This window comes from Streptomyces sp. NPDC048659 (assembly GCF_040650575.1).
In the GTDB taxonomy this organism is placed as follows: Bacteria; Actinomycetota; Actinomycetes; order Streptomycetales; family Streptomycetaceae; genus Streptomyces.
The window spans coordinates 1-42,662 of sequence record NZ_JBEZHM010000062.1 but is presented as its reverse complement, the minus strand read 5'-3'; the positions used below and the strand labels follow the sequence as shown (position 1 = coordinate 42,662).

The 42,662-nt window shown below is 74.0% G+C and carries 38 protein-coding genes, 1 rRNA gene and 1 pseudogene; 33 read left to right on the top strand and 7 right to left on the bottom strand.

All coding sequences use genetic code 11. The annotated features are described in order from the left end of the window. The 3 genes from rrf to AB0C99_RS33110 all read left to right on the top strand — a co-directional run. A 5S ribosomal RNA gene (rrf, locus tag AB0C99_RS33120) occupies nucleotides 1–92 on the top strand; the annotation flags it as partial. 208 nt (nucleotides 93–300) lie between these two features. After that, nucleotides 301–1,557, top strand: coding sequence for a hypothetical protein (locus tag AB0C99_RS33115; RefSeq protein ID WP_362483152.1), 1,257 nt, complete (start codon nucleotides 301–303; stop codon nucleotides 1,555–1,557). Beyond that, nucleotides 1,497–2,303 carry a hypothetical protein gene (locus AB0C99_RS33110; protein ID WP_362483150.1) on the top strand — a complete coding sequence of 269 codons (807 nt, stop codon included), beginning with the start codon at nucleotides 1,497–1,499 and terminating at the stop codon, nucleotides 2,301–2,303. Before AB0C99_RS33115 ends, AB0C99_RS33110 begins: the two co-directional genes overlap by 61 nt. Before the next feature lie 52 nt (nucleotides 2,304–2,355). Here AB0C99_RS33110 and AB0C99_RS33105 read toward each other — a convergent pair whose 3' ends face one another. Then, a complete protein-coding gene (locus AB0C99_RS33105; RefSeq protein ID WP_362483138.1) occupies nucleotides 2,356–3,642 on the bottom strand; it encodes a DUF1015 domain-containing protein in 1,287 nt (428 codons plus the stop codon). An 85-nt stretch (nucleotides 3,643–3,727) separates the two neighbouring features. Here AB0C99_RS33105 and AB0C99_RS33100 point away from each other — a divergent pair, with 85 nt between their 5' ends. The 4 genes from AB0C99_RS33100 to AB0C99_RS33085 all read left to right on the top strand — a co-directional run bounded on the left by AB0C99_RS33100 (nucleotide 3,728) and on the right by AB0C99_RS33085 (nucleotide 8,006). Then, nucleotides 3,728–4,822 carry an HAD-IIA family hydrolase gene (locus AB0C99_RS33100; protein WP_362483136.1) on the top strand — a complete coding sequence of 365 codons (1,095 nt, stop codon included), beginning with the start codon at nucleotides 3,728–3,730 and terminating at the stop codon, nucleotides 4,820–4,822. A gap of 177 nt (nucleotides 4,823–4,999) precedes the next feature. Further along, entirely contained in the window at nucleotides 5,000–6,031 is a 1,032-nt protein-coding gene (locus AB0C99_RS33095) for an iron chelate uptake ABC transporter family permease subunit (RefSeq protein ID WP_362483148.1), read from the top strand. Then, complete coding sequence (locus tag AB0C99_RS33090; RefSeq protein ID WP_362483134.1) at nucleotides 6,028–7,062, top strand: iron chelate uptake ABC transporter family permease subunit; 1,035 nt, start codon at nucleotides 6,028–6,030, stop codon at nucleotides 7,060–7,062. The genes AB0C99_RS33095 and AB0C99_RS33090 overlap by 4 nt, the downstream gene beginning before the upstream one ends. Then, nucleotides 7,059–8,006, top strand: coding sequence for an ABC transporter ATP-binding protein (locus tag AB0C99_RS33085; RefSeq protein WP_362483132.1), 948 nt, complete (start codon nucleotides 7,059–7,061; stop codon nucleotides 8,004–8,006). Before AB0C99_RS33090 ends, AB0C99_RS33085 begins: the two co-directional genes overlap by 4 nt. On the opposite strand, the gene AB0C99_RS33080 is transcribed toward AB0C99_RS33085, so the two are convergent. Further along, on the bottom strand, nucleotides 7,995–8,342 hold the full coding sequence (locus tag AB0C99_RS33080; RefSeq protein WP_362483130.1) for an SCP2 sterol-binding domain-containing protein: 348 nt from the start codon (nucleotides 8,340–8,342) through the stop codon (nucleotides 7,995–7,997). The two genes, AB0C99_RS33085 and AB0C99_RS33080, sit on opposite strands and share 12 nt — an antisense overlap. Nucleotides 8,343–8,384: 42 nt before the next feature. Between AB0C99_RS33080 and AB0C99_RS33075 the strand changes: the two genes are divergently transcribed. The 6 genes from AB0C99_RS33075 to AB0C99_RS33050 all read left to right on the top strand — a co-directional run bounded on the left by AB0C99_RS33075 (nucleotide 8,385) and on the right by AB0C99_RS33050 (nucleotide 14,234). Further along, complete coding sequence (locus AB0C99_RS33075; protein WP_362483129.1) at nucleotides 8,385–8,660, top strand: hypothetical protein; 276 nt, start codon at nucleotides 8,385–8,387, stop codon at nucleotides 8,658–8,660. A 7-nt stretch (nucleotides 8,661–8,667) separates the two neighbouring features. Next, entirely contained in the window at nucleotides 8,668–9,483 is an 816-nt protein-coding gene (locus AB0C99_RS33070; RefSeq protein ID WP_362483127.1) for a TlyA family RNA methyltransferase, read from the top strand. After that, nucleotides 9,480–10,403, top strand: a complete 924-nt coding sequence (locus AB0C99_RS33065) for an NAD kinase (RefSeq protein WP_362483125.1) — start codon at nucleotides 9,480–9,482, stop codon at nucleotides 10,401–10,403. The genes AB0C99_RS33070 and AB0C99_RS33065 overlap by 4 nt, the downstream gene beginning before the upstream one ends. A gap of 150 nt (nucleotides 10,404–10,553) precedes the next feature. After that, entirely contained in the window at nucleotides 10,554–12,272 is a 1,719-nt protein-coding gene (gene recN, locus AB0C99_RS33060; protein ID WP_362483146.1) for a DNA repair protein RecN, read from the top strand. Beyond that, the gene (locus tag AB0C99_RS33055; RefSeq protein WP_362483124.1) at nucleotides 12,272–13,075 is read left to right on the top strand and encodes a hypothetical protein; all 804 of its coding nucleotides are present in this window, start codon (nucleotides 12,272–12,274) and stop codon (nucleotides 13,073–13,075) included. The genes recN and AB0C99_RS33055 overlap by 1 nt, the downstream gene beginning before the upstream one ends. Before the next feature lie 73 nt (nucleotides 13,076–13,148). Then, a complete protein-coding gene (locus AB0C99_RS33050; protein ID WP_362483122.1) occupies nucleotides 13,149–14,234 on the top strand; it encodes a glycosyltransferase family 4 protein in 1,086 nt (361 codons plus the stop codon). 91 nt (nucleotides 14,235–14,325) lie between these two features. Here AB0C99_RS33050 and AB0C99_RS33045 read toward each other — a convergent pair whose 3' ends face one another. After that, entirely contained in the window at nucleotides 14,326–15,948 is a 1,623-nt protein-coding gene (locus AB0C99_RS33045) for a PucR family transcriptional regulator (RefSeq protein ID WP_362483120.1), read from the bottom strand. A gap of 161 nt (nucleotides 15,949–16,109) precedes the next feature. On the opposite strand from AB0C99_RS33045, the gene AB0C99_RS33040 reads away from it, so the two are divergent. Then, nucleotides 16,110–17,627: an APC family permease gene (locus AB0C99_RS33040; protein ID WP_362483118.1), complete on the top strand. Its 1,518-nt coding sequence runs from the start codon at nucleotides 16,110–16,112 to the stop codon at nucleotides 17,625–17,627. A 34-nt stretch (nucleotides 17,628–17,661) separates the two neighbouring features. Next, entirely contained in the window at nucleotides 17,662–19,350 is a 1,689-nt protein-coding gene (locus AB0C99_RS33035; RefSeq protein ID WP_362483116.1) for an NAD(P)/FAD-dependent oxidoreductase, read from the top strand. 82 nt (nucleotides 19,351–19,432) lie between these two features. Here the strand turns inward: AB0C99_RS33035 and AB0C99_RS33030 are convergent, their stop codons facing one another. After that, a complete protein-coding gene (locus AB0C99_RS33030) occupies nucleotides 19,433–21,235 on the bottom strand; it encodes a glycoside hydrolase family 15 protein (protein ID WP_362483115.1) in 1,803 nt (600 codons plus the stop codon). A 522-nt stretch (nucleotides 21,236–21,757) separates the two neighbouring features. On the opposite strand from AB0C99_RS33030, the gene AB0C99_RS33025 reads away from it, so the two are divergent. From AB0C99_RS33025 to AB0C99_RS32970, 12 genes are all read left to right on the top strand, one after another. Beyond that, complete coding sequence (locus AB0C99_RS33025; RefSeq protein WP_362483145.1) at nucleotides 21,758–23,416, top strand: CTP synthase; 1,659 nt, start codon at nucleotides 21,758–21,760, stop codon at nucleotides 23,414–23,416. Between the two features lie 104 nt (nucleotides 23,417–23,520). Next, complete coding sequence (locus AB0C99_RS33020; protein ID WP_362483113.1) at nucleotides 23,521–24,147, top strand: NUDIX hydrolase; 627 nt, start codon at nucleotides 23,521–23,523, stop codon at nucleotides 24,145–24,147. A gap of 253 nt (nucleotides 24,148–24,400) precedes the next feature. Further along, nucleotides 24,401–26,536, top strand: a complete 2,136-nt coding sequence (locus AB0C99_RS33015; protein WP_362483111.1) for an AAA family ATPase — start codon at nucleotides 24,401–24,403, stop codon at nucleotides 26,534–26,536. A gap of 181 nt (nucleotides 26,537–26,717) precedes the next feature. Beyond that, on the top strand, nucleotides 26,718–27,833 hold the full coding sequence (ald, locus tag AB0C99_RS33010; protein WP_362483110.1) for an alanine dehydrogenase: 1,116 nt from the start codon (nucleotides 26,718–26,720) through the stop codon (nucleotides 27,831–27,833). A gap of 469 nt (nucleotides 27,834–28,302) precedes the next feature. Then, the gene (locus AB0C99_RS33005) at nucleotides 28,303–29,328 is read left to right on the top strand and encodes a ParA family protein (protein WP_046909525.1); all 1,026 of its coding nucleotides are present in this window, start codon (nucleotides 28,303–28,305) and stop codon (nucleotides 29,326–29,328) included. After that, nucleotides 29,325–29,819, top strand: coding sequence for a hypothetical protein (locus tag AB0C99_RS33000; protein WP_362483143.1), 495 nt, complete (start codon nucleotides 29,325–29,327; stop codon nucleotides 29,817–29,819). The genes AB0C99_RS33005 and AB0C99_RS33000 overlap by 4 nt, the downstream gene beginning before the upstream one ends. Before the next feature lie 45 nt (nucleotides 29,820–29,864). Continuing rightward, nucleotides 29,865–31,265 carry a ScpA family protein gene (locus tag AB0C99_RS32995; RefSeq protein ID WP_362483108.1) on the top strand — a complete coding sequence of 467 codons (1,401 nt, stop codon included), beginning with the start codon at nucleotides 29,865–29,867 and terminating at the stop codon, nucleotides 31,263–31,265. After that, nucleotides 31,262–31,864, top strand: coding sequence for an SMC-Scp complex subunit ScpB (gene scpB, locus AB0C99_RS32990; RefSeq protein WP_362483106.1), 603 nt, complete (start codon nucleotides 31,262–31,264; stop codon nucleotides 31,862–31,864). The genes AB0C99_RS32995 and scpB overlap by 4 nt, the downstream gene beginning before the upstream one ends. Further along, the gene (locus AB0C99_RS32985; protein ID WP_362483104.1) at nucleotides 31,864–33,087 is read left to right on the top strand and encodes a pseudouridine synthase; all 1,224 of its coding nucleotides are present in this window, start codon (nucleotides 31,864–31,866) and stop codon (nucleotides 33,085–33,087) included. The genes scpB and AB0C99_RS32985 overlap by 1 nt, the downstream gene beginning before the upstream one ends. Nucleotides 33,088–33,264: 177 nt before the next feature. Then, on the top strand, nucleotides 33,265–34,293 hold the full coding sequence (locus AB0C99_RS32980; RefSeq protein ID WP_362483103.1) for an AAA family ATPase: 1,029 nt from the start codon (nucleotides 33,265–33,267) through the stop codon (nucleotides 34,291–34,293). Next, nucleotides 34,290–35,030: an NUDIX domain-containing protein gene (locus AB0C99_RS32975; RefSeq protein WP_362483101.1), complete on the top strand. Its 741-nt coding sequence runs from the start codon at nucleotides 34,290–34,292 to the stop codon at nucleotides 35,028–35,030. The genes AB0C99_RS32980 and AB0C99_RS32975 overlap by 4 nt, the downstream gene beginning before the upstream one ends. Before the next feature lie 32 nt (nucleotides 35,031–35,062). After that, nucleotides 35,063–36,043, top strand: coding sequence for an ADP-ribosylglycohydrolase family protein (locus tag AB0C99_RS32970; RefSeq protein WP_362483141.1), 981 nt, complete (start codon nucleotides 35,063–35,065; stop codon nucleotides 36,041–36,043). 7 nt (nucleotides 36,044–36,050) lie between these two features. Here AB0C99_RS32970 and AB0C99_RS32965 read toward each other — a convergent pair whose 3' ends face one another. From AB0C99_RS32965 to AB0C99_RS32955, 3 genes are read right to left on the bottom strand one after another with little or no spacing between them, the layout of a single operon-like run. Further along, a complete protein-coding gene (locus tag AB0C99_RS32965; RefSeq protein WP_362483100.1) occupies nucleotides 36,051–36,758 on the bottom strand; it encodes a nucleotidyltransferase domain-containing protein in 708 nt (235 codons plus the stop codon). 10 nt (nucleotides 36,759–36,768) lie between these two features. Beyond that, nucleotides 36,769–37,197 (bottom strand): Rieske (2Fe-2S) protein, encoded by a 429-nt coding sequence (locus AB0C99_RS32960; RefSeq protein ID WP_362483099.1) that lies wholly within the window; start codon nucleotides 37,195–37,197, stop codon nucleotides 36,769–36,771. A 44-nt stretch (nucleotides 37,198–37,241) separates the two neighbouring features. Further along, nucleotides 37,242–37,577, bottom strand: coding sequence for a DUF952 domain-containing protein (locus tag AB0C99_RS32955; RefSeq protein ID WP_362483097.1), 336 nt, complete (start codon nucleotides 37,575–37,577; stop codon nucleotides 37,242–37,244). Between the two features lie 139 nt (nucleotides 37,578–37,716). Between AB0C99_RS32955 and AB0C99_RS32950 the strand changes: the two genes are divergently transcribed. From AB0C99_RS32950 to der, 6 genes and pseudogenes are all read left to right on the top strand, one after another. Continuing rightward, complete coding sequence (locus tag AB0C99_RS32950) at nucleotides 37,717–38,157, top strand: YidB family protein (protein ID WP_362483096.1); 441 nt, start codon at nucleotides 37,717–37,719, stop codon at nucleotides 38,155–38,157. A gap of 102 nt (nucleotides 38,158–38,259) precedes the next feature. After that, nucleotides 38,260–38,421: a hypothetical protein gene (locus tag AB0C99_RS32945; RefSeq protein ID WP_362483094.1), complete on the top strand. Its 162-nt coding sequence runs from the start codon at nucleotides 38,260–38,262 to the stop codon at nucleotides 38,419–38,421. Continuing rightward, nucleotides 38,418–39,506, top strand: a complete 1,089-nt coding sequence (locus tag AB0C99_RS32940; protein WP_362483092.1) for a prephenate dehydrogenase — start codon at nucleotides 38,418–38,420, stop codon at nucleotides 39,504–39,506. The genes AB0C99_RS32945 and AB0C99_RS32940 overlap by 4 nt, the downstream gene beginning before the upstream one ends. 136 nt (nucleotides 39,507–39,642) lie before the next feature. After that, entirely contained in the window at nucleotides 39,643–40,317 is a 675-nt protein-coding gene (gene cmk / locus AB0C99_RS32935; RefSeq protein WP_362483090.1) for a (d)CMP kinase, read from the top strand. Nucleotides 40,318–40,370: 53 nt separating this feature from the next. Continuing rightward, a complete protein-coding gene (locus AB0C99_RS32930; protein ID WP_362483139.1) occupies nucleotides 40,371–40,958 on the top strand; it encodes a lysophospholipid acyltransferase family protein in 588 nt (195 codons plus the stop codon). Nucleotides 40,959–41,028: 70 nt separating this feature from the next. Next, nucleotides 41,029–42,468, top strand: a pseudogene (gene der, locus AB0C99_RS32925) (ribosome biogenesis GTPase Der); the annotation flags it as partial. Nucleotides 42,469–42,662 lie beyond the last annotated feature (194 nt).

Here is a 42,662-nt window from a genome sequence, read left to right as displayed (position 1 = left end):
CGCCCGGTTACATTCCGAACCCGGAAGCTAAGCCTTTCAGCGCCGATGGTACTGCAGGGGGGACCCTGTGGGAGAGTAGGACGCCGCCGAACAATATTTCAGGACCCCTGGGTCCCAGCGTTCACGCTGGGACCCAGGGGTCCTTTTGTTTTTCCTTGAATTTTTCTGAAGTGCGCGTCGGGGTGCCGGCTGCGCGAGAATGACTGCAGTACCCGAAGACAGGAGTCACGTCGATGTCCACCAACTCTCCCGACGACCGTCCGGAGCGCCGCCGCGAGGGTGGCGACCGAGGCGGCTTCCGTGGGCCGCGTCGTGACGACAACCGTGGCGGCGGAGCCGGCGGCTACCGTGGCCGCGACGACCGTCCGTCCTTCCGCCGGGACGACCGTCGCGATGACCGTCGCGACGACAACCGTGGTGGCGGCGGTGGCGGTGGTTACCGTGGGCGTGACGAGCGGCCGTCCTCCTCGTACCAGCGGGATGACCGTCGTGACGACAACCGTGGCGGCGGTGGCGGTGGTTACCGTGGGCGCGACGAGCGGCCCTCCTTCCGTCGCGATGACAACCGTGGCGGCGGCAGCGGTGGCGGGTTCCGTCGCGATGACCGCCGGGACGACAACCGCGGCGGTGGCTTCCGCCGTGATGACAACCGTGGCGGCAGCGGCAGCGGCGGTGGCTTCCGGCGTGACGACAACCGCGGTGGCGGCAGCAGCGGCGGTGGCTTCCGGCGTGACGACAACCGTGGTGGTGGCAGCGGTGGCGGTGGCTACCGTGGCCGCGACGAGCGGCCCTCCTTCCGCCGCGACGACAACCGTGGCCCCGGCGGTGGCGGTGGTTACCGTGGGCGTGACGAGCGGCCTTCCTCCTCGTACCAGCGGGATGACCGCCGTGACGACCGGCGCGATGACCGCCGTGACGACAACCGTGGTGGCGGCGGTTTCCGTGGCCGTGACGAGCGGGCCCCCTTCCGTCGTGACGATCGGCGTGATGACAACCGTGGCGGCGGCGGCTTCCGTCGTGACGACAACCGTGGTGGTGCCGGTGGTGGCGGTGGTTACCGTGGGCGTGACGAGCGGCCTTCCTCCTCGTACCAGCGGGACGACCGCCGCGACGACAACCGCGGTGGCGGCTTCCGTCGCGACGACCGGCGTGACGACAACCGGGGCGGGTACCGCGGGCGGGACGAGCGGCCGTCCTCCTCGTACCAGCGGGACGACCGGCGTGACGACAACCGCGGTGGCGGCGGGTTCCGGCGTGATGAGCGGCCCTCCTTCCGGCGCGATGAGCGGCCGTCCTCGTACCAGCGTGACGACAACCGCGGTGGTGGCGGGTTCCGGCGGGACGACCGGCGGGACGACCGGCCCCGTGGGCCGCGTCGGGACGACGACCGGCGTGGTGGCGGCGGCTTCCGTGGCCGCGACGACCGCCGGGACGACCGTGGCGGCTACGGGCGCCGCGACGACCGGGACCGTCCGGACCGCGCGCCGATCAAGCGGCTGCCGATCCCGCCGGAGGTCACCGGTGACGAGATCGACCCGGATGTGCGCCAGGAGCTGATGAGCCTGCCCAAGGGGCTGGCCGAGGACGTGTCGCGCAACCTCGTCATGGTCGCCCAGCTGATCGACGAGGAGCCGGAGAAGGCGTACGAGTACTCGCGCGTCGCGCTGCGGCTCGCCTCCCGCGTCGCCGCCGTCCGCGAGGCCGCCGGCTTCGCCGCGTACGCCACGCAGAAGTACTCCGAGGCGCTGGCCGAGTTCCGCGCCGCGCGCCGGATGACCGGCAGCGTCGAGCTGTGGCCCGTCATGGCGGACTGCGAGCGCGGTCTGGGCCGTCCCGAGCGCGCGCTGGCCATGGCCGGCGAGCCCGAGGTGCAGAAGCTGGACAAGGCCGGGCAGGTCGAGATGCGGCTCGTGGCCGCCGGTGCCCGCCGGGACATGGGGCAGCTCGACGCCGCCATCGTGACCCTCCAGAGCCCCGAGCTCGCGTCCAGCGCCAACCACCCGTGGACCGCCCGCCTGCGGTACGCCTACGCGGACGCGCTGCTCGCCGCCGGGCGTGAGCGCGAGGCCCGTGAGTGGTTCGCCAAGGCGCTGGAGGCCGACAAGGACGGCTCCACCGACGCCTCCGACCGGCTCGCCGAGCTGGACGGGGTCGAGTTCGTCGACGCGTTCGACGACGAGGACGGGGACGAGGACGAGCTGGGGGACGAGGCCGGGGACGACCTCGACGACCAGCTCGGTGACGATGACGATGACGATGACGATGACGACGAGGACGAGGACGACCCACGTCGTGACGTCTGAGCGGTGACCGTGTGACGAAGGCCCACCCCGTGCGGGGTGGGCCTTCGTCATGTCAGTCGAGTGCCAGGCTGCGCAGGACCAGGCCCGTCGCCGGTTTGGGGCCGAACGACGTCGACTTGCGGGGCATCGTGACGCCCTGGCGGGCCAGGTCGCGGACGACCTCCTCCTTCACCGGGTGCATCAGGACCGCCGTACCGCCGCGGCGCTCCGCCTGGGCGACGGCCGCCTCCGTGTCGTGGATGTAGGCGATGTCCTCCGGGGCGTCCGGGATGTGCCAGACGTGCTCCAGGAGCGTGGCGTGCAGGACCGTCGCGTCCAGGGTGCGCCATGCCTCCGGGCGGTCCGCGCGGATCGTGGCGGCCAGCAGGGCGGGGTCCGGGCGGTCCACGAGGTGGAAGGCGCCGTCGCCGGCGAGGAGGAAGGCGTTGCCGTGGGCCGTGGCCGCCGCCAGGGCCTCCTGGGCGGCGGGCAGCGGCCCGTCGACGCGCGTCACACGGAACGAGTCGCCCAGGGCGGCGAGGGCGTCCGCGACCGGGAGGCGGTTCAGGAGGCGGTGGATCGCCCGGACCCGCAGCGGGTAGCGGGCCGTGTCGATGAGGAGGACCAGGCCGTAGTTCCACGGGCCGGGCACGGTGTGCTCCTCGCGCAGGCGCAGATACGTCGCCCAGCGGTGGTGGCCGTCGGCGATCAGGGCCTGGTGGCGGCCCAGCTCGGCGGCGACGGCGGCGAGGTCGGCCGGGTTGGTGACGGCCCAGAGGCGGTGGTGGAAGCCGTCCTCCGTGGTGGTGGAGAGCAGCGGATCGCGTTCCACGGTGCGGTCGATCACCGCGCCCGCGCCGTCGCCGTCGCCTCGGTAGGTCAGGAGCAGCGGCTCCAGGTTGGCGGCGGTGGTGCGCATGAGGGCGGCGCGGTCCTCGACCACGTGCGGCATGACGTCCTCGTGCGGAAGCACGATGCCCTCGCCGGGTGCCGACAGCTCCAGGGCGCCGATGAGGCCGCGCTGGAGGATGCCGTCGCCGCGCTGCTCGTACACGTACAGCGCCGGGTCGGGGTCCGGGGCGAGGATGCCGTCGGCGAGCCAGCGGTCCAGGGTGACGGCGGCCTTGCGGTGGCGGGTGCCGGCGGTGATGGCCTGCGGAAGGATGAGGCGCACGATGTTGTGCGGGTCGGCGGATTCCAGGTGGAGGAGCCCGTCGGGCCGTACGACGACGTCGTACGGGGGTGAGGTCACGGCTGCCAGGCTGCCGACCCGTTCGGGTACGTACCGGAGGCCCCGGAAGGGGGCCAGGCGCAGTCCTGGGGCGCGGACGTCATCGGCCGCGTGACCTGAAGTGTTCATCTCGTCATCGTAGGTGGCCGGTAGCGATGAGCGATGATCGGGGGAGCGGGGGAATTTTTCCGAAGGACGTGAGGAGCACGTGGTCATGACGGGAATCGGCCAGGGCCGGCAGGGCAGGAATCGGCCGGACGGGAGCGCGGTCGCGCTGAGCGAGGCGTACGACACGGCGCTGCTCGACCTGGACGGCGTCGTCTACGCGGGCGGGCTGGCGATCCCGTACGCCGTCGAGGCGCTCGGCACCGCCCGGGCGGGCGGGATGCACCTCGCGTACGTCACGAACAACGCGCTGCGGACGCCGGACGCGGTCGCGGCGCACCTCACCGAGCTCGGGATCCCGGCGGAGCCGGGTGACGTGATCACCTCGGCGCAGGCGGTGGCGCGGCTGATCGCGGACGAGCTGCCGCCCGGTTCGCGGGTGCTGCTGATCGGCGGCGAGGGCCTGCGGGTCGCGCTGCGCGAGCGGGGGCTGGTGCCGGTGGAGTCGGCGGACGACGACCCGGCGGCGGTGGTGCAGGGGTACGGCGGGCCGGAGCTGCCGTGGGGGCGGTTCGCGGAGGCCAGCTACGCCGTGGCGCGGGGGCTGCCCTGGTACGCCTCCAACACGGACCTGACGATTCCGGGTGCGCGGGGCATCGGGCCGGGGAACGGCGCGGCGGTGGAGGTCGTGCGGATCGCGACGGGGGCCGAGCCGAAGGTCGCGGGCAAGCCGCTGCCCCCGATGCACCGCGAGACGGTGCTGCGCACCGGGGCCCGGCGTCCGCTGGTGGTGGGGGACCGGATGGACACGGACATCGAGGGGGCGTTCAACGGGGGTGTGGACTCGCTGCTGGTGCTGACCGGTGTGACGGATGTGGCGGGGCTGCTGGCCGCGGTGCCGGAGCACCGGCCGACCTATGTCTCCGCCGACCTGCGCGGGCTGCTCGTGGCGCAGCCGGAGGTGGTGGCGACGGCGGGCGCCGAGGGGGCGTTCCGGTGCGGGGGCTGGACGGCCTCGGTGAGCGGCGGGGCGCTTGTGGTGGAGGCGGTCGGTGAGGCCGGTGAGATCGGCGAGGCGGCCGGAGGGGCGCTCGACCCGCTGGACGGTGTGCGGGCGCTGTGCGCGGTGGCCTGGACGGCCGCGGGTGCGGGTGCCTGTGGCCTCGACGCGGGGAAGGCGCTGGGGAGGCTGGGGCTGGCGTAGGCCCCGGCGGGTGCGCGGGTGCGCGGGTGCGGTGGCGGTGGTCTCGGTGCGGGGGCGCCGCCGGAGGGCCGGCCCCGGGCCCGTATCCCCGCTTCGGATCCTTCTGCGGTCAGGGGATCGATCACCGATAGGAGGGTAGGCTAACCTAACCTCGTGTTGGTCGAGAGTCCCTCCCGTATGAGCGCGGAGCCGGTCGGTGCTGTCCCGAAACCGTCGCGCCGCAACTCCCTGCGTGCCGCCGGTCTGGTGGCCGCCGTCGGAGTCCTGCTGCTGGTCTGTGTCCTGAGCATCATGATCGGCGCGAAGCCCGTGCCGCTCGCCGATGTGTGGCACGGGCTGTTCCAGAACAGCGGCATCCGCAACGACGTGGTCATCCACGACGTCCGCGTGCCCCGCACCCTGCTCGGGCTGCTCGTGGGCGTCGCCCTCGGGCTGTCCGGCGCCGTGATGCAGGGGCTCACCCGCAACCCGCTCGCCGAGCCCGGCCTGCTGGGCGTGAACGCGGGCGCCGCCGCCGCGGTCGTCTCCGCCATCGCGTTCCTCGGGGTCACCGACGCCGACGCGTACGTCTGGTTCGCCTTCATCGGCGCCGCCGTCGTCTCCGTCGTCGTCTACGTCCTCGGCGGCAGCCGCAGCGCCACCCCCGTGCGCCTCGCGCTCGCCGGGACCGCGGCCACGGCCGCCCTCTACGGATACGTCAACGCCGTCCAGCTGCTGGACTCCGCCGCCCTGGACCGGCTGCGGTTCTGGACGGTCGGCTCGCTGGCCTCCGCCACCATGGACACCGTCACGCAGGTGGCGCCGTTCATCCTGGTCGGCGCCGTGCTCGCGCTGCTCATCGCCCGGCCGCTGAACGCCATGGAGATGGGCGACGACACCGCCCGCGCGCTCGGCGCCCACCTCAACCGCACCCGGATCATCGCGATGCTCGCCGTCACGCTGATGTGCGGGGCGGCGACCGCCGCCTGCGGGCCGATCGTCTTCCTCGGCCTGATGGTCCCGTACATCGTGCGCTCGATCACCGGCCCGGACATGCGCTGGATCCTGCCGTACGCGGCCGTCCTGTCGCCCGTGCTGCTGCTCGCCTCCGACATCGTCGGCCGGGTCGTCGTGCGGCCCTCCGAGCTCCAGGTCGGCATCGTCACGGCGCTCATCGGCGGGCCCGTCTTCATCCGTCTCGTCCGCCGCAAGAGGATGGCCACGCTGTGAGCACCAAGACCCTGCGGACCGGCGGCGGCCTCTCCGTACGCTACGAGCCGCGCGCGCTCCTGTCCGTCCTCGGCCTGCTCGTCCTGTCCCTGGCCGCCGCCGTCGTGCTCATCGGCAGCGGCGACTTCCCCATCGCGCCCGGCGACGTGGTCGCCACCCTGCTCGGCAACGGCACGCCGGTGCAGGAGTTCGCCGTGATGGACCTGCGGCTGCCGCGGGTCCTGGTCGCCGTCTTCGTCGGCGCCGCGCTCGGCATCGGCGGCGCGGTCTTCCAGTCCGTCTCCCGCAACCCGCTCGGCAGCCCCGACGTCATCGGCTTCGGCCAGGGCGCCAGCGTCGGCGCGCTCACCGTCATGGTGCTCTTCCAGGGCAGCGCCGCCGCGGCGGCCGGCGGCGCGATCGTCGGCGGTCTCGTCACCGGCGTCGTGATCTACCTGCTGGCCTGGAAGCGCGGCGTCAACGGCTACCGGCTGGTCCTCATCGGCATCGGCGCCGCCGCCATGCTCACCGCCGTCATCCACTTCCTCATCACCAAGGCGCAGCTCGTCGACGCCACCCGGGCCGTCGTCTGGATGACCGGCTCGCTCGACGGCCGCGACTGGGCGCAGTTCTGGCCGCTGCTCGCCGTCAGCTGCGTGCTGCTGCCGGTCGTGCTCGGCCACGGGCGGGCGCTGCGGATGCTGGAGATGGGCGACGACGCCGCGTACGCCCTCGGAGTGAAGGTCGAGCGGACCCGGCTCGTGCTCATGGCCTCGGCCGTGCTGCTCGTCGCCGTCGCCACCGCCGCCGCCGGGCCGATCGTCTTCGTCTCGCTGAGCGCGCCCCAGCTGGCCCGCCGGCTGACCCGCTCGCCCGGCCCCAACCTCGCCGCTTCCGCGCTGATGGGCACCGCCCTGCTGCTCGTCGCCGACTGGGCCGCCACCCACGCCTTCGGCGAGCGGCAGCTCCCGGTCGGTGTCGTCACCGGCGTCCTCGGCGGCTGCTATCTGCTGTGGCTGCTCGTCAGCGAGCGGAAGGCGGGCCGGATATGACCATCCAGAACACCACCAGGAGCAAGGGTATGAACGGGCAGCAGCAGGCGCAGCGGCTCATGGCCGAGTCGGTCACGCTCGCCTACGACCAGCGGGTCATCGCCCGCGACCTCAGCGTCGCGATCCCCGACAACTCCTTCACCGTCATCGTCGGCCCCAACGCCTGCGGCAAGTCCACGCTGCTGCGCGCGCTGTCCCGGATGCTCAAGCCCAGCCAGGGCCGGGTGCTGCTCGACGGGCAGGCGATCCACTCGCTGCCCGCCAAGAAGGTCGCCAAGACCCTCGGCCTGCTCCCGCAGTCGTCCATCGCCCCCGACGGCATCACCGTCGCCGACCTCGTCGCCCGGGGCCGCTACCCCCACCAGGGGCTGCTGCGCCAGTGGTCGCCCGAGGACGAGCGGGTCGTGCAGGAGTCGATGGCCTCCACCGGGGTCGCCGAGCTCGCCGAGCGGTACGTGGACGAGCTGTCCGGCGGGCAGCGGCAGCGGGTCTGGATCGCCATGGCGCTCGCGCAGCAGACCCCGCTGCTGCTCCTCGACGAGCCGACGACCTTCCTCGACATCCAGCACCAGATCGACATCCTCGACCTGTGCGCCGAGCTGCACGAGAACCAGGGCCGCACCCTCGTCGCCGTGCTGCACGACCTCAACCACGCCGCCCGGTACGCCACCCACCTCATCGCCTGCCGGGACGGCGAGGTCGTCGCGGAGGGGCCGCCGTCCGAGGTCGTCACGGCCGAGCTGGTCGAGCGGGTCTTCGGGCTGCGCTGCCAGGTCATCGAGGACCCGGAGACGGGCACCCCGCTGGTCGTCCCGGCGGGACGCAAGGCGCGGGCCGGGCGCAGGCCCGGGACCCCCGTCGCCGCCGTGGGCGCGGATGCGGGTTCGGACGCGGGCGCGGCGGGTGTCGCGGCCGCGCTGCCGGAGCCCGCGCTACAGAAGTGACCGCAGTTTGAGGAGATCGCGGAAGCCCGCCTCCAGGCCGACCCGGCCGGAGGCCCACGCCTTCGCGAAGTTCAGCTCGCCGTCCACCATCGCCACCAGGTCGTCGCCGGTCATCCGGAGGCGGATCTGCGCCTTGTGGGGCGGCGGGCCGGAGACGGTGTCCTCGACCTCGATGCGGCCGTCCACCAGCCTGCCGGTGAAGGTCGTGTCCAGGTCGGTCAGGTGGCAGCTGAGGGTGCGGTCGAACGCGGCCGCGCCCCGCACCCCCTCGTCCGCCCGCGCGAGGTTGTCCGAAAGTCTGCTCAGTGCGCCGCGGCACTCCGTGATCGTCGCCATCGCCGACGACGGTACCCCAGCGCTTCGCGGTAGCGTCGGGGCATGAACGACGCGCAGCCGCACCCCGGGCCCGCCGAGCCCGCAGGCCCCGGGCCGGGCGACCCCTACGAGGCGGCCGGGCCCGCCCCGCTCGGTGTCGTACGGACCCCCACCGGGCGGCCCGCCGTCGACGCGCTCCTGGACCGGCTCGGCGACGCCGACCACCTCACGGCCGACGGACACCTCGACGTGTACGAGGATGTACACCGTGGGCTGCGCGCCGAGCTGAGCTCGCTCGACGAGCGTCCCGCCCCCCGTCCGTACGACAACAGGAGCTGAACCGAACGTGGCAGGACCGGTCCGCCGCCGTCTCGACGCCGAGCTGGTACGGCGCAAGCTGGCGCGCTCGCGCGAGCACGCCAGCCAGCTGATCACCGCGGGCCGGGTGACCGTCGGCAAGACCGTCGCCACCAAGCCCGCCACCCAGGTGGAGACCGCCGCGGCCATCGTCGTCGCCCAGGACGACGGCGACCCCGACTACGTCTCGCGCGGCGGGCACAAGCTGGCCGGCGCCTTCGCCGCCTTCGTGCCGCTGGGCCTGCGCGTCGAGGGCCGCCGGGCGCTCGACGCGGGCGCCTCCACGGGCGGCTTCACCGACGTGCTGCTGCGCGCGGGCGCCGCCCACGTCGTCGCCGTCGACGTCGGCTACGGGCAGCTCGCCTGGTCGCTGCAGAGCGACGAGCGGGTCATCGTCAAGGACCGCACCAACGTGCGCGAGCTGACCCTGGACGCGATCGACGGCATCCCCGTCGACCTCGTGGTCGGCGACCTGTCCTTCATCCCGCTCGGCCTGGTGCTGCCCGCCCTCGCCGCCTGCACCGCGCCCGACGCCGACCTCGTCCTCATGGTCAAGCCGCAGTTCGAGGTCGGCAAGGAGCGCCTGGGCACCGGCGGCGTCGTCCGCAGCGCCGAACTGCGCGCCGACGCGGTCAAGAACGTGGCCCGGCGGGCGGGCGAGCTCGGGCTCGGTGTCGTCGGCGTCACGGCGAGCCCGCTGCCCGGGCCCTCCGGAAACGTCGAGTACTTTCTGTGGCTGCGGGCCGGGGCGCCCGCCCTCGATCCGGCGGACGTCGACCGCGCCGTCGCGGAAGGACCTCGTTGAGCACTGGTTCCAGCACCTCGACCGACAGCACCCGAACCGTCTTCCTGCTCGCGCACACCGGCCGGCCGGCCGCCGTGCGCAGCGCCGAACTCGTCGTCCTCGGGCTGCTCCGCAGCGGCATCGGGGTCCGCGTCCTGGAGGCGGAGGCGGCCGACCTGCCGCTGCCGCCGTCCGTGGAGAAGGTCCCCGAAGCCTGCTCGGACGCGCTCGACGGCTGTGAACTGCTCATCGTCCTCGGCGGCGACGGCACCCTGCTGCGCGGCTCCGAGTTCTCCCGCGCCTCCGGGGTGCCGATGCTCGGCGTCAACCTCGGCCGGGTCGGCTTCCTCGCCGAGGCCGAGCGCGACGACCTGGACAAGGTCGTCGACCGGGTCGTCACCAGGGCGTACGAGGTCGAGGAGCGGATGACGCTCGACGTCACCGTCTACCAGAACGGCGACGTCCTGCACCGCGACTGGGCGCTCAACGAGGCGGCCGTCCAGAAGGTGTCGCCGGAGCGGATGCTGGAGGTCGTCCTCGCGATCGACGGGCGGCCGGTGACCGGCTTCGGCTGCGACGGGGTGATCTGCGCGACCCCGACCGGCTCGACGGCGTACGCCTTCTCGGCGGGCGGCCCGGTGATCTGGCCCGAGGTCGAGGCGCTGCTGATGGTGCCGATCGGGGCGCACGCCCTGTTCGCCAAGCCGCTGGTCACCACGCCCGACTCGGTGCTGGCCGTCGAGGTCGAGCCGCACACCCCGCACGGGGTGCTGTGGTGCGACGGGCGGCGCACGGTGGAGCTGCCCGCCGGCGCCCGGGTCGAGGTCCGGCGCGGGGCCGTCCCGGTCCGGCTCGCCCGGCTGCACCACGCCTCCTTCACGGACCGGCTGGTGGCGAAGTTCGCCCTGCCGGTGTCGGGCTGGCGCGGCGCGCCGCACTGAGCCGGGCGGGCCCGACCGGCCCGACAGGTCCGAAGGTCCACTCCGGTGGGTGACAGAAGGCCCCTGTGACCTGCGGCTTCGCCCTCGGTCGGCAGGGGCCGTCGCACAGCGGGGCTCCGACCTCGTAAGGTCTTCTCCGTGTTGGAGGAGATGCGGATACGGTCGCTCGGAGTCATCGACGACGCGGTGGTCGAGCTGTCGCCCGGGTTCACCGCGGTGACCGGCGAGACCGGCGCGGGCAAGACGATGGTCGTGACCAGCCTCGGGCTGCTGCTCGGCGGGCGCGCCGATCCGGCCCTGGTACGGATCGGGGCGGGCGCCGCCGTCGTGGAGGGCCGCATCGCGCTGCCCCCGGGCGCGCCGGTCGCCGCGCGCGCCGAGGAGGCGGGCGCCGAGCTCGACGAGGGCGCGCTGCTGGTCAGCCGTACCGTCTCGGCCGAGGGGCGCTCGCGGGCGCACCTGGGCGGGCGGTCGGTGCCGGTGGGGCTGCTCGCGGAGCTCGCGGACGAGCTGGTGGCCGTGCACGGCCAGACCGACCAGCAGGGGCTGCTGAAGCCGGCCCGGCAGCGCGGGGCGCTCGACCGGTACGCGGGGGACGCCGTCGCCGTCCCGCTGGGCGCGTACGGCGAGGCGTACCGGCGGCTGCGGGCCGTCACCGTGGAGCTGGAGGAGATCACCACCCGGGCCCGGGAGCGGGCGCAGGAGGCGGACCTGCTGCGGTTCGGGCTCGGCGAGATCGAGGCCGTGGCGCCGCTGCCGGGCGAGGACGTCGAGCTGGCCGCCGAGGCGGAGCGGCTCGGCCACGCCGAGTCGCTGGCCTCCGCCGCCGCCCTCGCGCACGCCGCGCTCGCGGGCCAGCCGGAGGACCCCGAGGCCGTGGACGCGACGACGCTCGTCGCGGGCGCGGGCCGGGCCCTGGAGGGCGTCCGGGCGCACGACCCGGTGCTCGCCGCGCTCGCCGACCGGATGGGCGAGATCTCCATCCTGCTGTCGGACGTGGCCGGGGAGCTCGCCGGGTACGCCGACGACCTGGACGCCGACCCGCTGCGGCTCGCCGCGGTCGAGGAGCGGCGGGCCCTGCTCACGCAGCTGACCCGGAAGTACGGGGCGGACATCGCCGCCGTGCTCGCCTGGGCCGAGGAGAGCGCCTCGCGGCTGACCGAGCTGGACGGGGACGACGACCGGATCGGCGAGCTGACCGGGGAGCGGGACCGGCTGCGCGACGAGCTGTCGCTGCTGGCGCGGCGGCTCACCGACGCCCGTACGGAGGCGGCGGCGCGCTTCGCCGCAGCCGTCACCGCCGAGCTCGCCTCGCTGGCCATGCCGCACGCGCGGGTGTCGTTCGCGATCGGGCAGACCGAGGACCCGGAGGGTGTCGAGGTCGGGGGCCGCCGGGTCGCCTACGGCCCGTCCGGCGCCGACGAGGTCGAGCTGCTGCTGGCCCCGCACCCCGGGGCCCCGCCGCGGCCGATCGCCAAGGGCGCGTCCGGCGGCGAGCTGTCCCGGGTGATGCTGGCGGTGGAGGTCGTCTTCGCGGGCACGGACCCGGTGCCCACCTATCTCTTCGACGAGGTCGACGCGGGGGTCGGCGGCAAGGCGGCGGTCGAGATCGGGCGCCGGCTCGCCAAGCTGGCGAAGACCGCGCAGGTCGTCGTCGTCACCCACCTGCCGCAGGTCGCGGCCTTCGCCGACCGGCAGCTCCTCGTGGAGAAGACCAACGACGGCTCCGTCACCCGCTCCGGCGTCACCGTCCTGGAGGGCGAGGACCGGGTCAGGGAGCTGTCCCGGATGCTGGCGGGCCAGGAGGACTCGGAGACCGCCCGCGCCCACGCCGAGGAGCTCCTCGCGACGGCACGGGCCGACGGCTGATGGGCCGGCTCGCGGGCTTCGCGACGGCCGCCGGGGTGAGCCGGGGCGCCTACGAGGCGCTGCGGCGCTCCGGCGGGGACCGGTGGGGGCGCGCCAACCACGCCGGGCGGAGCGTGCCGCTGTACGCGGGCCCGGCCGTGGCGCTGGGCGCCGCCGCGGGGGCCGTGGCGGCTGCCGGGGTCGGCGCCGCTGCCCGGGCTGGTGCCGTGACCGGGGCCCGGGACGGTGGCCGCGCGGGGCCGGTCGGGCTCGCGGTGCTCGTCGCCGGGGCGTGCGGGGCGTACGACGACGTGCGCGGCGACGGGCGGCGCGGCTTCCGGGCGCACCTCGCGGCGCTGCGGGCGGGCGAGGTGACCAGCGGGGCCGTGAAGCTGTTCGGGATCGGCGCCGCCTCCCTGGCGGCCGGGGCGCTGCTCAAGGAGCGGCCCCTGGACAAGGTCCTCGCCGCGACCGTCATCGCCGGGACCGCCCACCTGGTCAACCTGGCCGACGTCCGGCCGGGCCGGGCGGGGCTGCTCGTGCTCGGGCTGGGCGCGCCGGGGCTGCTGCGCGGGGCGGAGGCCGCGGCGCCGATGGGCGCGGTGGCCGCCGTGCTCGGCGACGACCTGGCCGAGGAGACCATGCTCGGCGACACCGGCGCGCACGCCCTGGGCGCCGCCGTCGGCGCGGCCATCGCCACCGGGAACGGCCGGTTCGGCCTGGCCGTCCACGCGGCGGGGCTGGTCGCGGCGGCGGTGTACGCGGAGGTCACCGGTTCGACAGTGACCTCGGGCATCACTCGTGTGGGTGATCCCCGCCGGTAAGTTGAGGCGCGCGACACGGTAACGACGCCACTTCGGTGCCGGAACGTGCGTACGGACTGGCATCCTTGGGCGCGTGACACAGCTCCGTACGGTCCAGGTGCTCGGCGGCGGCGGCGCGGGAAGCAGCGCGCACGTCAGATCACTGGCCTCGGGGCTCGTGGCGAGGGGCGTGCGGGTGACCGTGTGCGCCCCGCCCGAACTCGACCACAGCTACGACTTCGTGGGCGCCGGCGCGCACTTCGTGCCCACACCCCGGCACGGCGGCCCCACCACCGTCGCCGCGCTCCGCAACCTCTCCATCGGCGCGGACGTCGTCCACGCGCACGGTCTCGACGCCTCCGTGCGGGCCGCGCTCGCGCTGTCGGGCGGCGGGGGTACGCGGGCGCCGCTCGTGACCACCTGGCACACCCGGGGCCGGGCGGCGGGCGCCCGCGCGGGGCTCGTCCGGCTGCTGGAGCGCCGGACCGTGCGGGCCGCGGCCGTCGTCCTCGGCACCTCCTCGGAGCTGGTCGACCGGGCCCGCCGCAGCGGTGCCCGGGACGCCCGGCTCGCGCCCGTGACCGTACCCGCCTCGCGCGCGCCGGTCTGCCTGCACGACGGGAAGGCGCGGGCCGAACTCGGCGCCGTGGACCGGCCCTTGCTCATGGCGGTGGGCGCGCTGCGGCCCGGCCGGGGGTACGGGATGCTGCTCGACGCGGCGCGCGCCTGGCGGGACCTGGACCCGCAGCCGCTGCTGGTCATCGCGGGGGAGGGGCCCGAGCGGCCGGCGCTCCAGCGGCGGATCGAGAGCGAGCGGCTGGGGGTGCGGCTGATCGGGCGCCGGGAGGACGTGGCCGAGCTGCTGGCCGCGGCGGACGTGGCCGTGCTGCCGTCCCGGTGGGAGGCCCGCTCGCTGCTCGCCCAGGAGGCGCTGCGGCTGGGCGTGCCGCTGGTCGCGACGGCCGTCGGCGGGGTGCCGGAGCTCGTCGGGAACGCGGCCGAGCTCGTGCCGTACGGCGACGCGGAGGGGATGGCGGCGGTGGTGCGGGAGCTGCTGGACGACGCCGACCGGCGGCTGGACCTGGCGGCGGCGGGGCGGGTGCAGGCGCGGACCTGGCCCACGGAGGACGAGACGGTGGCGCACGTCCTGAGCGTCTACGACGAGCTGACGGGGCGGTAGGGGGTGGTGGCGGGGTGGTGGCGGGCGGATGCCGTCCCGCCTCAGCCCCAGCCCCGTCCCCGTCCCTGCCCCTGCCCCGCCCCCGCCTCCGTCACGTCGTATGGCGCCGCGCCCGCAGGGCCAGCGAGAGGGCCAGGACCGTCTGGGGGTCGTCCAGGTCGGTGCCCAGGAGCTCCGCGATGCGGGCCAGCCGGTTGTAGAGGGTCTGGCGGTTGAGGTGCAGCTCCCGGGCGGTCTCCGCCTTGCGGCCCGCGTGGGCCAGGTACGTCTCCAGGGTCGGCAGCAGCGGCGGGCGGGAGGTGCGGTCGTGGTCGCGGAGCGGGCCGATCGCCCGGTCCACGAACGCCGCCAGGTCCGGATGGTCCCGCAGCCGCCACAGCAGCAGGTCGGTGTCGAGGCGGCGGGCGTCGTACCAGGGCAGCTCGGACAGGCCCTGCGCGGCGGTCGCCGTCTCCGCCGCGTGCCGCAGCCCCGCCGAGGCCGCCGCCCAGCCGCCCGCGACGCCCACCACGACGACCGGCGGGTGGACACCGGCCCGCTCCAGCCCGGCCCGCTCCACACCCGCCCGCAGCGCCGCCGCGACCCGGTCGGCGACCGCGGTGCGCTCGGATTCGGAGCGCAGCCCGAGGAGGAGCGGGACGCGGCCCTCCACCGGGCGCACGCCCAGCAGGACGGGCACGCCGACCGAGGAGAGCTCCTCCAGGACGGCGCGGGCCAGCAGCGCCCAGTTGCCGGAGGCGGAGAGCTCGGAGGCCAGGCGCATGACGACGGGCAGCAGCGGGCCCTCGCCGGGCCGGAAGCCGAGGACGCGGGCCTGCGCGGGGGCGTCCTCCGCCGAGATGCGGCCCTCCGCGAGGTCGGTCAGGAAGTCGCCGCGGCCCCGCGCCGCCAGCTCCTCCTCCTGCCGGGCCTGCATCAGGACGACCGCGAGCAGCCCGGCGGCCCGCTCGGCGGCCATCCGGTGCACGGGGGAGAGCGCGGACGAGACGGCGAGCAGGACCAGCCGGGCCCGGACGCTGCCCGAGCCGGGGCCTCCGCCGGGCACGTCGACCAGGACCGAGCCGACCGGCGGCCCGGACTCCCGCGCCGCCCGCCCGCCGCGCAGCCCGTCCCAGACCTGGAGCGGGTCGGCCGGGCCGGACTCGGTGCCCGCCGCGTACAGGAGCTGGCCGTCGGCGGTCTCCAGGAAGACCGGGTTGAGGGAGAAGTCGGCGAGGATCCGCAGCACCTGGGGCACCCCGCCGCCGCCGAGCAGCGCCTCCGTGCACTGCCGGTGGACCTCCTCGGCCTGCCGCTGGAGCGCGTAGTGCCCGTTGACGATCTCGGTGTGGATCTCCTCCGTGACGGCGACGAAGGGGACCTCGCGGTGCAGTTGGACCAGGGGGAGGCCGGTGGCCCGGGCGGTCTCCACTATCGTCGCCGGGAGCCGCGCGAAGCGGGGGCCCAGCTCGACGACGAGCGCCGCGATGCCCCGCTCGGCGAGCCGCCGCACGAAGGCGCGCTGCTCGGCGGGGCGGGTGCCGAGCCCGAGGCCCGTGGTGAGCAGCAGTTCGCCGCCCTTGAGGAGCGAGGCGATGTTGGGCACCTCGCCGGCGTGCACCCAGCGCACGGTGCGGTGCAGCCGGTCGGCGCCCGCGACGACCTCCGGGAGCCCGCCGCGCAGCCCCGGAAGTTCGAGTGCCCGCTGCACGGTGATCCCGCCCTGATTGTCCATGGGGCGGGACGCTACCCGGGTCCGGGTTCCGGGGACATCACCGGGGTGTTACCGGACGGAACAGGTCGGCCGCCAGGGCGACAACTCGTCGTCCCGTGGCGGGAATTGTGCGACCGCATGTCGATTGTGGCCTACATCACTCCAGAGGATGCTCCTGCGCCATGGCAGAGAACCCCACCCCAGAGGTCCACCGGCTCAAGGCGAACTCGGTCGGCCTCGTCGGAGTCGTCTTCATGGCGGTCGCCACGGCGGCCCCCATCACGGCGATGACCGGCAACCTCCCCATCGCCGTCGGCTTCGGCAACGGCGTCGGCGCCCCCGCCGGCTATCTCTTCGCGACCGTCGTCCTGACCGTCTTCTCGGTCGGTTACGTGGCCATGGCGAAGCGGATCACCGCGGCGGGCGCCTTCTACGGCTACATCTCGCACGGCCTCGGCCGGATCGCGGGCATGGCCTCCGGCATGCTCGCCGTCCTCGCGTACATCGTCTTCGAGGCGTCGATCGTCGGCGTCTTCGCCTACTTCGCCAAGACGACCGTGGCCGACCAGCTCGGCGTCGACCTGCCGTGGGTCGGCTACGCGGCCGTGATGCTCGCGATCACCGCGGTCCTCTCGTACTTCGACATCAACCTCACCGCGAAGGCGCTGGGTGTGATGCTGATCGCCGAGATCGCGGTGCTGTTCGCGGTGGCCACGGCGGTGCTGATCGCGGGCGGCGGCCCCGACGGCATCCCGGTCGAGCCGATCAACCCGAAGAACGCCTTCACCGGCGCCTCCGCCGGGCTCGGCCTCTTCTTCGCCTTCTGGTCCTGGGTGGGCTTCGAGTCGACCGCGATGTACGGGGAGGAGTCCCGCGACCCCAAGCGGGTGATCCCCAAGGCGACCCTGATCTCCGTCGTGGGCGTCGGGCTCTTCTACATCTACGTCTCCTGGATGACAATCGCCGGCAACGGACTGACCGGCTCGGTGAAGCTGTCCGCCTCGGCCAGCCCGCTCGACCTGTTCTTCGCGCCCACCGAGTCCTTCATCGGCGCCTGGGCCGTCGACGCCTTCCAGTGGCTGCTGCTCACCGGCTCCTTCGCCTGCGGCATGGCCTTCCACCAGTGCGCCTCCCGCTACCTCTACGCGATCGGCCGCGAGGGCTTCCTGCACCCGGCGCTCGGCCGCACCCACGCGCGGCACGGCTCGCCGTACATCGCGTCCTTCACGCAGAGCGTCATCGCCGTGCTCCTCGTCGGCGCCTTCTGGGTCACCGGCCAGGACCCGTACGTCCACCTCTACACGCTGCTCGCGATCCTCGGCACGATGGCGATCCTCATCGTGCAGACCCTCTGCTCCTTCGCCGTCATCGGCTACTTCCGCAGGAACCACCCCGAGGACCGGCACTGGTTCAAGACCCTCGTCGCCCCGCTCCTCGGCGGCGTCGGCATGATCGCCGTCGTCGTCCTGCTGATCATGAACATGGAGACCGCGGCCGGGCTCGCCGCCGACTCCCTCTTCTTCAAGGCCATCCCCTGGATCGTCGGCCTCGTCTTCTTCGGCGGCCTCGGCCTCGGCTGGTACCTCAAGGCCCGGCGCCCCGAGCGCTACGAGATCATCGGCCGGATCGTCCTGGAGGACGCCGCCGAGCGCGCCGACGACCCCGCGGAGCCCGCCCCCGCCGCCGTACCGCAGAGCTGATCCCTCCTCCCCGACGATCACCCAGGAGCGCCCCATGGCACGCACCCGCCCGATGCACCTCCTGAAGAAGCTGGCCGCCGAGCACGCGGACGCCCGGCGCCTGCGCCTGCCCGTCGACGAGCTGCGCGGCCTGAGAGCGGAAGGACCCGGGCGGCGGACCCTGCTCGGATACGCGGCGGCGGCCGGCGTCGCCGTGTCCACCGCCACCGCCTCCTCCGCCTCCGCCGTCTCCTCCGCCTCCGCCGTCTCCGCCGGGACGGCCCTGCCCGGGGCGGCGGCCACCCCCGACCCGCCGGTCAAGGACGGCGCCGCCCGGGTGGCCGTCGTCGGCGCCGGCATCGCCGGGCTCACCGCCGCCCTCACCCTCCAGGACGCGGGCCTGGCGCCGGTGCTCTACGAGGCCGACCCCGACCGGGTCGGCGGCCGGATATGGACCCAGCGCGCGCACTGGGCCTACGGGCAGACCTCCGAGATCGGCGCCGAGCTCATCGACACCGGCCACAAGAAGATCCTGGAGCTGTGCCGCCGCTTCGGCCTCGCCACCGAGGACTTCCTGGGCGGCGGGCCCAACGGCGCCGAGGAGATCCTCTGGTTCGGCGGCGCCTACTACCCGCGCGACCAGGCCGACAGCGACTTCAACGGCGTCTACCAGGCGCTGCGCCGCGACCTGTCCGACGCGGGCGAGGTCACCTGGAACCGCACCACGCCCACCGGCACCGCCCTCGACGGGATGTCGCTGTACGAGTGGATCGAGCGCCGCGTCCCCGGCGGCCACGGCTCCCCGCTCGGCCGCTTCCTCGACGTCGCCTACAACGTCGAGTACGGGGCGGACACCACCGAACAGTCCGCGCTCGCCCTGGTCCTGCTGATGGGCTACCAGACCAATCCCGGCAACTTCAACGTCTGGGGCCTGTCCAACGAGCGCTACCACATCGTCGGCGGCAACGACCGGCTCCCGAACGCCGTCGCCGGGGCGCTGAACCCCGGCACCCTGCGCATGGGCTGGTCGCTGGAGGCCGTGCGCGCCAACACGGACGGCACCCAGACGCTCACCTTCACCGAGGCGGGCGCCACCCGGACCGTCACCGCCGACCACACGGTCCTGTGCGTGCCGCTGCCGATCCTCCAGCGGCTCGACCTCGGCCGGGCCGGTTTCGACCCGCTCATGACGAACCTCCTGCGGGACGCCCGGATGGGCTACTGCACCAAGCTCAACATGCAGTTCGCCACCCGCCCCTGGCGCGGCACCGGCCCCTGGCCCGGGGTCTCCGCGGGGGACTGCTTCACCGACTCCGAGGTCCAGCAGACCTGGGACACCACCAAGGTCCAGGGCGGCACCGGCGGCATCCTGCTCCAGTACGGCGGTGGCAGCCTGGCCCGGTCCCTCACCCCGGGCACCCCGTTCGCCACCGAGTCCGACCCGTACGTGCGCGGCCTGGTGACCCGCCACCTGACGGGCATCGACGCCTTCTTCCCGGACACCTCCCGGGCGTACACGGGCCGCGCGCAGCTCTCCGCCTGGCACCGGAACCCGTACGCGCTCGGCGCCTACTCGTACTGGCCGGTGGGGTACCTGCACCGGTACGCCGGCTACGAGGGCACCGCGCAGGGCCGGATCCACCTCGGCGGCGAGCACTGCTCGTACGACTTCCAGGGCTTCATGGAGGGCGGCGCGACCGAGGGCGAGCGGGCCGCGAAGGAGGTGATCGCCGCGCTGCGGTAGCGGCGGGAGGGCGGGAGCCCCCCTTTTCGTACGGGGGGACGGGACCTCCTCGTCGTAGGTCCCGTCCCCCCGTGGGCGCCCTTCAGCCCCCGTAGGCCCCGCTGGCGGTCAGCCGCAGCGCGGTGTCGATCAGCGGGACGTGGCTGAACGCCTGCGGGAAGTTGCCCACCTGGCGCTGGAGCCGGGGGTCCCACTCCTCGGCGAGCAGCCCGAGGTCGTTGCGGAGCGACAGCAGCCGCTCGAACAGCCTGCGGGCCTCGTCGACCCGGCCGATCATCGCCAGGTCGTCGGCGAGCCAGAACGAACAGGCGAGGAACGCGCCCTCGTCGCCCTCCAGGCCGTCCACCCCCGCCTCCTCGCCGGCGGTCGGGTAGCGCAGCACGAAGCCGTCCTCGGTGGACAGCTCCCGCTGGATCGCCTCGATCGTGCCGATCACCCGCTTGTCGTCCGGCGGCAGGAAGCCCATCTGCGGGATCAGCAGCAGCGAGGCGTCCAGCTCCTTGGAGCCGTAGGACTGGGTGAAGGTGTTGCGCTCCTTGTCGTAGCCCTTCTCGCAGACGTCCCGGTGGATATCGTCGCGCAGCTCGCGCCAGCGCTCCAGCGGGCCGTCCGCGTCACCGGACTCGATCAGCTTGATCGTGCGGTCCACCGCCACCCAGGCCATCACCTTGGAGTGCACGAAGTGCCGGCGCGGGCCGCGGACCTCCCAGATGCCCTCGTCGGGCTGGTCCCAGTGGGTCTCCAGGTAGTGGATCAGCTTGAGCTGGAGCAGCGAGGCGTAGTCGTTGCGGGACAGGCCGGTCATGTGCGCCAGGTGCAGCGCCTCGGTGACCTCGCCGTACACGTCGAGCTGGAGCTGGTTGGCGGCCCCGTTGCCGACCCGGACCGGGCCGGAGTTCTCGTAGCCCGGCAGCCAGTCCAGCTCCGCCTCGCCGAGCTCTCGCTCGCCCGCGATGCCGTACATGATCTGCAGGTTCTCGGGGTCGCCGGCGACGGCGCGCAGCAGCCAGTCCCGCCAGGCGCGGGCCTCCTCGCGGTAGCCGGTGCGCAGCATCGAGGAGAGGGTGATCGCCGCGTCCCGCAGCCAGGTGTAGCGGTAGTCCCAGTTGCGCACGCCGCCGATCTCCTCCGGCAGGGAGGTGGTCGGCGCGGCGACGATCCCGCCGGTCGGCGCGTAGGTGAGCGCCTTCAGCGTGATCAGGGAGCGGACCACGGCCTCCCGGTAGGGGCCGTGGTACGTGCAGTGCTCGACCCACTCGCGCCAGAACTCGGCGGTCGCGGCGAGCGAGCCCTCCGGGTCGGGCAGCGCGGGCGGCTCCTTGTGGGAGGGCTGCCAGGAGAGGGTGAAGGCGATCCGGTCACCGGGGGTGACGGTGAATTCCGAGTAGGTGGTGAGGTCCTTGCCGTGGGTCTCGGCGGCGGTGTCCAGCCACACGGAGTCGGGCCCGGCCACCGCGACCGTGCGGTCGCCGACCTTGTGCACCCAGGGCACCACCCGGCCGTAGCTGAAGCGCATCCGCAGCGAGGAGCGCATCGGCACCCGGCCGCTGACGCCCTCGACGATCCGGATGAGCTGCGGGGCCCCGTCGCGCGGGGGCATGAAATCGGTCACCCGGACCGTGCCGCGCGGGGTGTCCCACTCGGACTCCAGGACGAGCGAGTCGCCGACGTAGCGGCGGCGGTCGGCGTGCGGCGCCGGCGCTCCCTCCGGTACGGCGGGGGCGACCCGCCAGAAGCCGTGTTCCTCGGTGCCGAGCAGGCCCGCGAAAACGGCGTGCGAGTCGAAGCGGGGCAGGCAGAGCCAGTCGACACTGCCGTCCCGGCAGACCAGGGCGGCGGTCTGCATGTCTCCGATGAGTGCGTAATCCTCGATGCGCCCGGCCACGTGCTCCACTCCAGATCGAACGGCCACATCGCCCGTGCGGGGGCGATGTCGTACAGGTCAGCGGTCAGGGGATCGTTGACGAGCTCTTGGTCCGGGGGAGGGCGGGGGTGGTGCCGTGCCGGTCCGGCTCGGCAGCGCGTCCGAGCAGAATACGACGCACCCTAGTGACCGATGGCGCCGATCTTGTAACGGCGCTGCTCCGTTCGGGTGAACGGGGCTTGACCCCGGCCACGACCGTGGCCGGAGCACGACCGATCACCCCGCCGGAACCGCGACCGTGCCCCGCCGCCGCTCCCGGGCCGAGCCGCCCGGCCCACGGCGTGTCGCGGTGCGTACGCACCCGACTGCCCCGTGTGGCCGGAAGCGGTCTCCCGATGTCGCTGATACCCTGGTACCCCGTGGACCGGTGGGAAACGGCGACAGCCGAGGACCCCGCAACCGCAGCGACGGCACCCCCCGATTCTTCCGGAGGGAACGCCGGTACGCACCTCCAAACGCGACCACGGGAGCCCCCTCTTGGCGATGCCGCCCAACACCACGACGACCAAGCACATCTTCGTCACCGGGGGTGTCGCCTCCTCGCTCGGCAAGGGCCTCACGGCCTCCAGCCTGGGTGCGCTCCTCAAGGCCCGGGGCCTGCGGGTCACGATGCAGAAGCTCGACCCCTACCTGAACGTCGACCCGGGCACCATGAACCCGTTCCAGCACGGCGAGGTGTTCGTCACCAACGACGGCGCCGAGACCGACCTGGACATCGGCCACTACGAGCGCTTCCTCGACGTCGACCTCGACGGCTCGGCCAACGTCACCACCGGCCAGGTCTACTCGCAGGTCATCGCCAAGGAGCGGCGCGGCGAGTACCTCGGCGACACCGTCCAGGTCATCCCGCACATCACCAACGAGATCAAGTCCCGCATCCGCCGCATGGCGACGGACGACGTGGACGTCGTGATCACCGAGGTCGGCGGCACCGTCGGCGACATCGAGTCGCTGCCGTTCCTGGAGACCGTCCGCCAGGTCCGCCACGAGGTCGGCCGCGACAACGTCTTCGTCGTGCACATCTCGCTGCTGCCCTACATCGGCCCCTCCGGCGAGCTGAAGACCAAGCCGACCCAGCACTCGGTCGCCGCCCTGCGCAACATCGGCATCCAGCCCGACGCGATCGTGCTGCGCGCCGACCGCGAGGTCCCGACCGCCATCAAGCGCAAGATCTCGCTGATGTGCGACGTCGACGAGGCCGCCGTGGTCGCCGCCATCGACGCCAAGTCGATCTACGACATCCCGAAGGTGCTGCACACCGAGGGCCTGGACGCCTACGTCGTCCGCAAGCTGGACCTGCCCTTCCGCGACGTGGACTGGACCGTCTGGGAGGACCTCCTGGACCGCGTCCACAACCCCGACCACGAGGTCACCGTCGCGCTCGTCGGCAAGTACATCGACCTGCCCGACGCCTACCTCTCGGTCACCGAGGCCATGCGGGCCGGCGGCTTCGCCAACAAGGCCCGGGTCAAGGTCAAGTGGGTCACCTCCGACGACTGCAAGACCCCGGCCGGCGCCGAGAAGCAGCTCGGCGACGTCGACGCGATCCTCATCCCCGGCGGCTTCGGCGACCGCGGCGTGAGCGGCAAGGTCGGCGCGATCCAGTTCGCCCGCGAGAAGAAGGTGCCGCTGCTCGGCATCTGCCTCGGCCTGCAGTGCATCGTCATCGAGGCGGCGCGCAACCTGGCCGGCATCCCCGAGGCCAACTCCACCGAGTTCGACCCCGCCACCGCGCACCCCGTCGTCTCGACGATGGAGGAGCAGCTGGCGTACGTCGAGGGCGCGGGCGACCTGGGCGGAACGATGCGCCTCGGCCTCTACCCGGCCAAGCTCGCCGAGGGCTCCGTCGTGCGCGAGACCTACGCGGACGAGCCGTACGTCGAGGAGCGCCACCGCCACCGCTACGAGGTGAACAACGCGTACCGCGCGGAGCTGGAGAAGAAGGCCGGCCTGGTCTTCTCCGGCACCTCCCCGGACAACAAGCTCGTCGAGTTCGTCGAGTACCCGAAGGACGTGCACCCCTACCTGGTCGCCACCCAGGCGCACCCGGAGCTCAAGTCCCGCCCGACCCGCCCGCACCCGCTCTTCGCGGGCCTGGTGAAGGCGGCCGTCGAGCGCAAGACGGGCAAGCCGGCCCAGTAGCCGCCGCGCGTTAACGTTGCCGGGGTACGGGTCCCATCCGGGACGCGTGCCCCGGTTTTCGTATGTCGTAGTCGCGTCCAGCGGTTCATGTGGGAGGACAGCCGATGCAGGTGCAGGACACCCCGGAGGAGTGGCGGGTCGTCGCCTCGACCACCCCCTTCAAGGGAAACAAGACGAGCGTCCGCACGGACGACGTGGTCATGCCGGACGGCTCGACGGCCCGCCGCGACTACCAGGTGCACCCCGGTTCGGTCGCGGTCCTCGCCCTCGACGCTCAGGACCGGGTCCTGCTGCTCAAGCAGTACCGCCACCCGGTGCGGCAGAAGCTCTGGGAGATCCCCGCCGGGCTGCTCGACGTGGTCGGCGAGAACCCGCTGCACGCCGCCCAGCGCGAGCTGTACGAGGAGGCCCACGTCAAGGCCGAGGACTGGCGGGTCCTCACCGACGTCTACACCACCCCCGGCGGCTGCGACGAGGCCGTGCGGATCTTCCTCGCCCGGGACCTCGCCGAGGCGGAGGGCGAGCGGTACGAGGTCTCCGACGAGGAGGCCGACATGGAGCTGGCCCGGGTGCCCCTCGCGGAGCTCGTCCGCGGCGTGCTCGCCGGCGAGCTGCACAACAACTGCCTGGTGGTGGGCGTCCTCTCGCTGACGGCCGCGCTGGGCGGCGACGGCCTGGACGCCCTGCGCCCCGCGGACGCGCCCTGGCCGGCCCGGCCCTTCGAGGCGTAGGGCCCGCGCGGCGGGGCCCCGAGGGGGGCCCCGTACCGCCGGTCAGACAATCCAGTGATCCGATCGGGGGATTCGTCCGCCGCGCTCCGCCGGGTCCGCCCCGTGCGCTGAACTACGCTCGGGAGCGCCCGTGCGGAGCCCCCCGCGGGATCGGCTCGTGCGCAGGTGGACGGGAGCGTGGCCCGTGACGGATCAGGCGGTTGGGGGTCTCCCCGGACGGGGTCCGGGGGAGGGTCTCCCCGGACGCGGGCTGATGGAGGGTGCCCCTGGACGCGGTCCGGGGGACGGTCTCCCCGGACGCGGTCCGGGGGAGGCGCCTCCCGGAAGGGCCCTGGGCGGGACTCCCCCCGGACGGGCTCCGGGCGAGACGCCCCCCGGACGCGGTCCGGGCGGGACTTCCCCCGGACGCGGTCCGGGGGCGGCCGGCGCCCCGCGGTTCCACGGCCGCCAGCGGGAGCTGAAGGCCCTGCGCGCCGACATCGAGCGCACCGGCCTCGACACCCTCACCGGCCGCAAGGCCCCGCGCGCCCGGGTCCTGCTGATCGCGGGCAAGCCCGGCTCCGGGCGCACCGCCCTCGCCGAGGAGCTCGTCGCGCAGCTCGCCGCCGACTACCCCGACGGGGTCTTCCGGGTCCGGCTCACCGAACCCGGCGGCGACCCCGTCCCCACCGGCCGCGCCGCCCAGGAACTGCTCGCCGCCCTCGGCGTCGCCGAGCCCCCGGGCGCCGCCGAGGACGAGCTCGGCTCCCTGGTCCGCGCCGCCTTCGCCGGGCGCCGGGCGCTGCTCCTGCTCGACGACGCCGTCGACGCCGAGCAGGTCGACCCGCTGCTCCCGGACAACCCCGACAGCCTCGTCGTCGGCGTGGCCCGCGGCCCGCTCACCGGCATCCCGGACGTGCGGCCCTGCACCCTCGGCGGCCTCGACGCCAAGTCGGCCATCGAACTGCTCACCTCCTACACCGGCTCCGTCCGGGTCACCGTCGACCCGCAGGCCGCCGAGAGCCTGGCCGAGGAGTGCGGCGGGCTGCCCGGCGCCCTGGTGCTGGCCGGCGGCTGGCTCGCCGCCCGGCCCAAGGCGTCCGTCGCCGACCTCGGCAAACGGCTGCGCGCGCTCAGCGGCGACCCGGTCACCCGCGCCTTCACCCTCGTCCACGCCTCGCTCCCGGCGCCCGCCGCGCGGATACTGCGACACCTCTGCCTGGCCCCGCTCGGCCGGGCCGACGCGCACACCGCCTCCGCGCTGGCCGGCTGCTCGGTCTCCGCCGCGGCCACCACCCTCGCCGACTTCGCCGCCACCGGGCTCGTCCGGGAGGTCCCCGGCGGGGACGGCCAGTACGAGCTGCCCGCGCACCTCGTCCCGCTGCTGCGGGCCCAGGTAGAGGAGTGCGACCGGCCCGCCGAGACGCAGCTCGCCCGGGCCCGGATGCTGGAGCGGACCGTACGGCTCCTCCAGTCGGGGCGGGCGACCACCGAACCCGAGGGCTCCCCGGCCCGCCGCCGGCTGGCCGGGCTGCCCCGCGCGCTGCGCTTCCCGAACGAGGCCACCGCCGCCGCCTGGCTGGAGAGCCGCCGCCCGGTGCTGCTCGCCGCCGCGCGCCTCGCCGTCGCCGACGGGGAGCTGGACACCCTGGCGCGCCGGCTGATCGCCGCCCTGGTGCGGGCGCTCGCCGCGCACCGGGGCGCCGAGGCGGCGGCCCCCGACCTCTACGGGCTGCACAAGCTGGTGCTGGACGTCGCCGAGCGGCGGGGGCTGCACCGGGAGCGGGCCGCGGCGCTGCTGAACCTGGCGGACCTGGACGCGCGCACCGGACGCACTCAGGACGCATTGCTGCGATATCGGTCGGCATTGGAGGCCGGAAGAGAAGCAAATGATCCGTACGCGGTGGGTCGCGCGATGGAATCCGTAGGCGGGGCCTACCAGGAGCTGGGAGACTGGTACCGGGCCGGCGACTGGTACGGCAGGGCGCTGGCCCAGCGGCTGGCCCGGGACGAGCGCACCGACCAGGCCCGGCTGTACGGCCGGCTCGGCGCGGTGCACACCTACGCGGGCCGCTACGGCGAGGCGCTGCGCAGCTGGCGGGCGGCGGCGGCGGGTTACCGCAGGCTGGCCGATCTCCCGGGCTACGCACGGGCGTTGAGCGAGGCGGCCCGGGTCCAGGAGTACGCGGGGCGCCCCGAGGAGTGCCTGCGCACCTGCGAGGAGGCGGTCGAGTGGGCCCGGCGGGCCCGGGACGTACGGCTCCAGGCGGCGCTCCAGCTCCGGCTGGCGGACACCCTGGACCGGCTCGGCGACCCGGCGGCGGCGCGATTGCACAGGTCGGCGGCGGAGAGACTGCTGGGAACCGAGGCTTCCGCCTACGAAATCCGTAGTGCTTCTGTCGAAGATTAGTACTTTGAAAGGCTAGACAGCGGGAACTCCTTCATTAGACTGGGTGAGCCGCGTTCGGTCGCGGTCTGTGCCGGTGCGCCGCAGTGCATCCGGGTATGTATGGCTATGCCGGGCTTCGTCCGGTGCCGCCAGCGCCACAGTCACCCCCGTATTCACCCTGATTCAAGGACCGTGATCGACGATGAAGGTCGGCATCCCCCGCGAGGTCAAGAACAACGAGTTCCGCGTGGCCATCACCCCCGCCGGTGTCCACGAGCTCGTCCGCAACGGCCACCAGGTCTTCGTCGAGCAGAACGCCGGTGTCGGCTCCTCGATCACGGACGAGGAGTACGTCTCGGCCGGCGCCGAGATCCTCGCCACCGCCGACGAGGTCTGGGCCACCGCCGACCTGCTGCTCAAGGTCAAGGAGCCCATCGCGGAGGAGTACCACCGCCTCCGCAAGGACCAGACCCTCTTCACCTACCTGCACCTCGCCGCCTCCCGCGAGTGCACGGACGCGCTCCTGGAGTCCGGCACCACCGCCATCGCCTACGAGACGGTGGAGACCGCCAACCGCGCGCTCCCGCTGCTCGCCCCGATGTCCGAGGTCGCGGGCCGGCTGGCCCCGCAGGTCGGCGCCTACCACCTGATGCGCTCGGTCGGCGGCCGCGGCGTGCTCCCCGGCGGCGTCCCCGGCACCCACCCCGGCGAGTGCGTGGTCATCGGCGGCGGCGTCTCCGGCTGGAACGCCGTGCAGATCGCCATCGGCCTGGGCTTCCACGTGACCCTGCTCGACCGCGACATCAACAAGCTGCGCGAGGCCGACAAGATCTTCGGCACGAAGGTCAAGACGATCGTCTCCAACGCCTTCGAGCTGGAGAAGGCCGTCATCGAGGCCGACCTCGTCATCGGCGCCGTCCTCATCCCGGGCGCCAAGGCCCCGAAGCTGGTCACCAACGAGCTCGTCGCCAAGATGAAGCCCGGAAGTGTCCTTGTCGACATCGCGATCGACCAGGGCGGCTGCTTCGAGGACTCCCACCCGACCACCCACGCCGAGCCGACCTTCCAGGTCCACAACTCGGTCTTCTACTGCGTCGCCAACATGCCGGGCGCGGTTCCGAACACCTCCACCTACGCCCTCACCAACGCCACGATGCCCTACATCGTGTCGCTGGCGAACAACGGCTGGGTCGAGGCGCTGCGCCGTGACGCCGCCCTCGCCAAGGGCCTCAACACCCACGACGGCAAGGTCGTCTACAAGGAGGTGGCCGAGGCCCACGGTCTCGACCACGTCGAGCTGAGCAGCCTCCTGGGCTGACCCTCCCGTCGCTCCAGACAAGAGGAGAAACGGTCGGTCAACGCCTTCCGTCAACCTCACGCATCGGGCCGGACCTTGTCGAGCAAGGTCCGGCCCGTCGTGCGTCCGGCCACCGTCCGACGGCCGGTCAACTCGCCTCGAACGTAACTCTTTAACCGTTTCGCGCACCCGTGAAACGTACGGTTCCGTGCCTGCGCACCCTTGACAGCGGGGTGTTCGGTTGCCGACACATCGGGCCGGGTCCGGCGGATTGTGTTGCTGCGGAGCGGTGACACGCCATAGAGTCGCCAACCGTCGGCATGGTGCCACGCTGACCTATCGATAAATGTTCCTGGTCACATCCAAGGAGGTAAGACGACTTGTGAATGAGTCGACATTTACTCCCGGGGGTGCGGAGCCAGGAGCCCCGATCGGCTCCGTCGCGGTGCGGACCTTCGCGACGCACCAGCCCATGACGCCAGCCCATACGATGAAGATGACGGACGGCCTACACGTGAACGCCACGGCCGGCAACGAGATGGGCCGAGAGTCCACCCACTTCGCCGCCTTTGACGAGGTGCCCGAGGGGCACTTCTACGACCCCGACGCCGAGTACGAGCCCGACCCGGAGTACGCGGCCACCCTCGCCCCCGACGCTGCCCGCCAGCGCCGCGAGCGGATCGGCCCCACCGGACGGCCCCTGCCGTACTTCCCGATCCCGGGCCCGCTGACCGACCACGGTCCCGCGAAGATCATCGCGATGTGCAACCAGAAGGGCGGCGTCGGCAAGACCACGTCGACCATCAACCTGGGCGCCGCGCTCGCGGAGTACGGCCGGCGGGTGCTGCTCGTCGACTTCGACCCGCAGGGAGCCCTGTCGGTCGGCCTCGGCGTGAACCCGATGGAGCTCGACCTCACCGTCTACAACCTGCTCATGGAGCGGGGCATGTCGGCGGACGAGGTGCTGCTCAAGACCGCGGTCCCCAACATGGACCTGCTCCCGAGCAACATCGACCTCTCCGCCGCCGAGGTGCAGCTGGTCTCCGAGGTCGCGCGCGAGTCGACGCTCCAGCGGGCGCTCAAGCCGCTGATGAACGACTACGACTACATCGTGATCGACTGTCAGCCCTCGCTCGGCCTGCTGACCGTGAACGCCCTGACGGCCGCTCACAAGGTCATCGTCCCGCTGGAGTGCGAGTTCTTCGCGCTGCGCGGAGTGGCCCTGCTGACCGAGACGATCGAGAAGGTCCAGGAGCGGCTCAACCCGGACCTGGAGCTCGACGGCATCCTCGCCACGATGTACGACTCGCGGACGGTGCACTCGCGCGAGGTGCTGGCGCGCGTGGTCGAGGCGTTCGACGACCACGTGTACCACACGGTGATCGGCCGGACCGTGCGCTTCCCGGAGACCACGGTCGCCGGTGAGCCCATCACCACGTACGCCTCCAACTCCGTGGGTGCCGCCGCCTACCGTCAGCTCGCCAGGGAGGTGCTCGCCCGGTGTCACGCCGAGTGAGTCTGCCCGGCGCCGACGAACTGTTCCGTACGACCGGCGGGATGGCGCTCCAGGCGTCCACGCCGCGCCGGGCCGTGCCGGCACCGGCGGGCGAGAGTGACACGGCGGCCTCAGAGGGTGGCGCGGGTGGGTCGGAGCACGCCGCCGCGGACTCCGAGGCCGCCGAGCCGCGCGCCCGCGGGGCGGAGCCGGAGGCCGCGGCCTCCGCTCCGGCGAAGGGGCCGGCCGCCGCGCAGGCAGCCGCCCGCCGGCGGGCGCGCGCCGCCAACCGGCGGCCCAGTGGGCGCGAGCGCCACGACGAGAAGATCACGGTCTACGTCTCCGCCGAGGAGCTGATGGACCTGGAGCACGCGCGCCTGGTGCTGCGCGGCGAGCACGGCCTGGCGGTCGACCGCGGCCGGATCGTCCGCGAGGCGGTCGCGGTGGTCCTGGCGGACCTGGAGTCCCGCGGCGACGCGAGCATCCTCGTCCGCCGCCTGCGGGGCCGCTGACGGTAGCCTGCGGGCTCCCGCACCCCCGTTCCACCAGGACCCCCGATGCCCCGCCCCCCTGACGAAACGTCCCGCCCACCCCACCACCGCCGCCTCCTGGGCCACGGCCCGGGCACCCGGCCCCCTGCCACCCCGCCAACCCCGCCCGACCGGGCCGCGTGGCCGCCACCGGGGGAGCCGGACGAGCCGGACGAGCCGCGGGGCCCGGGGGAGCCGCAGGAGGGCCCCCAGGAGCCGCAGGCGGGCCCGGAGGAGCCGTACGCGGGCCCGGAGGGCGCCGGGGAGGCCCTTGGGGCGCCCGTAGGGGCCGAGGACGCGGCGGAGGCCGTGGAGGAGCTCGTACGGTCCGAGGGGGCCGATGACGCCGTCGCGGGGCCTGTGGCAGCCCTGGACGCTCTTGTACGGCCCGAGGGGGCCGAGGCTGCTCCCGTACGGCCCGAGGGTGCCCAGCGCGCCTCCGTCCCGCCCGAGGCGGCCGAAGACGCCGCCGCCGAAGGGCCCGCGGCAGCGCCGGACACTCCCGTCCGGCGCGAGGGGGCCGTGCACGCTCCCGTACACCCTGAGGCGGCCGAGCCCGCCCCCGCCGTCCCGCCCGAGGCCGCCCCGGACGCCCCCGAGCCCTCGCCCGGTGACGGGCGGTTCACCGTGCGGCTCGACAACTTCGAGGGGCCGTTCGACCTGCTGCTCCAGCTCATCGCCAGGCACCGCCTCGACGTCACCGAGGTCGCGCTCTCCAAGGTCACCGACGAGTTCATGGCGCACATCCGGGCCATGGGGCCCGACTGGGACCTCGACCAGACCACCGAGTTCCTGGTCGTCGCCGCCACGCTGCTCGACCTCAAGGCCGCCCGGCTGCTGCCCGCCGCCGAGGTGGAGGACGAGGCCGACCTCGCCCTCCTGGAGGCGCGGGACCTGCTCTTCGCGCGGCTGCTGCAGTACCGCGCGTACAAGAAGATCGCCGAGATCCTCGCCGGGCGCTGGGAGGGCGAGGGCCGCCGGTACCCCCGGACCGTCGGCCTGGAGCCGCACCACGCCGAGCTGCTGCCCGAGGTCGTCATCTCCATCGGCGCCGAGCGCTTCGCCGCCCTCGCGGTCAAGGCCATGCGGCCGAAGGCCGAGCCCACCGTGTACGTGGACCACATCCACGCGCCGCTCGTCAGCGTCCGCGAGCAGGCGGGCGTCGTCGTCGCCCTGCTGCGCGAGCGCGGGGTGCTGAGCTTCCGGGAGCTGGTCGCGGGCGCCGAGGACACGCTCACCGTCGTCGCGCGTTTCCTCGCCCTCCTGGAGCTCTACCGCGAGAAGGCCGTCGCCCTCGACCAGGAGACCGCCCTCGGCGACCTCACCGTCTCCTGGACGGGCGGCGGGACGGACCCCGCCGGGGCCGTCACCGACGAGTTCGACCAGGAAGCCCGCCCCGACCCCGCGCACCAGGAGGCCGCCCGATGAGCGAGCTCGCCCTCAAGCCCGCGCTCGAAGCCGTCCTCATGGTCGTCGACGAGCCCGCCACCGAGGCCCACCTGGCCAAGGTGCTCGACCGCGCCCCGCGCGAGGTCGCCCAGGCCCTGCGCGAGCTCGCCGACGAGTACACGGCCCAGGACCGCGGTTTCGAGCTCCGGGTCGTCGCCGGCGGCTGGCGTTTCTACACCCGCGCCGCCTACGCGCCCGCAGTCGAGGCGTTCGTCCTGGACGGGCAGCAGGCCCGGCTCACCCAGGCGGCCCTGGAGACCCTGGCGGTCGTCGCGTACCGCCAGCCGGTCAGCCGTTCGAGGGTCTCCGCGGTCCGCGGCGTGAACTGCGACGGCGTCATGCGCACCCTGCTCCAGCGCGGTCTGGTGGAGGAGGCGGGCACGGAACCCGAAACAGGTGCGATCCTGTACAGGACGACGAACTACTTCCTGGAGCGGATGGGCCTGCGCGGCCTGGACGAACTCCCGGAGCTCGCGCCCTTCCTCCCCGAGGCGGAAGCGGTGGAGCCGGACTCCCTGGAGGGCGTGCCGTCGTTCGATCCCGACGCAGACGAGACAGACGAGACTACGGAAGACTGATGCGAAGCAGCGGCAGGAACAGCAGCGGAAACAACGGCGGGAGCCGTGGTGGCAACAGCGGCAGCCGCGGCGGCAGCAGCGGTGGCGGCGGCTACCGGGGCGGCTCCGGTGGCTCCGGCGGTGGCGGTGGCTACCGAGGTGGCTCCGGCGGCTCCGGCGGCGGTGGCGGCTACCGGGGTGGCTCCGGCAGCGGCGGCTCCGGTGGCGGCGGCGGCCGCGACGGCCAGAAGCGCTCGGTGAGCCCGCGCCGCCCCCGTCCCGAGGAGCGGAGCTACGACGTCGACGGCCTCGCCGGGCGTCCCTCCGACGGCCAGCGCCGCGGGCGCGGCGACGCCGCGCGCGGTGGCGCGAAGGGCGGCCCCAAGCAGTCCCCGAACCGCGGCGGCGGGCGCACCGCCCCCGCGCGGTCGCGCGAGTACGAGACCCGCGCGGAGGAGCGCAACCGCGAGCGGTACGCGGGCAAGCCCGAGATCAAGACCCCGAAGACCTTCCCCGGCGCCGAGCAGGAGGGCGAGCGGCTGCAGAAGGTGCTCGCCCGCGCGGGCTACGGCTCGCGCCGCGCGTGCGAGGAGCTGATCGAGCAGGCGCGCGTCGAGGTCAACGGCGAGATCGTGCTGGAGCAGGGCCTGCGCGTGTCGGACAACGACGAGATCCGCGTCGACGGCCTGACGGTGGCGACCCAGTCGTACCAGTTCTTCGCGCTGAACAAGCCGGCCGGTGTCGTCTCCACCATGGAGGACCCGGACGGCCGCCAGTGCCTCGGCGACTACGTCACCAACCGTGAGACGCGGCTCTTCCACGTCGGCCGGCTCGACACCGAGACCGAGGGCATCATCCTGCTCACCAACCACGGCGAACTGGCCCACCGTCTGACCCACCCCAAGTACGGCGTGAAGAAGACCTACCTGGCCGCCATCACCGGCCCGCTGCCCCGCGAGGTCGGCAAGCGGCTGAAGGACGGCATCGAGCTGGAGGACGGCTACGCCCGCGCCGACCACTTCCGGGTCGTCGAGCAGACCGGCAAGAACTACCTGGTCGAGGTCGTGCTCCACGAGGGCCGCAAGCACATCGTGCGCCGGATGCTGGCCGAGGCCGGCTTCCCGGTCGAGAAGCTGGTCCGCACCGCCTTCGGCCCGATCGGCCTGGGCGACCAGAAGTCGGGCTGGCTGCGCCGGCTGAGCAACACCGAGGTCGGGATGCTGATGAAGGAGGTCGGTCTCTAGGACCGGCCCTCCTCCGGGGACCCCGGGAGGCCCGTGACCGCACCGCGGTCACGGGCCTCCGTGCGTCCCGCCCGCCCGCCGCTTCGCCCTCGCACTCGAATTTCGTCCTTGTGTGCGAATCGTCGCGGGTTTATAGTCAGGGTGACTTTTATACGGTACGGGGTGGGAGGCGACCGCATGAAGCGTTACGGGCACGGCCTGGTCCTCGGCGCGTTCTGCCCGCCGCACGCCGCCCACCACCGGCTCGTCCGCACCGCCCACGAGCGCTGCGAGCGGCTCACCGTCCTCGTCCGCGGCTGCCCCGACGACCCGCTGCCGCTGGCCGAGCGGGTCGCCTGGATGCGCGAGATCCACCCCGAGGCCCTCGTCACCGGCACCACCGTCGAGGACCCGCTGCGCGCCGTCCGCGAGCCCGTCGACGCCGTCTTCACCCCCGGCCGCCCCGCCGAGGACGTGCTGGGCGACCCCGCCGCCCACTGGGATCTCCTGGAGGCGCCCGTCCGCGCGGCGCTCACCCGCCGCGTGGTCGTCCTCGGCGCCGGCCACACCGGCACCACCACCCTGGTCCGCGCCCTCACCGCCCACTACCGCGCGCGCGGCGGCGTCTGGGCCCGCACCCGGTACGTCCCCGAGTACGCGCCGGAGTACCGCGCCGCCCGCGACGGCGCCCCGCTGCGCTCCGGCGACTTCCCGCTCATCGCGCTGGGCCAGGCCGAGCGCGAGGAGGAGCGGGCCCGGGACGGCTCCCCGGTCCTCTTCTGCGACACCGACGCCTTCACCGTCACCATCCGGCACGAGACCCACCTGGGCACCCGCAGCGCCGACACCGGCGAGATCGCCGCCCGCGCCCGCCACCACCTGTGGCTGCTCACCGACCACCGGGGCGTCGCGGCGCCGGTGGGCCCGCCCGGCCCCGTCGGCACCTCTGGCCCCTTTGACCCCGTCGGACCCGACGGCCTCTCTGGCCACTTCGGTGCTGCCGGCACCGACGGCCCCTCTGGCTCCTTCGGCCCCGCCGGCCCCGCCGGACCCGTCGACCCCGGGGCCGCCGCCCGGCTGCGGGACTGGGCCACCGCCCGGCTGCTCACCCAGCTCACCCGCACCGGCCGCCCCACCGCCGTCCTCACCGGCCCCCACGAGGAGCGCCTCGCCGCCGCCGTCGCGGCCGTGGACGCCCTGCTCGCCGCGCCCCTGGAGCGCCGGTGACCACGGCCCACCCGGCCCTGGACGGCTACGACCCCCGCGCCTTCGAGCCCTTCGCCCTCACCGCCGACCTCGCCGTGCTCACCGTCCGGGGCGGCCGGCTGCACGTCCTGCTCGTCGAGCGCGGCCAGGAGCCCTACGCCGGGAGCTGGGCGCTACCCGGCGGCTTCGTGCGGCCCGACGAGTCGGCCGAGCTCGCCGCCCGCCGCGAACTCGCCGAGGAGACCGGCCTGTCCGGCACCACCGCCGCCCGGCTCCACCTGGAGCAGCTGCGCACCTACAGCGACCCGGACCGCGACCCCCGGATGCGGGTGGTCTCCGTCGCCTTCGCCGCGCTCGTGCCCGACCTGCCCGAGCCGCGCGGCGGCGGGGACGCGGCCCAGGCCCGCTGGCTGCCGTACGAGTCGGCCCGAGGGCTCGCCTTCGACCACGACCGGATCCTCGCCGACGCCCGCGAGCGCGTCGGCGCCAAGCTGGAGTACACCTGCCTCGCCACCGCCTTCTGCCCGCCCGAGTTCACCCTCGGCGAGCTGCGGGAGGTGTACGAGACGGTCTGGGGCGTCCCGCTCGACCGCCCCAACTTCCGGCGCAAGGTCCTCGCCACCCCCGGCTTCGTCCGGCCCGTCGAGGCACCACCGCGCCGCACCGGCGGACGGGGGAAACCGGCCGCTCTCTACCGGGCGGGCGAGGCCACCGCGCTGCACCCGCCGCTGCTGCGACCGGAAGGACGATCCGCGTGACCCGCACGACGAAGAAGGCCGCGACCGGGACGATGCTGGGGCTGGCGCTGGGGGACGCGCTGGGCCGCCGTACGGAGTTCAGCGACGTCCCCATGATCCTCAGGTGGTACGGCCCCTGGCGGGAGCTGGCGCTCCCCGAGGACGCGAAGATCACCGACGACACCCAGATGACCCTCGCCCTGGCCCGGGCCCTGCGCGCGGGCGAGGAGCGCGGGGTGGCCGGTCCTGAGCGCCTCGCCGACCTGCTCCGCGAGGAGTTCGTCGGCTGGTACCGCTCGCCGGACAACAACCGGGCGCCCGGCCGCACCTGTCTGAACGCCTGCGCCTTCCTCATGACCGACCGCCCCTGGCAGGACGCCAGCCAGATCCACTCCAAGGGCTGCGGCGCCAACATGCGGGTCGCCCCGCTCGGCCTGCTGCCCGGCCTGACCGACGCGCAGCGGTCCGGCGCCGCCCAGCTTCAGTCGGCGCTCACCCACGGGCACCCCACCGCGCTGGCCGCCTCCGACCTGACCGCCCGCGCCGTGTGGCTGCTCGCGGAGGGGGCCGACCCGGCCGGGCTCGTCGGGCAGCTGCGCTCCTACGCGTACGAGAGCCGGGACCGCTACGACGAGCGCTGGCTCGGCGACCTGTGGACCCGCTCGCAGGACCCCGACGCCGCCCACTTCGCGCGGCGCGGCTGGGACGAGTGCCTCGCCGTGCTCGAACGGCTCGACGCCGTCCAGCGCACCGCCGACCCGGAGCTCGACCCCTGCGCGTACACCGGCGACGGCTGGATCGCGGAGGAGGCCCTGGCCACCGGCCTGCTCTGCTTCCTGCTCTTCCCCGACGAGCCGCTCACCGCGCTGCGCCGGGCCGCCTGCACCCGGGGCGACTCCGACTCGATCGCCTGCCTCGCGGGCGCCTTCGCGGGCGCCCACCTCGGCGCGGACGCCTGGCCCGCCGACTGGGTCGCGCCGATCGAGCACCGCGACGAGCTGCTGGCCTTCGGGGCGCTCTGGGACGCCGTCTAGGGCAGGCTCAGAGCGCCGAGGCGCGGGCCCGGGTCAGGAAGTCCTCGACGCGGGCCCGGTCCGGGGCGGCCGGCAGCGGGCTGCCGGCGAGGGCGCGGTCGGCCTCGTCGCCGAGCCGGGCCATCCGGCGCTCGACCTCCGCCCAGGGCACCTCGCCCCGCTTCACCGCCAGCAGCCGCTCACGCTCCGCCTCGCCCACGTCGATCCGGAGTTCGCCGCTGCGCAGCAGGTCGCGGCAGCTCGTCAGCAGGCGCAGCAGGTGCATGGCGTGCTTCCAGCGCGGGGCGCCGTACTGGCGCACGTCCGCCTCCAGCTTGCGGCCCTGGCCCTGCGCGTACCGCACGAAGGAGGTGTGCGCCGTGCGGGACAGGAAGGCGCCGCGCAGGTCGAGGAGTTCGCGGCCGACTGTGTCCACGTGCTCGACGATCGGGGAGTGGAGGCACTCCAGGACGTTGGGGTTGCTGCGCAGCGCGAGCTCGCAGAACCGTTCCAGCTCCCAGCTGAACTGCTCCTCGGCCGGGCCGTCCACATGGGCCGGCGGCTTCTCGAAGCGCCAGAAGAGCGGGGTCGGGGCGAGATAGACGCCCCGCCGGTCGACGTCGCTGTCCTCGGTCGCCAGACCGAACGCGCGCGACCCCATGACACACGAGTAGACCGTGTGGTCGCGGACCAGTTCTTCGGGGGTGAGGGGGGCCAAGGCAGCCGGGGGAGTCATGCGCGCCAGGCTAGGCCAGCGTGATGGCGCCCGCCGACACATTAATCGGCTCCTCGGGCAGCGGGCGGGGCGCCGGCCCGGCCGCCACCGTGCCGTCGGCGACGCGGTACTTCGAGCCGTGGCAGGGGCAGTCGATGGTGCCGTCGGCGACCCGGTCGACCAGGCAGCCCTGATGGGTGCAGACCGCCGAGAACGCCTTGAACACACCGGCCGACGGCTGGGTGACCACGATCTGCGCGTCCTTGAAGACGGTGCCGCCGCCGACCGGGATGTCCGCGGTCCGGGCGAGCGGCCCCGCCGAGGACGTGCCGCCGGTGCCGCCCGTACCGCCGTCCCCGCCGCCCGAGCCCCCTCCGCAGCCGGAGACGGCGGAGACGGAGGCCAGGACGGCGCCGCCGGCCAGCAGCGCGGAACGGCGGGGGAGGGAGTCGGCAGTCATACGGCCAGGGTGGCGGGGCGACGCCCGCCCGCGCGGCGACACGCCTACGCCCAGGGCGTCAGCTCCCTCGCACGGCCGTCGGCGTCCCGCCGCACCTCCAGGACGCCCGTCACCGCCGCCCGCTCGACCGGCCCGTACACATGCGGGAAGAGCCGGTCCTCCGAGCCCTCCCAGCGGACCTCGCCGGAGAGCCGGGCCGGGTCGATCACCAGCACCAGGAGCGGGCCGGCCACGTCCCGGTAGTGGGCGTCGGCGACGGCCAGGGCGGCCGGCTCGTCCGGGGAGCAGTGGACGAAGCCCTCGGCCGCGAGGGAGGGCGGGGCGTAGGGGAGCGAGGGATCGGCGGACCATGCGTCCAGCGGTACGACGTGCAGCAGCATCCGACAGTTGTACCCCGCCCGCCCCCGCCGCACCCCGCGCCGGACCGCTACCCCGAGTGGCGGAACGCACCGGTACGGGCGAGATTGGGCGTGTTCCCCTCGGGCCCTCCTCGAACGACTCGAACGAAAGGCACCCCCCATGGCGGGAAACGATCTCGGCAGTCTCCTCGGCGGCCTCCTCGGCGGCGGCTCCGGCGGCCAGGGCGGCTCCGGCGGCGGCGCGGGCAACCTCCTCGGCGCCCTGCTCTCCGCGCTCGGCGGCGGCCAGAGCGGCAGCAGCGGGAGCTCCAACCCGCTCGGCGGGCTCCTCGACATGCTGACCAAGTCCGGCCTCGCCGACCAGGCCCAGTCCTGGATCGGCACCGGCGACAACAAGGCCGTCAGCGGCGCCCAGATCGCCGAGGCCCTCCCCGACGACGCCCTGCGGCAGGCCGCCGAGCAGGCCGGGGTGAGCCCCCAGGAGGCCGCCGACCAGCTCGCCCGGGCGCTGCCCCAGGCCGTCGACAAGCTGACCCCCGGCGGCGACCTGCCCCAGGCGGGCACCTCCCTGGAGGACCTGATCCGGCAGCAGAACCTCTGAACCGTCTCGAAGGACGGGCGCGCCGCGACGGTGCTCCGGACGGCTGACTAGGCTGGCCGGAGCACCGGCACAGGCGAGAAGGCGAGAAGGGGTGACGGCATCGTGGACGTCCCCCTGAGCCGCGCCCGGGAGCTCGGCACCGAGGGCGCGCTGCCCCGGGCCGGCCGGCTCCCCGCGCACGCCGAGCCGGCGCCGCCCACGTCCCGGACCGCGCACGCCCGCCTCGGCGCCGCGGCCACCCTGCGCAAGGACATCGCCCCGTGAGAACCGCGCTCGTCATCGGAACCGGCCTGATCGGCACCTCGGCGGCGCTCGCCCTCGCCGGCCGGGGCATCCGCGTCCACCTGCGCGACCACGACCCCTCCCGCGCCAGCACCGCCGCCGCGCTCGGCGCCGGCACGGACGAGGCCCCCGAGGGCCCGGTGGACCTCGTCGTCGTCGCCGTACCCCCCGCGCACACCGCCGGCACCCTCGCCGGGGCCATGCGCGCCGGGCTCGGCCGCGGCTACATCGACGTGGCCAGCGTCAAGGGCGGGCCCAAGCGGGAGCTGGAGGAGCTCGGCCTCGACCTCACCGCCTACATAGGGACGCACCCGATGTCCGGCAAGGAGCGCTCCGGGCCGCTCGCCGCCACCGCCGACCTCTTCGAGGGCCGCCCCTGGGTGCTCACCCCGGGCCGGGACACCGACACCGAGGTCCTCAACCTCGCCCTGGAGCTCGTCGCGCTCTGCCGGGCCGTGCCCGTCGTCATGGACGCCGACGCCCACGACCGGGCCGTCGCCCTCGTCTCGCACACCCCGCAGCTGGTGTCCTCGATGGTCGCCGCGCGCCTGGAGCAGGCCGACGAGACCGCCGTGCGCCTCTGCGGCCAGGGCATCCGCGACGTCACCCGGATCGCCGCCTCCGACCCGCGCATGTGGGTCGAGATCCTGTCCGCCAACCCGGGCCCCGTCGCCGACGTCCTCGCGGGCGTGGCGGCCGACCTGGACGAGACGGTACGGGCGCTGCGCGCCCTGGAGTCCGGCGACGACGCGAAGCGCCGGGCCGGGGCCTCCGGTGTCGAGGACGTGCTGCGCCGCGGCAACGCCGGCCGCTCCCGCGTCCCCGGCAAGCACGGCGCCGCCCCCACCGCGTACGAGACGGTCGTCGTGCTCATCAGCGACCAGCCCGGCGAGCTGGCCCGGATCTTCGCCGACGCCGGCCGCGCCGGTGTCAACGTCGAGGACGTACGCATCGAGCACGCCACCGGCCAGCAGGCGGGCCTGGTCCAGCTCATGGTCGATCCCTCGGCCGCCCCCGCCCTGGCGGAGGCGCTGCGCGAGCGGGGCTGGGCGCTGCGGACCGGCTGAGAGCCCGGGTCCCCGGGGCCCCGGCGCGGGCTCCGGGGACCGCTGGGCCGAACGGGGGCGGGGGACTCGGTAACCTTGTGGGGGTCCCCGCACGTCCGCCGGGGCCTCCCGCTCACCCAGGAAGGCGTTCCCCACCGTGGAAACCGTGATCGTCGCCATCGACGGCCCCTCCGGCACGGGCAAGTCGAGCACCTCGAAGGCGGTGGCCGCCAAGCTGGGGCTGAGCTACCTCGACACCGGCGCCCAGTACCGGGCCATCACGTGGTGGATGATCAGCAACGGCGTCGACGTCCACGACGCCGAGGCCGTCGCCAACGCCGCCGCCAAGCCCGTCATCGTCTCCGGCACCGACCCGGCCCGGCCCACCATCACCGTCGACGGCGTCGACGCGGCCGGACCGATCCGCACCGAGGAGGTCACCTCCAAGGTCAGCGCGGTCAGCGCCGTCCCCGAGGTGCGCGCCCTGATCACGGAGCTCCAGCGGTCCATCGCCAAGGGCGCCGAGCGGGGCATCGTCGTCGAGGGCCGGGACATCGGCACCACCGTGCTGCCCGACGCCGACCTCAAGATCTTCCTCACTGCCTCCCCGGAGGCCCGCGCCGCCCGCCGCTCCGGCGAGGTCAAGGGCGCCGACGTGCACGCCACCAGGGAAGCCCTGATCAAGCGGGACGCGGCCGACTCCAGCCGCAAGACCTCCCCGCTCGCCAAGGCCGGCGACGCCGTCGAGGTCGACACCACCGAGCTCACCCTCGACCAGGTCATCGAGTGCGTCGTCACCCTGGTGGACGAGAAGCGGACGGCCGCCAAGTGACCCAGCCCTCCGGGAAGGGCGCCGCCGTCGGCCGGGGCATCGGCATCGGGCTGATGTACGGCTTCTGGAAGCCGCGCGTCCTCGGCGCCTGGCGGGTACCGGCCTCCGGTCCCGTCATCCTCGCCGTCAACCACGCGCACAACCTCGACGGCCCCATGCTCATGGGCACCGCCCCGCGCCCCGTGCACTTCCTCATCAAGAAGGAGGCGTTCGTCGGGCCGCTGGGCGCCTTCCTGGAAGGCATCGGCCAGCTCAAGGTCGACCGGGACAGCACGGACCGCGCCGCCATCGGCAACGCGCTCGCTGTCCTGGAGCAGGGCGGCGTCCTCGGGATCTTCCCCGAGGGCACCCGAGGCGAGGGCGACTTCGCGTCGCTGCGCTCCGGGCTCGCCTACTTCGCCGTCCGCGGCGGCGCCCCGATCGTCCCGGTCGCCGTCCTCGGCAGCACCGACCGGCCCGGCCGGCTGGTCAAGGCGCTGCCCCGGCTGCGCAGCCGGGTGGACGTCGTCTTCGGCGACGCCTTCGAGGCGGGCGACGGAAGCGGCCGGCGCACCCGCAAGGCATTGGACGAGGCGACCTTCCGGATCCAGGAGCGCCTCACCGACCACCTGAAAAACGCCAGGCGCCTCACCGGGCGCTGAGCGACACTCTGAGTAGTGGGCCCCGCCGCCCGGGGACCCACCGACCACGAATGATCAAGGAACGGACTTCATGAACGACCAGCACGACCACGGGGCACTTGGCGACGCCGAGTACGCGGAGTTCATGGAGCTCGCCGCGGAAGAGGGCTTCGACGTCGAGGACGTCGAGGGCGCGATCGAGGAGGCCGGGCACGGCCCGCTCCCCGTCCTCGCCGTCGTCGGCCGTCCCAATGTCGGCAAGTCGACCCTGGTGAACCGGATCATCGGCCGCCGCGAGGCCGTCGTCGAGGACAAGCCGGGCGTCACCCGCGACCGCGTCACCTACGAGGCCGAGTGGGCCGGCCGCCGCTTCAAGGTCGTCGACACCGGCGGCTGGGAGCAGGACGTCCTCGGCATCGACGCCTCCGTCGCCGCCCAGGCGGAGTACGCCATCGAGGCGTCCGACGCCTGCCTCTTCGTCGTGGACGCCACCGTCGGCGCCACCGACACCGACGAGGCCGTCGTCAAGCTGCTGCGCCGCTCCGGCAAGCCGGTCGTCCTCGCCGCCAACAAGGTCGACGGCCAGTCCGGCGAGGCCGACGCCACCGCCCTGTGGTCCCTCGGCCTCGGCGAGCCGTACCCGGTCTCCTCGCTGCACGGCCGCGGCACCGGCGACCTCCTGGACGCCGTCCTGGAGGCCCTGCCCGAGGCCCCCGAGCAGCGCTTCGGCAACGCCATCGGCGGCCCGCGCCGGATCGCCCTGATCGGGCGCCCGAACGTCGGCAAGTCCTCCCTGCTCAACAAGGTCGCCAACGAGGACCGCGTGGTCGTCAACGAGCTCGCGGGCACCACCCGCGACCCGGTCGACGAGCTGATCGTGCTCGGCGGCAAGACCTGGAAGTTCGTCGACACGGCCGGCATCCGCAAGAAGGTGCACCTCCAGGAGGGCGCGGACTACTACGCCTCCCTGCGCACGGCCGCCGCCGTCGAGAAGGCCGAGGTGGCCGTCATCCTCATCGACACCACCGACCACATCTCCGTCCAGGACCAGCGCATCATCACGATGGCGGTCGAGTCGGGCCGCGCCATCGTCATCGCCTACAACAAGTGGGACGAGCTCGACGAGGAGCGGCGCTACTACCTGGAGCGCGAGATCGAGACCGAGATGCAGCAGGTCTCCTGGGCGCCCCGGGTCAACGTCTCCGCCAAGACCGGCCGCCACATGGACAAGCTGGTCCCGGCCATCGAGACCGCCATCGCCGGCTGGGAGACCCGCGTCCCCACCGGCCGGCTGAACGCCTTCCTCGGCGAGATCGTCGCGGCCCACCCGCACCCGATCCGCGGCGGCAAGCAGCCCCGTATCCTCTTCGGCACCCAGGCCGGCACCAAGCCGCCGCGCTTCGTGCTCTTCGCCTCCGGCTTCCTGGAGGCCGGCTACCGCCGCTTCGTCGAGCGCCGGCTGCGCGAGGAGTTCGGCTTCGAGGGCACCCCGATCCACATCTCGGTGCGCGTCCGCGAGAAGCGCGGCAAGAACGCCAAGGCGAGCAAGACGGGATCACTCGTTCACGCTCCCGCGCCGGAATGCCGAGGGGTGAGGCGGGAGGACACTTCGGGTCACGATGCCGTCGACGAGTCGGCGAGGAAGCCCTGGTCGGGCGTCACCGACAGCGCGTCACGGGAGACGGTGACGTCGGCGACGGCCGTACGGGCTTCGGGGGCCGGCTC

Bases quoted from the DNA above. Each gene is read 5' to 3' on its own strand.
- AB0C99_RS33105 (WP_362483138.1), bottom strand. From the start codon at position 3,642: ATGAACACTTCAGGTCACGCGGCCGATGACGTCCGCGCCCCAGGACTG.
- AB0C99_RS33100 (WP_362483136.1), top strand. From the start codon at position 3,728: ATGACGGGAATCGGCCAGGGCCGGCAGGGCAGGAATCGGCCGGACGGG.
- AB0C99_RS33095 (WP_362483148.1), top strand. From the start codon at position 5,000: ATGAGCGCGGAGCCGGTCGGTGCTGTCCCGAAACCGTCGCGCCGCAAC.
- AB0C99_RS33085 (WP_362483132.1), top strand. From the start codon at position 7,059: ATGACCATCCAGAACACCACCAGGAGCAAGGGTATGAACGGGCAGCAG.
- AB0C99_RS33080 (WP_362483130.1), bottom strand. From the start codon at position 8,342: ATGGCGACGATCACGGAGTGCCGCGGCGCACTGAGCAGACTTTCGGAC.
- AB0C99_RS33075 (WP_362483129.1), top strand. From the start codon at position 8,385: ATGAACGACGCGCAGCCGCACCCCGGGCCCGCCGAGCCCGCAGGCCCC.
- recN (WP_362483146.1), top strand. From the start codon at position 10,554: ATGCGGATACGGTCGCTCGGAGTCATCGACGACGCGGTGGTCGAGCTG.
- AB0C99_RS33055 (WP_362483124.1), top strand. From the start codon at position 12,272: ATGGGCCGGCTCGCGGGCTTCGCGACGGCCGCCGGGGTGAGCCGGGGC.
- AB0C99_RS33045 (WP_362483120.1), bottom strand. From the start codon at position 15,948: ATGGACAATCAGGGCGGGATCACCGTGCAGCGGGCACTCGAACTTCCG.
- AB0C99_RS33040 (WP_362483118.1), top strand. From the start codon at position 16,110: ATGGCAGAGAACCCCACCCCAGAGGTCCACCGGCTCAAGGCGAACTCG.
- AB0C99_RS33035 (WP_362483116.1), top strand. From the start codon at position 17,662: ATGGCACGCACCCGCCCGATGCACCTCCTGAAGAAGCTGGCCGCCGAG.
- AB0C99_RS33025 (WP_362483145.1), top strand. From the start codon at position 21,758: ATGCCGCCCAACACCACGACGACCAAGCACATCTTCGTCACCGGGGGT.
- AB0C99_RS33020 (WP_362483113.1), top strand. From the start codon at position 23,521: ATGCAGGTGCAGGACACCCCGGAGGAGTGGCGGGTCGTCGCCTCGACC.
- AB0C99_RS33015 (WP_362483111.1), top strand. From the start codon at position 24,401: ATGGAGGGTGCCCCTGGACGCGGTCCGGGGGACGGTCTCCCCGGACGC.
- ald (WP_362483110.1), top strand. From the start codon at position 26,718: ATGAAGGTCGGCATCCCCCGCGAGGTCAAGAACAACGAGTTCCGCGTG.
- AB0C99_RS33005 (WP_046909525.1), top strand. From the start codon at position 28,303: ATGAAGATGACGGACGGCCTACACGTGAACGCCACGGCCGGCAACGAG.
- AB0C99_RS32995 (WP_362483108.1), top strand. From the start codon at position 29,865: ATGCCCCGCCCCCCTGACGAAACGTCCCGCCCACCCCACCACCGCCGC.
- scpB (WP_362483106.1), top strand. From the start codon at position 31,262: ATGAGCGAGCTCGCCCTCAAGCCCGCGCTCGAAGCCGTCCTCATGGTC.
- AB0C99_RS32985 (WP_362483104.1), top strand. From the start codon at position 31,864: ATGCGAAGCAGCGGCAGGAACAGCAGCGGAAACAACGGCGGGAGCCGT.
- AB0C99_RS32980 (WP_362483103.1), top strand. From the start codon at position 33,265: ATGAAGCGTTACGGGCACGGCCTGGTCCTCGGCGCGTTCTGCCCGCCG.
- AB0C99_RS32970 (WP_362483141.1), top strand. From the start codon at position 35,063: ATGCTGGGGCTGGCGCTGGGGGACGCGCTGGGCCGCCGTACGGAGTTC.
- AB0C99_RS32965 (WP_362483100.1), bottom strand. From the start codon at position 36,758: ATGACTCCCCCGGCTGCCTTGGCCCCCCTCACCCCCGAAGAACTGGTC.
- AB0C99_RS32960 (WP_362483099.1), bottom strand. From the start codon at position 37,197: ATGACTGCCGACTCCCTCCCCCGCCGTTCCGCGCTGCTGGCCGGCGGC.
- AB0C99_RS32955 (WP_362483097.1), bottom strand. From the start codon at position 37,577: ATGCTGCTGCACGTCGTACCGCTGGACGCATGGTCCGCCGATCCCTCG.
- AB0C99_RS32950 (WP_362483096.1), top strand. From the start codon at position 37,717: ATGGCGGGAAACGATCTCGGCAGTCTCCTCGGCGGCCTCCTCGGCGGC.
- AB0C99_RS32930 (WP_362483139.1), top strand. From the start codon at position 40,371: ATGTACGGCTTCTGGAAGCCGCGCGTCCTCGGCGCCTGGCGGGTACCG.